The following is a 52,641-nucleotide window of genomic DNA, read 5'->3' on the forward strand; positions in this document are numbered from 1 at the left end:
AGGCCGATGAGAGTGTCAGGGTCTATCAAAACCTCAACACCCTCATCGGAGAGCTTGCCCTGGCTAAATCTGGTCAGTTATCTCCAGGAATCCCCTGCCTTTAGGCATGGGGAGGATGTCAAAAGGGTTGTATAAATTTTCTTTTAAGAAAAAGCATTTTTTTGTTTAATTATGAAGCGAAGGACCATTCCATGGATTCCATAAAAGAAGACCACTCTTATTTTCAGTCTACTGAAAAAATCTATTCTCCACTCCCATGCTCGCAGAAGGATTTAGTCGATTCCATGCAAACCTATTTTACCCTCTACAAAGAATCTGTTGCTCATCCTGAACTTTTCTGGGGGAATATAGCCAAAGAAATCGACTGGTTCGAACCATGGACTAGAGTTTTCGATGGCCAATTCCCTCATTGTCAGTGGTTTTGTGGAGGCAAACTTAACGCAGCCTATAATTGTTTAGATAGGCACTTAAGCGGAAATAGAAAAAATAAGATAGCCATACTCTGGGAAGGAGAATTTGGTGAAAGGCTTTCTTATACTTACCAAGAGTTAAGTCAAGAAGTGGCTAGATATGCCAATGTCCTCAGAAGGCATGGAGTCAACTGCTCTGATACTGTGATTATTTTCATGCCTTTAATCCCCCAAGCGATCATCACTATGCTTGCTTGTGCCCGTATTGGAGCTATTCACAGCGTCGTTTTTGCCGGATTCAGTGCGAAGTCACTCCTTGAAAGAATAGTTGATAGTGGAGCCAAGATCATTGTTAGCGCCGATGGCGGCTTTCGACGAGGCAAAATCATTCCTTTAAAAGAGCGTGTGGACGAAGCGCTTAAACACACTACACAAATTCAAAAAGTCCTTCTTTTTAAAAGGACAGGGGCCCCCATTGGATGGTGCCATGGGAGAGATTATTGGATGGAAGAAGAAGCCAGTTTGGTTGAAAATGCTTGCGAGCCGGTTTCCTTAGACAGTGAGCACCCCCTGTTCATTCTTTATACAAGTGGCACGACCGGAAAACCAAAAGGGGTTGTCCATTCCACTGGAGGCTATTTGGTCCAGACGGTTTTCAGTTCGAAGATTGTATTTGATCTACAAGAAGATGATTTATACTGGTGCACAGCCGATATTGGATGGATTACTGGCCATAGCTACGTAGTCTATGGTCTGCTAGCAAACGGAGCATCCGTTTTCATTTATGAAGGAGCTCCCGATTTTCCTTCTTACGATCGATTTTGGCAGCTAATTGAAAAATACAAAATCACTATATTCTATACCTCTCCCACTGCAATCCGATCCTTTATCAAGTGGGGGCCTCAATGGATAGAAAAACACGATCTTTCTTCCTTGAGATTATTGGGCAGTGTTGGAGAACCAATCAATCCCGATGTATTTTTATGGTTCTACAAAAATATTGGCAAAGAAAAATGTCCCATCGTAGACACATGGTGGCAAACGGAAACGGGGGCTATTTTGATATCCCCTCTGCCCAAGGTTACTCCAATGAAACCTGGTTCAGCCACTTTTCCACTTTTTGGAATAGAAGCTGAGGTCGTTGATGAAAAAGGTGAGCCCCTGCCTGCTGGAAAAAATGGGCTGTTGGTCATAAAAAAACCTTGGCCTTCGATGCTAAGAGGCATCTATCGTGATGAGGAGAGTTTCAAAAAAATTTACTTTAGTAGAATCCCAGGGGTATATTTTACAGGAGATGGAGCGTATAAGGATGAAGAAGGTTACTTCTGGATTATAGGCAGAATCGATGATGTGATCAATGTCTCGGGACATCGCATTGGATCTGCTGAATTAGAAAGCGCACTCATTAGTCATCCGGCAGTAGCTGAAGCTGCAGTCATTGGAGTCCCTGATCCAGAAAAAGGAGAGGCTCTTATAGCTTTCGTAACACTAAAAGAAGGATGGACTTCGTCATTGGATTTAGAGGATGCTTTAAAAGAACATGTTGTAAAAGAGATAGGCTCTATAGCAAAACCAAAGGAAATTCGATTCATTGATGCATTACCTAAGACTCGAAGTGGCAAAATTGTTCGAAGACTCCTTAAAGAAATCAGTCGAGAAGGACACATTTCAGGGGATATAACCACGCTAGAAGATAGCCAGTGTTTAGATAAGCTAATAAAAGGCTAAAAAATCTTCTTGATCGCCAACGAGAAATAGTCTATGGCAAGCTTGTTTTTTATTTTTCTTCCTTGTCTGCGGTCAAAAACGGCTGAGATTAGTTTTTTTTCAGAACTTTCTTTTTTGGTGTCTTGCTTGGAAAGAAGAGAGCCATAGAACATTTTATGCAACCTAAAAAAACCCAATATCCATCTAGACCCATGAAAACGATTTTGCTTTTAATTATTTCCAACATATTCATGACTTTGGCATGGTATCTGCACTTGAAATTCAGACACAAGCCTTTACCTACAGCCATTATGATGAGTTGGGGGCTAGCCTTCTTTGAATATATTTTTCAGGTACCAGCCAATAGAATTGGATCGTATTCTTTTAGCGTGACTCAACTGAAGGTGCTTCAAGAATGCATTACTCTTGCAGTCTTTACCCTACTTGCTTGGATCATTTTCAAAGAATCTCCTAGCTGGAATCTCTTGATTGCCTATCTATTAATCATCGGAGCGGTATTCTTCGCTTTTAAAGGATAAAAATAGAAAAAATACTTTGATCAACAATTTAGGATCTTCAGAAATTTGAAAAAATAGAAGGCTACCGAAAGCCTTTTTCTAAAAACCTAAAGGTATGGTCTTTTGAAGTCTATCGCCTGATAGAGTTATATCCTCTTGGCTTTGAGATAGATCGGCTTTGCGAAAAAATAGCCCATATACCACCAGATAAAATACATAAGAATAGATATAAACCCAGAAAAGAAAGCGGAGACTCCAAGCACTCCGCCAGCAAAGCTCCTCATTGTTCCAGTTTCTACCATTCTTAAATATTCAGGTGTTGAGGTTCGAATATACTGGTATTGAATAAGATCAGCCACACTTAGGAGCTGTCCATGGTATTCCACAGGAACATGGTATGGAGCAATCATGGGCCAATTCGAAGGATAGAAGAGCCATCCCCACAGCTCTCCTCCGATTAGCGCTGTCACCACAAAATTATTGGTGATCATTAGGATCCCATCTAAAACAATCGCTTGCGGCAGCAATGTCTCGGGAAAGACCAAATTGATAGGAAATTTGGCCCATGCCCAAAAATTAATAATCCGATTTAACCATTGTCCAAGCAAGAGACCAAAACATACCATAGTCGCCCCTGCAGGGAATTTCCAATGAGTCCATAAAGCTGCTTGGACGGCAGCAGGAAAACAGATAGTTGCAATTGGAACGATGACTGGCCACCACATCCTATCTTTTAAATCGATCCAAAAAGACCAGTCTCCTGCAAAAAGTTGTTGATGAATCCAAGCAGCCGCAACAGTTGCAAGAAAAATGATCAAAAGAACAGCCAAATCAAAGCGTTTCCTTACAAAATCCGCTTCGCTTTCCCTCTGAGTCAAGAGTCGCTCATTCATATTGGAGATCCCCTCTTCCATCCTTCTTAATTGCTCTTTTTCCCTTATTATTTATTCGGGAGAGCGTTCCTCTCACAAGAACAGAATAAGGGATTAATACAAGCCTCAGGATTTTCTATAACAATCGAGGCGCTAGGTGCCTCTGCCCCTAAATAAACTTGGTCGATTAAACTATAGACTCTTGGACATACTGTTACTAAAACTCCATAGAGAGACAACGCCCCCCAAGCAAAAATTGCAAAACCCCAATGGAGTGGGGCAGAAAAGACCTCTTCCATGAACCAACGCGTATGTCCAAATTCATTAAGACCAACGTTGGGGAATATCATTAAAGGAGAGGCCACTAAAATCACTAAGGGAAGTGAGGTGGCTTTTGCAAATTGAGGTAACCGAGTTAAGGCATACATCAAGAACGTTAATCCTAAGATAATATAAACGGGATAACTCTGATAAAACTCAATAATATGGCTAGGAGTGAAGCTTGTATCTCTGATAACAGTTTGATGCCAAGTCGCATCTTGCTCTGCATAATAGGCTGCAATAAAGACAGCAAAAGCATACATCAGAACAAACGATCCCCAGATCCAGTACCTTTTCAATTCCTCTGCAGGGGAAAGATTTTCAAGGTTTCTATCTCTTGTCTGCCATAGATACACAACAACAAAAAGAGCTATCAAAGCCTCTATAATGAGTTCGGCATATAAAACACTCATCCAATATTGCTGGTATTGTTGGGTTGAATAATCAAGGCCTTTCGTAAAAGCAAAGAGCCTTTGATAGACATAGTCGATTGTATTTAAAAAGAAAATCAGCCCAATACCCAATAATGGGAGTTTAAGAGAAAAAGCTGATTTTTCTGGAACTTCAATAGAAAAAATTGCATTTCTTTCTACAACACTTGGCATATAGCCTCCATCTTTGAATATAAACAGCTACTTTTTATGTTTAAAAAGAAAAAATCGCAATAAAAAAAAAACTCACTTTAAAAAAAAATTTTTCTTAAAACAGCTTAAAAACAGAGAATAACTTACCCCAGCAATTGAGCTGATCAGATTAGATCATTTCCTTCAAAAATTAAAAAAAAGTTTTATTGGACATCATGGGGAGGAAGAGGAATAGGAGGCTTTTGTTTTTCAGAAGGGACTGTCTGATTCTTTTCTTCTGAATCTATTGTATAGTTTTCTATTTGCTGATAATTTGATGGGACAACAAAAAGCTCCTCAGGCTGTGGGCCCACTTTATAATCCTTCCACTCAACCAATACATTTCCTTTTTCTGGTATTATTTGAACTGGTGCTCCAGTCTCCTTCCCAATCCAAAAGGTGGCTTTTCCCGCTTTGGATTCCATCAAGTACTTATCGCAAAGCACCCCTTGAAGCATATCGGTACCAACCGAAGTCCATTTAGCAGCAGGATCCCCTGGGGTTATATCGAAAAGGGGAGTTTCTTCTTTGACAGGATGCTCAAAATAAATTCTTTCATCTGGAAAAAGAGTATAAATCGTCTTTTTGTCTTTACGGATTATGTTGATCTGTTGCTGCACTCCGGTGGGTCCTTCAACTCTAATTTTATCTCCATCAACAAAGATCTTTTGAACAATTTCTCCTCCTCCGACTTTAATAATTTGCATAACGGAAAATTGTTTAGGTAAGCTAAAAGGCCTTTGTGCGAAGGCAACAAAAGAGCTACCGACTACAAAAGAAAAAGCCGCTAATAAAAATAAACCCACCCTTTTCATCATTTCTTTTTTATATAATAAAAGAAACACAACTTCTAGAAGATAATGAAACAACTTAAGGTTCAGCAATGTTATAATGACAAGCACAACCTTCTGGAAAAACTCTCCAACATTCCAAATGCCACTTCATTTTTTTCTTCATCCAATTAACTTCTCCAATGAGACATTGTTTCCTTTCAAAATAAAAGAAAGGAATCCATAACAACGAAATCCTTTGGACAACTCCTTCTAGCAAAGCCATTTTATTGGCCTCAGGAGAACCTAAAAGAAAAAAGGGATTACTGCTAGCTATGATCTCTTCAAAAGCTTTAAGACTGATAGGTTGTACCCGAACAAATTGATCTTCATCTAACTGAACCGGAAGATCTGTAAAGAGAGTAATGGGGCTAGCCTCCAATGGTAATAATCTATGACAAAGCAAAGAAGTAGGAAAATCAGTGCTGAGAAATTTGCCATCCAGGCTGATAGCTGCAAGCAAGGTACAAGCTGCTTTAATCCTCATCTTTTTGTCCCAAAATCGTGCCAATAGCTAGTCTGGCCCCACGAGCAAAATCAGCCGCATGCATTTTCTTCCTTCCCTCGAGTTGAACTTCTCTTAACAACAGACCGCCCACACGCCCTGCAGCGACTAAAACTCCATGCTTATCTATGCGCACAACTTCCCCTGGAGTCCCTCTAGCCCGATGAGAAATAATTACTTTGTAAATTTTTAGGATCTTTTTCTCCTCTCCTATCTTCAACGTAGTATAAGCCACAGGCCATGGATTAAAAGCCCTGACCATTGCATCAATTTCCTGTTTATCTTTTCTCCAATCGATCAGCGCTTCTTCTTTCTTTATTTTTTTTGCATAAGAAGCCAGTGCATGATCCTGAGGAATCCGCGGCGCTTTCCCAGCCTTTATAGCCTCCAGAGACTGAATAATCAATCGTGCCCCTAATTCGGCAAGACGACCATGCAAGGATTCAGCCGTGTCATTCGAACGAATTAATAGTTTTTCACTTGTTAAAATATCACCCGTATCTATCCCCTCATCCATCCAAATGACAGTTACACCCGTCTCTTTATCCATGTTCTTTATAGCGGCTTGGATTGGCGATGCCCCTCTATATTTAGGAAGAAGCGATCCATGGATGTTCAAAATCCCAATAGAAGGAATCCTAAGCACCTCCTTAGACAGTATCTGTCCATAGTCACAAACAACAATGATATCGGGTTTTAGGAACTGAATTTGCTGGATGGAACCTGCAGAATTAATATTTTCAGGTTGAAAAACCCATAAATGCAATTTCAGGGCAGCTCTTTTGATAGGTGAAGGTACAAGCTCTTTTTGTCTGCCAAAAGGTCGATCCGCCTGAGTAATAACCCCAGGAATAGTATATCTCCCATCCAGGGCTATAGCTTCAAGACTTGGAACCCCAAAATCTCCTGTACCAATAAACACTACTCTCATTCTCTAATATTATTCCATGCCATTCTTAGTTTTTCTTAAAAAGACTTCTTTTTAAATATGACCAAAGGTAGAATCAAATCTATACTTTTTAGTTCTTTTTTAACCAACACACCCTGTTGTTCCTTTAGATGAAGAAGGCATTCATTATTTATTTATCCAATGAAAAATCAAGGATCTGCTTTACCAATAGAAAATGCAATTGAAAAGGCAATAGAACTTTTGCAGAAAGGAGAAGTTGTTGCTATCCCTACTGAAACGGTCTACGGTCTGGCTGCAGATGCACTCAATTCCGAAGCTGTAGCCCGGCTGTTTGAACTTAAAAAAAGGCCTAAAATAGATCCGGTAATTGTCCACTGCTATTGTGCAAGCCATGTATTTGGCTTTGTTCGGAACCTTCCAGAACCAGCTAGATTACTCGCTACTACGTATTGGCCAGGCCCCCTCACTTTGGTCTTAGAAAAAAAAGAGTCGATTCCTGACATTGTTTCGGCAGGGCTTCCTTTTGCCGGATTTAGGGTACCCAAACATCCTCTAACCCTAAAACTGATCGAAAAACTTGGCAGACCACTGGCAGCTCCTAGTGCAAACAGATTTGGGAAAATTAGTCCTACGAGCGCACAAGCGGTCTTCGAAGAATTCAACCATCTGATTCCTTTAATTCTTGACGGAGGTCCATGTCCAGTGGGTATTGAATCGACAGTCATTTCGTTTGCTCATGACCCTCCTTTGCTGCTTCGATATGGTGCCATTCCTAGAGAGGAAATAGAAAAGAGAATAGGTCCATTGACCCTCCCTGCTCCCAAGACAGCATGGAATTTAGCACCTGGCCGATTCCCGAAACACTATGCTCCTTCGATCCCAGTGGAAATTATTTCTTCGGTCTCAGAGATTCCCTATTGGAAAAGAAAAAACGCTGGCCTGATTTTCTGGGGAACAGAGGATACGACAGGATTCAAAGTTGTCAAAAATCTTTCCAAAGAAAAATCACTAATCGAAGCAGCCGCAAATTTTTTTCAAATGCTTCGAGAATTGGACAAAAGCAGTATAGAAAAAATCTATGCTTTACTCCTGCCAGAGGAAGGTTTAGGGGAAGCCATCAATGAAAGAATCAAAAAAGCAGCTGGCTCCCCCTCGCCATAGAGAGCAGAGAACAGCTACTAAGACCTTCATTGCAGCTTGTAGTCGACTCTCATCCATATATTTGCATCTTTCTTCTCTGGCAGAATGATCAACATCAAGGCAGTGGCCAAGTCCTTGGTAGTATGGCCATGGGAACATAAAGGAATGCCACTTGGAAGCCTGAAGGATTTGGTTGTATGTTCTACAGTCTTGAGCCTATGGAGAGGAAAAGGCTCAGAGCTTGGGAGAACATTAATGCTGAAACTTTTCTCGATCCCTGGGTGGGAAGGAGAAAGTCTAAAGGAACAGTATCAAAGCAATTAAGGAAGCAAAGGTTCTTCACCTTCCTCTTTTTCAGGAACTACTCGAGCAATCGAGGTGACTTTATCCTCGCTATCCAACTGAACAAGTCGAACCCCTTGGGTATTTCTGCCTGTCTTTCGAAGATCTTTTACTTTAATTCTGATAACATTGCCTTTGAGAGTCAATAGCATCAGCTCATCTTCTTCAAAAACAGTTCGGGCCGATACCACCTTGCCTGTCTTCTCAGTGGTTTTCATTGTCTTTATTCCATAGCCTCCCCTCTTTTGTCGGCGGTATTCTTCAAAAGAAGTTCTTTTCCCTATCCCCTTTTCTCCTACAACAAGCAACGTCGCTCTCTCATCTACCACAGCAGCTCCAACCACTTCGTCCCCTTCTCGAAGATTGATTCCTATGACTCCAGCAGCATTTCTACCCATGGAACGAACAAGGGTTTCTGAAAATCTTATGCTTTGCCCCTCTTTGGTAATTAAAACAATATCCTTTTGCCCATCGGTAAACATGCAATCGATTAGTTTATCATTCTCCTCAATACTAATTGCTGTAATGCCACCCTTTCGGATATTTTGAAAATCGGTAACAGGGGTCTTTTTTACGCGTCCTTTTTTGGTACAGAAAAAAATATACTCGTTTTTGTCCCAGGAGGTCTCTCTTGAGTCTGAAACTTCGGAATTGGCAACGATTCGCAACATCGAAGCGATCTCCTCGGTGGGTTTTAACTCAAGGAAATTGACTATGTTTTTGCCCTTGCTCGCTCTTTCTTTCTCTGGAATCTCATATACTCTCTGAATATAAACCCTGCCATCGGTGGTGAAAAAGAGCAAATAATCATGAGTGGAAGCATTGATCAGGTTTTCGACAAAATCTTGTTCCTCTTCTTTGCCAACCTCCTGAGTCGCCATTCCCACTACCCCCCTCCCCCCTCTTCTTTGGGACCTATAATTATCAAGATTGGTTCTTTTAATAAAACCATTATGCGTCAGAGTGATGACAACACGCTGGTTAGCCACTAAGTCTTCGAAACTGACTTCCCCTGCCTCTTGGAGAATCTTCGTCTTTCTAGGATTGCCATACTTCTCTTTGACTTCCAGAAGCTCTTGTTTTACAATCGCCCAAATTTTCTCTTCACTTCCCAAAATCGCTTTAAACTGCTCAATTTTTTCAAGCAATTCAGCATATTCAGAGGCTACTTTCCCCCTTTCAAGCCCAGTAAGTTGATAAAGACGCAAATCTAGTATGGCTTCCACCTGTCTTAGGCTGAGGCTGTAGACTCCTTCCTCTGTTATTCTATCCTGAGCAATGGCTATGCCAAGGGTTTGAAGTAAATGGGTTGAAAATTTTAACTCTAAAAGCTTTTTCCGAGCTTCTTCTCGATTCGTTGATTCTCTTATCAATCGAATAAAATCTTCAAGCTGGCTTAAAGCAATCAAAAAGCCTTCAAGAATTTCTGCTCTCTCCAGGGCCTTGTTTAAATCAAATCGGGTTCTTCTGACTATCACATCATGTCTATGATCTAAGTAACAAAAAAGAAGTTCTTTTAAATTGAGTGATTTGGGGCGCAATCGATCAATTGCAACCATATTCACAGCAAAAGTGGTCTGTAGGGGCGTGTGTTTGTAGAGATTATTAATGACAACCTTTGGTATGGCATCCCTTTTGAGTTCTATCACTACCCGGGTATTTTCGTCGGATTCATCCCTTATATCCGCAATTTCTGGAATAATCTTTTGGTTGACAAGTTCTCCAATTTTTTCAACTAAAGCAGCCCTGTTGACATTATAAGGAATCTCGTCGATAACAATTGCCGACTTGCCTCCTCTTAACTCTTCAAAGTGCACCTCCCCTCTCACTTTCAGGCTACCTCTCCCAGTAGTAAAATAACTGACAATGCCTTCCTTACCCAAGATAACTCCACCAGTAGGAAAATCCGGGCCTTGGATGTATTGGAGAAGATCTTCAGCAGAAAGACCTGGTTGATCAATTAACGCCACCAATGCATCAATAGTCTCAGAAAGATTATGGGGAGGAATATTGGTAGCCATTCCCACAGCAATTCCCGTTGCTCCATTAACGATTAAATTAGGGAAGGCAGCCGGGAAAACCGCTGGCTCCATCTTCGTTTCATCATAATTGGGAACAAAATCAACCGTGTTCTTCTCCATATCTGCCATGAGCAAAGCTCCAGCAGGAGAAAGTCGAGCTTCAGTATACCGCATGGCTGCCGGTGGATCGCCTTCAATGGAACCAAAATTTCCTTGCCCATCGATGAGCACTTCCCGCATTGCCCATGGTTGAGCCATATGAACAAGTGTTGGATAGATAGCTTGATCCCCATGGGGATGAAAATTCCCCATCGTTTCTCCCACAATTTTTGCGCATTTTAAGTGCTTGCGATTAGGCGCTAGCCCAAGCTCGTGCATAGCAAACAGAATTCTTCTCTGGGAAGGTTTTAATCCATCTCTTACATCCGGTAAGGCTCTTGAAATAATCACCGACATCGCATAGTCTAAAAAACAACTCTTCATCTCCTCGGATACATCTACCATCCGAACAGAATCGTTGTCTCTGATTGATAGTTGCTCGTTGTTTTCAGAATTCTGCGCCATAGGCTCCACCAGTCATCTCTTAAGATGGTTATCTTTTTAAATATCTAAATTTTTTACCTGAAGTGCATTTTCTTCTATGAACCGTTTCCTTGGCTCAACATCTTCGCCCATTAAAGTGATGAATATTTTTTCAGCCTCAATAGCGTCGGCGATCTCTACCTTCAGCAATTTCCTTTTCTGAGGATCCATCGTTGTCTCATAGAGCTGCTTAGGATTCATTTCTCCAAGTCCCTTAAACCGTTTGATTTCTACTCCTTCCTTGCCATTTTCTTTTACGACATCTAAAATTTGTCCAATTGAAAAAATATCAAGAAGCTTCTCCCCTTTCTCTCCCTTCTTAACAACCATTCTATAGAGAGGATGCTCTTTGGATCTGTAGCTTTTGATTTCAAACCCAAGCTGCGTAAGCTCATCGAGGATCTTCATCATGATGGGACTTTCAAAGAGTTCTACATAGGCCGCACGACGCTTGCTATCCACTCCATGCCGCTCAGAGGCATCAACCATCGATGCCCCATTTTCTATCCCGGCCGCTTCAAAAAGCAAAAGATCCGGATTTTCTTCAGCAAAACGACCCAACTCTCTATCATCAAAGAAAAAGAAAAGTTTTTCCTGATTGTTTTCCCAAAGCCGAATAATATGCTCAGGAAGTTTGCCGCTTTGGGGATCCTTTTTAGAAAGCAATAAATCGAAGTCCACGCCATGAAGTTCAAGATATTTGCAAAATTGACTAAGTTTTTCAAGTTTCGATAACAACGATAGAAGAATCTCCCCACGAAAGACCTTTTGTTCCCCAACAATGGAAAGCTCGACATTTTTTACTCCCTGCTCAAGAAGTATTCTGTTAAGCTCCTCGTCGTTCTGGACATATTGTTCTTCCTTTTTTTTGTCGATAAGATACAGCGGAGGTTGCGCAATATAGATATGACCGTGGTTGATAAGCTCAGGCATTTGTCGGTAAAAAAAGGTTAAAAGCAAGGTGCGAATATGTGAACCATCTACATCGGCATCAGTCATCAAAATGATTTTGTGATACCTCAATCTCTCTAACAGAAAAGCCCCTTCACCATCTCCCTCGCCAATTCCCGTTCCAATCGCTGTTATAATCGTCTGGATCTCTTCATTATTCAGCACCTTATCTAAGCGGGCTTTTTCTACATTGATCAGTTTACCTCGAATAGGAAGAATAGCCTGAAACTGCCTATTCCTTCCTTGCTTTGCTGACCCACCAGCAGAATCACCTTCAACGATAAAAAGTTCTGCTTCTTGCGGATTTCTTACCGAACAGTCGGCTAGCTTACCAGGCAATCCACCACCACTTAAAGCCGTTTTACGAACTGCTTCCCTAGCCTTTTTAGCTGCTTCTCGAGCCCTAGCCGCTGTCAATGCCTTCTCAACAATTTTTCTAGCGCTTTGAGGGTTGGACTCCAGGTAATTCATCATCCCCTCATAAACCAGAGAAGCAACTATGCCTTCGACTTCTGGGGAAACAAGCTTAACTTTTGTCTGTGATTCAAAACTTGGATTGGGATGCTTTAAGGAAAGAATGCAAACTAATCCTTCTCTTACATCTTCCCCACTCAATTGAGGATCCTTCTCTTTAAAGAGATTATTGGCTCTGCCGTATTGATTAATCGATCGGGTAAGGGCTGTTTTTAGGCCCGAAAGATGGCTTCCCCCATCAGGATTAGGGATACCATTTGTATAACAAAAAATTTGTTCCGTATAGCCTTCAGTATACTGCAGCACACAGTCAAGGATCAGATCCTCTTTTTGTTTTTGAATAACAATCGGCTTAGGACAAAGCGGCTTGAGATCTTGAGCAAATTGAGAGACAAACTCAACAATTCCTTCTTTAAAAAAGAACCGAAAGGCGTTTGGTTTAGATCCATCGATTGTCCTTTCATCAAGAAGCAAAATTTCAAGTCCCGGATTAAGAAAGGCAAGCTCTCTGAGTCTTTTAGCAATAATCTCCGTTTTAAATTCAAGCGTTGTAAATATCTCAGGGTCTGGCTTGAAAGTAATCAAAGTTCCCCTTTTCTGGGTTTTGCCAACCACTTCTAATGGTCGAGAAGTTTTCCCTCTTCGAAACTCCATCCTGTAGACTTTGCCATCTCTGAAAACTTCCACTTTAAACCATTCCGACAAGGCGTTTACACATTTTGCCCCTACCCCATGCAGTCCCCCCGAATATTTATAGACGCCTTGTTTGAACTTGCCACCAGCATGAAGATTTGTTAATACCAATTCTACAGCAGGGATCTTAAACTTTGGATGCGGCTCCACAGGAATGCCTCGACCATTATCTAAAATGGAAATCGACCCATCCACATGGATGGTCACTTCAATCCGACTACAATAGCCAGCTAAATGCTCATCAATGGAATTATCAAGGACTTCAAAAACACAATGATGCAACCCTCTTTCATCGGTAGGGCCAATGTACATCCCAGGCCTTTTCCTTACAGCTTCCAAGCCCTCTAATTTTTCTATTTGGGAAGCATCGTAGCCAACTTCAACTTTCGGCAAAGTAGAAAGATCAGAAGAATCTAGCGACATAGTATTCGTTCGATTGGTTTAATGCAAAAAAAACAATGTAAACATTAAGAAAATTCAATGAAAAAAGAGATCTATAAGAAAGCTTTCTTTTTTAATATACCTAGATTTGCATTCAATTAAAGGAAAAAAATTAAACAGCATTCTTCTTATACATTTTTCTTATATATTTTCTTTTCTAAAAAAGCGATCTTAAAAAAGAGTTTATTTTTTTATACATTTTTCTCTTTATTAGGTATTGTTTTTTATATTTTAATACCAACGGAAGATTCTTTCTAAGAGCATCTCTTTTTTCCCTTTTGTTTCGATTAATTTTGAACCGCATACATTGTTAGTATGGGTACGAATAAAACAAAGAAAAAAATACTAGTGGTTGAAGACGAAGAAGATGTGTCGGATTTGATCTGTATGCATCTTAAAGCTCAGGGCTTTGAAACGGTTGTGGCAAAAGAAGGAATGGAAGCCCTACGAGTTACTAGAAAACAATTGCCAGATCTTATCGTTCTCGATCTTATGATCCCTGAATTTTCTGGGATTGATGTTTGTAAGTATTTAAAAAAAGATCCCGATACGGCAGCTATTCCGATTGTGATATTAACAGCAAAGTCTGATCCATCAGATAGAATCTTAGGCTTGGAACTGGGAGCAGATGATTACATTGCCAAGCCATTCAGCCCTAGGGAACTTATCTTAAGAATCCAGTCCGTCCTCCGTAGACGATTTGAAATCCAAAGCCCCGCTCTACAAGCCGGACATAACGATCAAATCAGACTCGATCCAATTGATAAAGTTGCTTACTATAAAAAGAGAAGAATTGAGCTGACTCCTATTGAATTCCGGCTGCTCTCTACTCTGATGGAAAAAGAAGGGGCAGTCCAAACCCGAGAAGAATTGCTTAAGGAAGTCTGGGGATACGAAAAGACTATTGATACGCGTACGATCGACACCCATATCCGAAGGCTAAGAGACAAGCTTGGGAGAGCCTCGCAATTTCTTAGGACAGTTAGAGGTATTGGATATAGATATAAAAAAACAACTTAAGGCTTTTGTGCTCTTTGCTTGTTTGATCTGTTATTAGCACTTCATTAGGATTATGCTTTGGCTTACTCTCAGTTTTGTTTTTGTTTTAACCGGAGTATTCCTTACTCTCTTTATTCTTCGACAGAACTTTTGGCTCTCTAAAATCCGTAAAATAGAAAAAATTACCCAATCTATAAGGAACAAACAGATCCCCTCTTCTTTTTTGCTTTCTGGAGATCCATCCCTCTTAGCCATATCTAGGAACCTTGAAGCTATCTCAAATGAATTTCACTCTCTTATACGCACATCCAAAGAAGAAGAAATTAATTTAAACACTATTTTAAAATCGATGACCGAAGGCATCGCTATAATTGACCGCAATCATTTCATAAAATTAGCCAATGATTCCTTCAAAACCATCTTAGGCTTAACGACCAATCCCCAAGGCAAAAAACTTCTTGAATTGATCCAATTACCCGAAGTTGAGCGGATCATTGAAAAGGCATTTGAAAGCCAAAAACCCCTATCGCAGGAAGTTCTTGGAACAGACAATAGCAGCAATTTAACTGGATATTTTGTTGTGGATGCTGTTCCTGTTGTGAATGAAAATACAGAAATTGCTAGCAACATAATGGTTCTTGTCTTCCGTGATATCACGGAAAGAAGAAAATTCGAAGAGGCAAGAAAAGAATTTGTAATCAATGTAAGCCATGAGCTGCGGACTCCATTGTCCATTTTTAAAGGATATGTCGAGACTTTAATAGAAAATCCAAAACTATCAAAAGCTGAAACAAAAAGGATCTACGAAATTCTAAAAAAACATTGTGTTAGACTTTCTGCTTTAATCGAAGATCTTTTGCTTTTGGCCAGGCTTGAATCACGCAAACTGACCATGGAACCTTCCGCTTTTATTATGAAAGAGCTCCTTGAAGAAACCCTTCAAGAGCTCCATCCTCTTTTTCAGCAAAAAGAATGTCAGGTCAATCTGGTTATTGAAAAAGACTTGCCACCCATAGAAGTTGATCCTTTTTGGTTCCAACAAGCAGTTTATAATTTGATTGATAATGCTGTCAAATTTTCCTCTCCCCCTAGAAAAGTGCTCATTGAAGCACAGAGAAAAGATCAATACTTTGTTCTTAGAATTACTGACAATGGCATTGGCATTTCTCCAAAAGATCTGCCTTTTATCTTCGATAGATTTTATCGCGGCGACAAGTCTAGGAATACAGAAGGGGGTACAGGACTAGGCCTTTCGATCACCAAGCAAATTGTTGAACTTCATGGAGGGCAAATCAGGGCAAAGAGTAACCTTGGCGAAGGAACAACAATGGAAATAGAAATTCCCATGCGTCAAGAAAAGCCATCTTCGGTTAGCTAGAAGAAAAATTCAAAGAAGCTTATGGCGGAGAAGCTACAACCCTTTCTGCTTGTTTTACTGGCAAACTTCGATAGGGCTCTAAGAGAGCCTGGATCAATCGCTGACCACTTTCAGGAACAGCAATTCTTCCAGAAAGGATTTGATAAGGTATGCAGTTGGTTTGATAATATTTCCAGTTTGTTTCGGGGTCAGCCACCAGATCAATATTTCCTATGGCAATCCCTTTCAACTTTTTCTTAGAAATTAGATAGACATAAACGGCAGCGGTCGGAGAAGTGGCTTGGTCTTCTGTTAATTCAACTAATCCTGGTTGGGCACTCTGCCCAACCCCGATATTGCATTTGGTTCCCTTGATTAGCAAATCAATTGTTTCCTGGGTATTGATAACCAACAATAGATCTGCAGATAGGAAACCTACGCTGAGTCCCAAGTCCCATCCAGATACCTTTACTGCCAATGGGCCTGACCAACGTCCCTCAGGAAGCCGAACTATAATCAATCCAACCCCTTGCCTTTCTTTCATGAATAAGCTAGCTTGGTAGAGACTGATAAACCCTATGCCTTTTGCCTGTTGAAAGATCGGTTCTGGAACATTATCCTTATATCGATTTTTCATCATTTGAATAAAAGTCACCACTTGATCAATTTTTTTTTCAAGGTTCCATGCCCAAAGCTCTTGAATGGAAAAGACTAAAAACAAAAGACTACAAAAGATCGGCCAAAGAAAGGTCTTTGTCTTTTGTCTTCCTTTCTTTAACAATATCATGAGGTTAATTGAATTAATGACGATAAGTTTCAATGCGGTTGATCCAGCCTGCAAGCCATCTTTCCTCATGACGGCTAGGGGGTGCATTTTTTACTCTTCTCTTTAGCACGTTTTCAGCAGCCTGGCAAAATGCATCGATCGGATCTCCCCCATCCATTTCTTCCAGAACTTGTAAAAGACCCCATCCTTTCCCCTTATACCTCTCGGTAGGCCAAGTTCCATCCCCTTTAAAATTCACATAATCTACCAAAGCGTATACCCCCCTTGGAGATTGAGAAAGCAAAATAAAATTCTCTTCCACTTTTCCCTTTTCGTTTGGAGGACTCAGTGCCAACATTTTGGGTAAAGCATTTTTTAGCTTCAGAATCGCAAACTGAATTTGAAGAGGAATAGTATCTAATAAAAAAAGCTTTAATTCCTCCATCTGCCTACCTCCTTCGGCAGCATAAAAAACTGTGCGCGTAGACCAAGGGCAATTGGACTGAGGAGTTAACCACCTAGGCAGCTTAGCTCCATTCTCAAGGGCAAACTCTAAGAAGCGAGGGAAACTTTCTTCAAAAGGACCTTTCTTTCCGGCTGGGTACCATATAAAATGACAAATGCCCAAAGAAGCAAAATCCTCGCCCACATTCCATGCCAGTAACCCGGAAACTTTTCCACCAGACTCATTTTCCCAGATTTTTTTTCCTATGAGCTCCGCTTGGCTTGCTGTCAAAAAAAGTTCGACTCTCTTTTTTTCTTTTCCATAAGCCAAGGCAAGGACTGGTATCCATAGCAACAGAAAGGAAAATAAAGAGAGGCGACCGATCCGCCAAGACATTCTTATCCTCCCTCTCTTTTTCAAATCTAAAATGTAGCTCCTCTTTGAACAGATAGTTGGGGAAAATTGACTTTCTAATAGAATTATCCGAAGATATAAAAAAATAAAGAACTGATTTTTGTTTCTAAGAACTGTTCTTTTCCAACCAAACCCTCATTCATGAATACTCTGAGCAAAGAAAAAAGTCCTTACCTACTCCAACATGCCCACAACCCTGTCCAATGGCAGCCATGGACCGAAGCAACTATCCAAAAAGCAAAGGAACTTAATAGGCCAATTTTTTTATCTGTTGGCTATTCAACCTGTCATTGGTGTCATGTGATGGCTAAAGAATCTTTTGAAAATCCAACAGTTGCTGAACTGCTCAATGCTTTTTTTATACCTGTAAAAGTAGATAGAGAAGAAAGGCCCGATATTGATCAGTTCTACATGGAATTTGTCCAAGCTTTTTGTGGACAAGGAGGATGGCCAATGAGTGTCTGGTTGACACCAGATTTAGAGCCATTTTTTGGCGGCACTTATTTTCCTCTAGAAAGTAAATGGGGACGACCTGGATTTATTGATCTGCTTAAAAAAATTGCTAATCTTTGGCAATTTCACAGATCAGCTCTTCAACAACAAGGTCAGGAAATACTCAATAAAATGCGAGAAAGCATCCTTTGTTCTATAGAAATTGAAAGCCAGCCAAATTTAACACAGATAGCAAGAAAAACAGTGGAACAACTTTGGGTCAATTTTGATGGAGTGTATGGTGGCTTTTCGCCTCCTCCGAAATTCCCACGTCCCAGCCTTTTCTTTTTTTTATTTAGGGCTGGTTCCTTCAAAGAACTCCCTGAACCCCTTCAAAATAAGGCTATGAGGATGGCCCTTTTTACTCTACAAAAAATGTCTTGCGGAGGCATTCATGATATCTTGGAAGGGGGATTTCACAGATATTCAGTAGATGCACAGTGGCGACTACCACATTTTGAAAAAATGCTCTATGATCAAGCACATCTAGGTTCAGCCTATCTGGAAGCTTTCCAAATAACTAGTGACTTTCTTTTCAAAGAAACGGCCACTTCTCTTTTCGAATATCTTTTTAGCCATCTCTATAATCCTGCTGGAGGGTTTTATTCAGCCGAAGACGCTGACAGCCTGACTTCTTCAGGAGAAAAAGCTGAAGGAGCTTATTATTTGTGGACTATGGAAGAACTTGAAAACATTCTCGAGGAGGTTGTAGGGAAAGAACGAAGTAAAGTATTGGCTTCATTCTTTGGAGCCACCAATCAAGGCAATCTTCCAGAAGGATTAGCAACTGAGCCATCAATGCGGTTAAAAAACATGCTCTTTTTTTCTAAACCGCTTTCAGCGTTAGCCGAAGAGCTTAAAATGCCAATAGAAGCAACTAAAGAGCTTTTTTTAAAAGCAAAAACCGCCCTAAAAGAAGCCAGGTTGAAACGACCTAAGCCTTTTTTAGACGATAAAATCATTACTGCTTGGAATGGTTATGCGATCTCTGCTCTGGCAAAGGCTTCCATGGTGTTAGCTGACAGTCGATATTTAAACGAAGCTAAAAAAACAGCGGATTTTATTCTAGAGCATCTTTGGGATGCCGATAGTAAAATCCTTTACCGTATTTATCGCAATGGCAGAGGATCTATCCCCGGCTTTGCTTCCGACTATGCTTCTCTTTCCGCTTCTCTACTCGACCTTTTCGAAGCCGATCAAGATGAAAAATGGCTACTGCAAGCAAAAATGTTTCAAGAGCTGCTCGAAGAAAAATTCGCTGATCCCTACAGACAGCAATATCTTTCGAGAGCCGTCGAAACAGTAGCATCGATTATTCAAACAAGAGAAGAATATGATGGAGCAGAACCTGCGACTCTTTCTCTATCGGCGTATGCTCTATTGAAGCTGTTCAGCATAACCGGAGAAGAAAAATGGAAAAAAAGGCTAGAAGAATTGTTTAACAGCGCATGGCCTATCTTAGAAAGATTTCCAACCGCATTACCTTATTTTCTAGGTGTGTATTTGGAATACTCCGTTCCACCCACCGAAATTATTATTGTGGGAGAAAAAGATGACTTAAAAACAAGAGCCTTCTTCAATGCCTTATCCAGTGTGCTCATTCCTAATCGGCTCTTTTTAGTTCTTGATCCTCGCCAAGGAGTACCCAGAACTTTCAAATCTATAGATTTTTATTCTAATCTTCTTTCAATTTATCCAGGATATCCTATTGCCTATATCTGTGCAAGGGGCCAGTGTAGCTTGCCACAGACCGAGCCTGAAAAAGCAATAGAGCTCCTTAAATCTCATGCCACTTTATTTTTAGAAAAGGATTATCTTCCCTCTTTTGATTGATCGGCTGCGGGCTCCTTTTTTATGACAAGGCTATTAGCTGTCTTTTAGCTCTTTTTCCCATGATTGCATTTTGCCTTAAAACCAAAACAGTTTTTAGCATGGGCGCACTTAGCAGCGCAGTTACAATTTATTTTTGAAACAGAGGATTGAGCATGGGAGTCTATTAAAAAACCGCCAACAAATAAAAAAAAGGACAGCCATAAAGAAACAATAGTTCGTCTTTTCATAATGTTTTATTATACCAATATATACCAATATCCTCCTCTGAAATAAACGATGAGAATCTGGATTATGTTGTTTATTAAAAGGGGAAGCAGTGAAGCAGTGGATCAACAGAAGCTCCTGCACAAGGCAATGTGTATTGGATTAAACCTATAGGGGCTATTTTTGAATCCACCTACTCACTACTAGTTGATTGTACAGAATTGGAGAGTTTTAAAAGTTTTTTAAGCAACAGCGATCAATGCCATTAGCTATTCTGATTTCCTTTAATCTTTAGGGCCAGAAATTGTATTGAATGGCACCCCATCCTTCAAAATCCTGGTACCAGCCAGAGTGAGAAACTAATGTATGAAATCCGGCCTGCGGAGAACCTTGAAATGTAAAATCCATTGGAGCAATGAACCTAGTGGTATAGGCAATAATCAAATCCCAATGAGGGAAAAGTCTTAAAGCCAATCCTCCAATCAATTTGGAGGTAAAAGCTAGAGCAAATGAGCTTTGTCCAGGAACAAGAAGTTCCTCTGCATGTGGTCCAAAAATACTTTCATCGATAAGCCAATTAAATGCCACCCCAAGAGTTATTCCTATAAATGGAACAAATCGAGTGGCATTAGCAAAATTGACGACGCCAGCAATTTCTGGAATAAAAGACTGATTGGTACCATTGGCATACGATGGAGTCGCTGAAAAGGAATTATAAGAGAATCCCGAAGAACTTACCTGTCCATAGTTTAAGACAAAGGCTAGAGCTGGAATTGCTTTCCACCTTTTATCAGAAAAAAGACCGATAGCAGCTTCTTTAAAATCGTATCCTAAATATAGCCCCCCAAAATATCCTGCATGGGGCTGAGTATATCCCTCTGTATGTCCAATTCTACCTGTTGGAAAGTAAGCCGAAGCAGAGGTTCTAGATACTGATGGCCAAAAGCCTCCTGAAAAAAAACCTACAAATAAATCTTTTCCCCAGGTTTTTGTAGCCTTTCCTTGAATAGTTTGCTCTCTATCCACAAGAATTTCCTCTATATCTTTCATGTCAACTTGAGCATGGACCCACCAGCTAAACCACAAAAAGTAAAAAGTAAATAGGAATCCTATTTTATTTAGCATATACTCCAACGAAAACTGAGCCATTTTTCCTCCACATAAATCCACCGGTTGAATGGAAAGAAAAGCGACATTTTCTTATTTCTAGTTAAATGGTAATATAAAAAAGTAAAAGCATTATTCTTCAAACTTATTCTTTATAATTTTAACACCCTATTCCCCGAAGGAGATGAGCCACTAGAGCTCATAGATCCAGCCGTATGATCTTTTTAGGAAGAATCCCCTACCGTTTCAAAATGTCCCTTAAGTCTTTTAAGAGCAACATGACAACGTCGACCCCTGTCCAAGAACTATATTACCTTAAGGGATTCCTCTGATACTGAACCTCCCCATGGCTAAAGCCAGGGGGTTCTGGGGATGAGACACGCTGAATACTTGCACCCCTCCCGCTTGCATGAGAAGCCAAGCACTGCGACGTGCCCGTTCTCATCGTCGGCTTGCGTTCCCCTTCGGCAGACGGCCCGATCTGACGCCCCGGAGGCCGTGGGAGGTGGCAACGGCCGGCTCCGCTTGCAGGTTGATCGAAGCTCGACGGCCGCCCGCCGCAGGAGCGGTTCCGCACCCGGCCACAGGCCATCTTGGCCTGGCGTGCATCGAGCCTGTCTTCGGAGACGAAGCGAGCAAGGAAGGCGTAAAAGAGCTCCCTTTGGAGGGGCAGCAGCCGGAAGTCGCAGCGGTGGACCCGCACAGACAGCAGCTTCTTTTCGATGCGCCCGCAGAGGCATGCCTGCGAGAGCATGGTAGGACGCGTCGGGAATTCGTAGAGTCTGCCGCCAGCCCTCTCAGCCTTGCGGCAAACGATGCGGACGAACATCCTCCTCACCTTGACCTTCATGCTCCCTCCGAAATTCTTCTGGAAACTTTGATATGAGATCTTCTCGGTCTTGATGATATTCCAGGTTGTAAGAATCTGATTCGCCAACTCACCGTGGCTTCTCTTGCGCTCGGCTACAAGGCGTCGCTTAGTTTCTTTAAGCCGTTCCTCGAAGAAGCCGATACCGCAAGGAGCCGATCCACCTCTGAGTGGCTTTCTTCACTGTCCGGTCCTCATGGAAATTGCTCGGGTTTGTTGTCCGGCGCAAACGGCCAAGCGCTCTCTGGACGGGCCTAAGCTTGCGACAGGGCTGCTCGACCCTCGGGCAAAACTTCTCCAGGCAAGCTGCGGTCTCCCCGACGATCGCGACTGTAGAAGGGCCGATATCGAGGCAGGCTGTCTCCTCGCCGCGCCTTCTGCCTCATTGTGATCTTCCAATCCTCAGACTTTGTGCATTACCAGCGTCGATGCGGCAATAAAAAAAACAAGCCAGGATTTCCTTCCTGGCTTGTTTTTAGAATCTACTAACTTAATATTCCATATCCCCCATTCCACCGCCGGCAGATGGGACGGCTGGTTTCTTTTCCTTTTCAGGAATTTCAGTAACCATCGCCTCCGTAGTAAGCAGTAAGCCAGCAATAGAAGCGGCATTTTCAAGAGCTGTTCTGGTAACTTTAGTCGGATCAACGATACCAGCTTCAAACATGTCTACAAATTTATGTGTAGACACATCAAAGCCTTCGTTCCCTTTTCTAGCTTTCACTTCGTTAACAATAACGCTCCCTTCTAATCCGGCGTTATAAGCTAGGGTTCTCAGAGGATATTCTAGGGCCTTATACACGATATCAGCGCCAATTTTTTCATCCCCTTTCAAAGAAAGCTCCTCGATCGCTTTCTGGCATCTCAACAAAGCAACTCCACCACCCGGGACAATGCCTTCTTCTACTGCAGCCCTTGTTGCATGGAGAGCATCTTCTACTCTAGCTTTCTTTTCTTTGAGTTCCGTTTCCGTTGCAGCTCCAACCTGGATCACCGCAACACCCCCAGCTAGCTTGGCAAGTCTTTCTTGGAGCTTTTCTCGATCATAATCCGAAGTGGTTTCTTCTATCTGCCTCTTGATCTGATTGATTCTCCCCTGAATTTCACTTCTGCTTCCAGCACCTTCGATAATCGTGGTATTTTCCTTTTCCACGACGATTCTTTTAGCCCTCCCAAGATCTTCGAGCTGTACGTTTTCAAGCTTTATGCCCAGATCTTCTGTGAGGCAGCGTCCACCTGTCAATATAGCAATATCCTCGAGCATTGCTTTTCTTCTGTCTCCGAATCCGGGAGCTTTGACAGCACAAACCTGCAAAGTTCCTCTTAGCTTATTGACAACAAGAGTAGCTAAAGCCTCACCTTCCACATCTTCGGCAATAATCAACAGTGGTTTACCGGCCTTGGCTATTTTTTCTAGCAATGGCAATAGATCCTTGAGGCTGGAAATCTTTTTCTCATGAATCAGAATATAGGCATTTTCTAAAACCGCTTCTAACTCTTCAGCGTTTGTGACAAAATATGGAGAAATATATCCCCTGTCGAATTGCATGCCTTCAACAACTTCCAGAGTTGTTTCAATGTGTTTGGCTTCTTCGACAGTTACTGTTCCATCTTTTCCTACTTTATCTAAGGCATCAGAAATGATTTCCCCTATAGAAGTATCCCAATTTGCAGAAACCGTAGCCACCTGCTTGATCTCTTCTTTTCCTTTGACAATATGAGATATTGCTTTTAGTTGCTTGACTACAGCCTGGACAGCCTTGTCAATTCCCCGCTTAAGATCCATTGGATTAGCCCCTGCTGTAACATTTTTCAACCCTTCCTTGTATATCGATTCAGCAAGAACGGTGGCTGTTGTTGTTCCATCCCCTGCGACATCGCTTGTTTTTGAAGCTACTTCCTTTACTAATTGAGCTCCCATGTTTTCCCATGGATCCTCCAATTCAATCTCTTTGGCAACAGTTACACCGTCTTTTGTGATAGTAGGGGAACCGAATTTCTTATCAAGTATAACGTTGCGTCCTGCTGGGCCCAACGTGCATTTAACCGCCTTACTTAACTTTTCGACACCACGTAAAAGGGAATGCCTAGCAGATTCATCAAAAATCAATTGTTTGGCAGCCATTGGTTACCTCCTTTTAATAGTTTATCGTTTATTTATTCTTCAATGATGGCCAAAACATCGTCTTCGCGAAGAATCTGAAAGGATTCTCCATCGATTTTTACTTCAGTTCCACCATATTTGCTAATGAGAACCTTATCTCCTTTTTTTAGCTCTATAGGAATCCTTTTCCCGTTTTCATCCAACTTTCCAGGACCAACAGCAATAACCGTTGCTTCCTGGGGTTTTTCTTTGGCTGTATCCGGGATAATGATTCCTCCTTTTCTTACTTCCTTTTCTTCGTTGAGCTTGACCAATACCCGCTCACCTAAAGGGCGAATTTTCGGTTCAACCATCTTTACCTCCTTTTTTCAAGTTTGTACCAAAACCTTCCGCGCTAGGAGCCTTGAGGCTTATCCTTGTCAACTTTTTCAAACTCCGCATCGATTACATCGGATTTTTCACCACCTGATCTTGGTGGCGGAGAAGAACTCGAAGAAGACTTGGATGAAGCCGCTCTATACATTTCTATTGAAATGGCTTGGACTTTTTCGTTGAGCTCCTCCATAGCTTTCTTGATAGCATCCGTATCATCTCCCTTAATGACTTCTCTAACCTTCTCAATGCATTTCTCAATCTCCAGCTTCTTAGCTGAATCGACTTTGTCTCCGTATTCTCTCAAGAGCTTTTCGGCTTGATAAGCAGCATTATCCGCATTGTTCTTAGCTTCAGCTCTCTCCTTATTCTTCAGATCCTGTTCTCGATACGCTTCGGCCTCCTTTGTCATCCTTTCTATTTCTTCCTTAGAAAGTCCGCTGGAGCCTGTAATTGTTATTTTTTGCTCTCTACCTGTTCCTAAATCTTTAGCAGAAACATGAAGAATTCCATTGGCATCTATATCAAAGGTTACCTCAATCTGCGGCACCCCTCGAGGAGCTGGAGGAATACCGTCCAAATGGAAAACTCCCAACAGCTTGTTGTCTCTAGCCATGGGCCTTTCTCCCTGAAGCACTCTTATTTCTACACTTGGCTGGTTGTCTGAAAAAGTGCTGAATATTTGAGATTTGCGAGTAGGAATGGTCGTATTCCTAGGAATCATAGGAGTCGCAATGCCTCCAGCTGTTTCAATAGAAAGAGTCAAGGGAGTAACATCTAACAGCAGCACATCTTTCACTTGCCCCTTTAGCACTGCTCCTTGTATTGCTGCCCCAACAGCCACTACCTCATCAGGATTCACTCCCTTATGAGGTTCTCTGCCTATAAGCCGTCTAGCTGTTTCAATGATTTTCGGCATTCTGGTCATCCCCCCCACTAGCACAAGCTCATCAATGTCGGCAGCCGTTAATTTTGCATCCTTCAAACAGTTGAGAACAGGCTGAACCGTTCTTTCAGCAAGATGTTCGGTCAGTTGCTCTAGCTTGGCTCTCGTTAATTTCTTCTGAATATGCTTGGGGCCTGTTTGATCAGCTGTTATAAAGGGCAAATTGATCTCATATTCAAGGGCGGAGGATAAGGCTATTTTGGCTTTTTCAGCCTCTTCTTTGATCCTTTGGACTGCGTCAGGTTGACCATGCAAATCGATCCCTGTTTCTTTTTTGAAATCTTGAATAATCCATTCCATTATGGCTGCATCCCAATCGTCTCCTCCAAGATGCGTATCCCCATTGGTTGCCTTAACTTCGAAAACCCCCTCCCCAATCTCCAAAATAGAAATATCAAATGTTCCTCCACCTAAATCGTAAACGGCGATCCGCTCGTCCTTCTTTTTATCTAGTCCATAGGCAAGAGAAGCTGCCGTCGGCTCATTGATGATTCTCAATACTTCGAATCCAGCAATTTCACCGGCAGCCTTGGTGGCTTGACGCTGGCTATCGTTGAAGTAAGCAGGAACTGTGATAACCGCTTGGGTAATTTTTTCTCCAAGTTTGGATTCTGCATCCGCTTTCAGTTTCATCAATATGAAAGCAGATATTTCCTGAGGCGTATAGATCCTTCGTTCTCCTCCTACCTCTACTTCTACAGCACAATCACCATTCTTGCCTTCTATCACCTTATAAGGAACCCTTTTTATTTCTTCTTGAACTTCGCTAAACTTTCTTCCAATAAACCGCTTTATGGAATAAATAGTATTTTTAGAATTGGTAATCGCCTGTCGCTTGGCCGCCTGACCTACCAATCTTTCTCCACTTTTTGTAAACGCCACCACAGATGGGGTTGTCCTCGCCCCTTCGGAATTCTCCAAAACCACTGGTTGGCCGCCCTCCACTATCGCCATACAGGAATTCGTCGTACCTAAATCGATGCCTAATACGTGTGCCATACTTTTTATAGAGCATAAAATATGCCATAAAAAAATAATTTTTAAATCTTATTCGAATGCAAAGAGATATTTAAATAGCGGTTTTTTATATCTTTTGTTAGGAGAGCATAATTGTGTCATTTTGTCCCACTAGAGTGGTCAAATGGATCCACTCGATTTTTTCAGTGTTTCAACTAATCTAGAAGGAAGCCCATAAAAAGAGCCATTGCTGAAAAACACGACAACATCTCCTGGGACCAATACTTTTTGAAGCCTTTCCAGGATATCTTCCGGTGAAGAACAGAAATACGAGGGGATGCCTTTGCGATTGATATCCTGAACAATTTTTTCTGGATTCAGTCTTTCGGTAGGAGGAATCCCTTCTTTGTTCGCTACTTCACTAACGATTACTCCATCAGCAAAAGACAGAGAATGGGGCAGCTCTTTTTGAAAAACAGCTCTTCGAGTTGTATTGCTCCGAGGTTCAAATACTGACCAAATCCTTTTTCCAGGATAACGTTGCCGGATAGCTTGGATTGTTTTATAAATGGCCGTTGGATGATGACCAAAATCATCCAAGATTTTGATGCCACAAACCTCCCCCAATATTTCAAGCCGGCGTTTGACTCCAAGAAAACCCCTCAATGCTTTGGCTATCACTTCTGGTCTTATACCATAAAGGGTGGCTGCTGCAATAGCCATCGCTGCATTCCTAACGTTATATTCCCCAGGCATTGGTAAAAAAAATGATTCCCCAAGCATCTTGAAGTTACTACCTGCCTCTTCGTATGCAATTTCACTGATCTGAAAGTCTGCCTTTTTCCCCAATCCAACGGTATAGACCGGCGCCAAGGAGCCTTTGGCTACTTCCGCAATGGTTGGATCCTCCTCTGGAATGATTAAATGGCCTGTTTTTGGAATTAGATGAACAAGTCTTTTAAAGGAAAGCAAAATATCTTCTAGGCTCGAAAAAATGTCTGCATGATCATATTCAATATTATTTATAATAACTGTTTGAGGAAGGTAATGGAGAAATTTACTCCTTTTATCAAAATAGGCTGTATCATATTCATCTCCCTCCAAAATCCAATAGTCACTTTGGGTATATCTGCATCCGGAAGCAAAATTTTTAGGAAGCCCCCCAATAAAAAAGGAGGGATTAAGGCAAGCAGATTCAAATAGCCATACTAGTAGGGAAGTGGTAGTGGTTTTCCCATGGGTCCCAGTGACAATGATATTCTGTTTGCCGTGAAGAAAGAAAAATCTCAATATTTCAGGCAAGGACACAAAAAGATATTTTTTTTCTAAAACCGCTTCCAGCTCTGGATTACCTCTTTTGATCGCATTTCCAACTACAACTAGGGTTCTATCCACTTCCTTTGGAAGATTTTCTGCTTTGTATCCTTCCGCTACCACTATTCCTTTCTGGCTCAAAAAAGTCGATAGGGGTGGATAAACATTTTCATCTGATCCTCCTACGACATAACCCATATCTTTGAGCATCGAAGCCACAGCTCCCATAGCCGTCCCACATATTCCCAAAAAATGGAACCGAAGCTCTTTAGCAAAAAAGGGGGTTATTGCCGCCATGAAGGCCAATTCCTACATTAAATGAGAAAAAAAGCAAGACTATTCAGTAAAATAGGAATTTAACTTCGTATTAATAAAATTTTCGATTTCCTGGATCCGGAAAGTGGGCCAGAGAAAAAGTTTTTCCCAATGGCTGACGATTTTATCGATTCCAGAACTTAGAAGATAAAATTTCCAACGTAATGAATGAACAATAAAAGGATCAAAACTACAAAAACCAATGAATTTTTGGGAACCAATGTCAGTAGCCCGGTTCAGCTGTTTGCAGACAAATACCACCTCAATTTTCAAATTCCTAAACAAATAAAACCGATACTTTGCTAACCGTGGATGTACTGGATGAATCAAATCGATATTAGAAGGCAATCCTTCTAAGGGATGGATACTCCATATCCTTATACGATCAAGTTTTTTAGATAACTGTTCATATCTTTTTTTATGACTAGCAAAGTTTTTTGTTCCATCTAAAAGAAGCGTTAGTTCTCCCCCCTCCTCCCCATTTTCCAAGGCCAGATCTTCAATGGTATAACCAATTGCTTTCTGGACATAGCCATTAAAGAAATGAAGGTGATCAGTATTTGGAATCTCTACGAGCTCTTTAGGCAAGATACCATTGGTTGGACAATATCTTAATTTAACAGAGTAAGTCGGTAAACAGCTTCGCTTGAGATTCTCATGGAACTTTTTTTGAAACAGCAAATTGATATCCTTTAGTAGATCTTTTTCACCCGTGTCATGAACTGTTTTTTCTTCCATGATATTGACATTAACTAATCTCAATATCGCAAAGTGGCAACTCCCTTTTTTTATTTCTTAGAACAAAAAAAAAACTTTTCATTAACTCCAAAGACTCTTCAGATCTAATTCCAGAAGTAATTTCCAATTTTTTTCCCCCATTGAAAAAAAATGTGCGAGGTCGAAAAATTCCTTTTTTAGGGTCTTCAATACCAAATACTACTCTTGCAATGCGACTCAATAGGATAGCACCATAACACATTAAGCAAGGCTCTTTGGTGACATAAATAGTCGTTGCTGTTAGCCTCCAATCTCCAAGAAGAAGCTGCGCATTACGGATGGCTTCAATTTCGGCATGAGCTGTTACATCACAACCTTCCTCCACCCGATTTCGTCCCATTCCCAGGATCTTTTGCTCCCGCACAATTACTGCCCCAATTGGAACTTCTCCCTTTTCGAAAGCTTCTAGAGCTTTCTCTAAGGCTTTTCCCATGAAATAATTATCAACTTGTAGCTGGTCAGTTTTCATGGCTATATGCTATAGTTGATATATTCTTTTTAGAATAAGAATACCATGTGTTGGTTCCTGCGCACAAACTACAGGACTTAGCCGCCTCTAGATCCTTTCTATTGGTTCTTTCTGCTAGAAGTAGAGAACTATTCCCTTTACGAGCAAATCGGGAGTCTCCACCCTATTAATTAATATTTTTTTTCTCAGTAATAACAACGATATTTGTCCCCGTTTTCGATTCTTTGCTAGCAGCTCAAACCCTCTACAAAACCTAGAACATAAGGACAGCTATGCCTAGACTCTCTCCTTCTCTGCCCAAAAAGCATGGAGCATGCTGCTCATTAACTCAAAGATTGACGCAGAAGGTTTAACTATTAAAATTAAAAAAAGAAAATTACTCTTCTTTTGTTCATAAAAGTTTATTGCTTCTAATAGATCAGCAAATGAAGAGAACCAAAGCAGCGATCCTTTTGAACCTATTAATTGAATTGTCTAGGCATGAGTGAGAAAATCATTTATGAAAAATTAGTCCAAGGAGAGCCTGGATGGTGTTCTTTAAGGGATCGGAGTCTTTGGAAGGTTTATGGCAAAGACAGGACAAAATATTTAAATGGACAAATCCCAGCTGATCTTTCTTCTCTACCTGTAGGACAATCTGTACACACGGCAGCACTTAACAGAAAAGGAAGGATCGATTGCGAACTTTGGATAGCCAATCAGGAGGAGGCATTTTATATCGATGCGCCAAAAGAGAACGAAGAGAGTACGGAGAAGCGATTAACAAGTTTTCTAGTCGCAGAGAAAGTTTCGATCGAACAGCTAAATGACTCCTATAGACTCTATCATTATTTTGGGCTAGAGTCTCCAAAAGGCTTCGAATTGTGTTTTTTTAACAAAAGATTTGGTATTCCTGGATGGGACATATGGTCGAAAACTGTAATTGAAAATTTCAGTTGTATGGAAGTACCTCCCAGGATATTGGAAAGTTTCCGACTCGAAGCGATGATTCCTAGATGGGGCTCTGAGCTAACAGCTAATATTATAGCTTTGGAAGCTTTTCTTAACAAAGAAGCAATAAGCTTTACAAAAGGTTGTTATGTTGGTCAGGAAATTATTTCTAGAATCCATCATTTGGGACAAGTAAACCAGCTTTTAACTCTTTTCATTTGCCTTGATGACAGTATTCCCCAATGCGAGCAGTTATCCGACAAAAATCAACCCGTTGGTCGGCTAACTTCCAGTTGTTATTCCTTTGGCTATGAAAAACCAATTGCTTTGGGATTCCTAAGAAAAGAATATAGAAAAGAAGGAAATGTATTGCGTAGTTCTAATGATTATTGTTTAAAGATCCTAAAAGCCCCACCCCCCATTGGATAGATGCTTGTTTTTCTTAAAAAGCTTCTTCAACTTTCTTTAGCTCATCTTAACAGAAAGCAACGCCTTGCTCCTCAGAAAGAAAGAACACTTTTCCTTCCATTGCTTCTTCTGCAAAAAGTATTTCTGGAAAGGCATATAGTGCCTGATCCTTATCCAAGAGCACCATAGCCTATGTCAATCCCTAACAAAAAAAAATAGAGCAGAGAGAGTGTGAATCAAAAAACTAAAATGGGAAATATTTTTACTTTTGATTTTTAATTTTTTCGTCTTTCTCAGATTTTTCCAATGCCTCAGGCTCGATAGTAGATTCTTCTATTCTATATTTGCTTTTACCAATTTTTATAAGTCCAGGCGTTTTCTTTCCGGTTGTATAAAACCAACTGTAAAGATTATTTATCTTTACTCCAAGCTTTTCAGAAAGCTCTTTTACAGTCATTCCCTCGTTCCCAGCTTTTCTTAAAGCCTCCAGTATCGAGTTTTTAAGATGTCCTGGAATACTCCCTTTTTCTGGCCCCCTTTTTTTTACTGATACTCGTGTTTTCTCGATTCTTTTCTTGGGAACTTTGATCCCTACTTTCCAAAGAGTTTGTATCTTGCGCTCAATTTCAGAAACCTTTTCCTGAAGTTCTTCTTTTTCCTGTACGAGCTTGGCTAGTTCTTTTACTTCAGCACTCGTAAGTTGTTTGAGTTTCATATAGTTGTTATTTTATTTTAAAATTCTTTATTTAATTAAGTATAACAACATTATTTTATGATGTTTCTCATTTTTATCAAATACTTTTATATAAAAACCTTAGGATGATTTTTTCCACGAAAAAATTCTGGCTTTAAAAGAAGCTTTTTCTGCTTCTATCTTATTCCCTAACCTCATATAAGCCAAGGAAAGGCTCGTCCAAACCATAGAATCCTCCGGCCGTAGTTCAAGAGCCTTTTTATTAGCTTCGATCGATTTTTCGTATTCCCCTAATTTATAATAGGCCATTGCCAAGGCTTGCCATCCTTCAAAATAGGTGGGATCAGTCTCTACACTTTTTGTATAATAAAATTTAGCCTTTTCTAAGTCTCCCACAGCGAGAGCTTCATTACCAAGTTCGTAAAATTCTATTTTCGATTCCATAAGTTATAGGTATAAACTGTTAGTCACCAGCTCTATTTTGTTTGACAACTTGAAGAAGAGTCTCAATAAGCCCATCAATACTATGTTCTTTTGATTCGACATACACTTCTTGTTGAAAATCTTTTAAGGCCTTTGTTGTGAGAGGTCCTATGCTAACAACTTTAGGTATTAGAGAGGTATCATGGCATTGGAGGTTCAGTTGATGCCAATATCTAACTGAACTGGCGCTAGCAAATAGAATCCAATGGGCTCCAATATGTTTAAATCTCTCTCTGTGCCCACGGACATCTTCGGTTTCGGGTTCAATAGCATATAAAGACCATTGATCGACACTTGCTCCCTGTGTTTTTAACGCATTGGCTAGGCTATCATCGGCTAAAGAGCTTCGCGGCAGTAAAAACCGTACCCCCTCGATACGCCTTTGATAAAAACATTCCCCTAAGCTGATGGAAGTAAATTTTTCTGGGATCACATCCACATGAAGATGGAAAGAGGCGATGGCTCGAGCGGTTGACTTTCCAATTGCTCCCAGTTTTACTTTTCCGAGCTGTCGGATATCATTAGTAAACTGAAGGAATTGATCAAAAAATATGTCTACTGCTGTTGGACTCGTAAAAAGAAGCCAATCATAAAAGGCATCAATATTTTCTAATATTTGTTTCTGCTTAGCATCCAATGGCTGAGGGATAATTCTAATTGTCGGAATTTCCAAGACTTCAGCTCCAAGTTCAATTAAGCGCTTTGCTAGTCTTGAGCAAGCTTCTTTGGTTCTTGTCACCACCACTCTTTGTCCGTAAAGAGGCTTATTTTCAAACCACTGCAATTCTTTTCTAAGCCGAACCACCTCTCCAATGACAATGATAGCAGGCGGAGTAAATATTGAATGTGTTCCAGACAATATGTCCCCTAGGGTAGATTCTACCACTTTTTGATAAGGAAAAGTTCCCCAGGATATAATAGCCAGCGGCGTCTTAGGATCCATTCCTGACTCTATAAGACTCCTTACGATTGCACCGATTCGCTCCACTCCCATTAATATGACCTTCGTTCCCTTTAATTTGGCGACCGTCTCCCATCCTATAGCCGAAGATTTCTTTGCGGGATCTTCATGTCCCGTGATAATGGTTAGCACCGAAGCATAATTCCTATGGGTTAAAGGGATTCCAGCATATGCAGGAACAGCTAAAGCGGAACTTACCCCTGGAACTATTTCAAAAGGAATTCCAGCTTGCTTTAAAGCCTCCGCTTCTTCTCCTCCCCGGCCGAACAAAAGAGGATCTCCCCCTTTTAATCGGACTACATTCTTTCCTTCAGCCGCTTTAGAGATAAGCAACTGTTCTATTTCCCGTTGTGAATAAGCCGCTTTGCCGGCAATTTTCCCTACATAAACTTTTCTACAATGGTTGGAAGCCCAATCTAAAATTTCTGGATTACAGAGATAGTCATAGAATATAAAATCGGCTTTCTCTATGAGCTCTTTGGCCTTGAGCGTTAAAAGCAATGGGTCTCCAGGGCCGGCGCCAACAAGAAAAACCGTTCCAATCTTTTGATCCTTCATTTGTTGCTTTTCCTCAATCCAAATTACAGTTTTCTTAACAAATGGGCTAACTCTTGCCCTAACTTTTTAGCTTCTTGAATTTGGCCAACAACTTTCCCCTCTTTTGGTCGCAGACTGCCTTGAGGCCACCATATCCCATAGAGGACTAACTTAGATCTTTCTACCTTCGCCATGGCCCCCACAGCCGTTCTGCATCCCCCTCCAAGTTCATAAAGAAAGGATCTTTCAGCACACACTTCACAAGCCGAAGGAAAATCATTGAGGAATTGGACAAGATCCTGCGTCCTTTTATCTCCCTGTCGTGTTTCCAAAGCTAAGGCTCCCTGACCTGGAGCAGGCAGCATCCAATCCAGTCCGAGGTAGGTGCAAAAAAAAGAAGATAAATCTATCCCAAGCCTTTTTATTCCTGCCATCGCCAAAATGGTTCCCATCCATTCTTTATTTTCCCTAAGCTTTTTTAACCGTGTTTCAACATTGCCTCGAATGGGAACCACTCGTAGATCTGGTCTCTTTCTTAACAGTTGATTAGCCCTCCTGGGACTTCCTACTGCCACAATGGCCCCAGGCTCAAGGCACTCAGGATGCGGATAATGAAGGCTTACCCAGCAATCTCTTGGATCTTCCCTTGGGGGTATGGCCGCAATCTCTAATCCTTGAGGCATCTCCACAGGCATATCTTTGAGGCTATGAACAGCCAGATCAATTTCAGCTTCGAGTAATTTTTTTTCTATTTCCTTTGTAAAAATTCCTCTTTGCTGGATTGCTTCTAAATGCTCATAGTCAGACAACTGATCGCCTGTCGTCTTTATTATTTTTGTCTTTATCTCTAGATCCGGATACTCCTGCTTCAGACGGTCAATAATACTCTGAGTTTGAATTAAAGCTAGCGGGCTACCCCGTGTTCCAATAACAAGTAAGTTCACGCGATCCTAAAATTTCTAATAAAACCTGATTCTGTAGCATTTAATGAACCTATCATCCATTGATAATATCTTTCGATATGCGGCGCTATAAGAGTTTTGCATTTATCTACCTCAGCCAGGCGATCTTTTAGATTCTGGTCGGCAATCGACTGCAAATCATCAATGTTATAACAATAGACTCCATCTAAATCTTGAACTGCCGGGTCAATATCCCTAGGAACGGCAAGATCTATGAGGAAAAGTGGCCTGCCCCCACGCATCCCCATAAGGGGGGCCAGTTTCTCTCTAGTGATTACATAATGGGGAGCGGCCGTAGAGCTAATAAGTATATCCACTTTGGATATTCGATTTGGAAACTCAGACCAAGGAATGGCTTCGGCTTTTATCTCTTGGCTTATAGAGAGGGCCTTTTCAAAAGTGCGATTGGCTACTAAAATAATATTACCCCCTTTTTTTTGAAGAGCTTTGGCAGTAGTTTCACTAACGACTCCGGCACCAACAATCATGATAGAACAACCAGAGAGCCTCCCAAAGAGTTTTTCAGCTAAATCAACAGCCACAGCACTCACCGAAATACTCCCTCGTGTGATCCAAGTCGCAGATCGTACTGCTTTAGCTGCGGCAAAGCCAGACTGGAATAGCTTGTTTAAATACTTACCAGCCATACCCTGCTTTTTTGCAATTAGATAAGCTTCCTTTAGTTGGCCTAAAATTTCGGTCTCCCCCACAACCATGGATTTTAAACCACTGGCAAGTTCAAAAAGATGTTCAATGCAATTTTTGCCCTTGTAAAAATGAGAATATAATTCAAAGGGTAATTGCTTTTTATGGTATATTTTCAGAAATTCACTCCAACTTGTTGAAGCCTGATCAGGATCTTTACTGACCGCAAAAAATTCCACACGATTGCAGGTAGAAAGTAACACCGCTTCTTCTAGTTGCATCATTTCTTTCATCATGGAGAGCGCCTGAGGATATTCCTCGCTGCGGAATGCTACCTGTTCACGTAATTCAATGGAGGAAGTATCAAAAGAAAGCCCGCCCCCGAAGAGAATTTTCATGGTATTTAAAATCTATGAAATTGACTAAAATAATTTATTCCCCAAAATGTTAAAAAAATAAATAAAAAGCCGCCAATCGATAGGATAGAGAGTCGCTTCATCCCTGGATGAAAAAGAAAAGAGCAGAAAACCAGATAAAGATAAAATAACCAGATTCCAATCGACCAGCTAATTTTTACCCAATCCCAAGAACTTTTCGGAGATATCAAAATGCCTCCTATAAGACCAGCTGTCAGCAAAACAAGCCCCATCAATAAAATTCTTTTTTGAATATAAAAAAGATCCCCTATAGGCGGGAACCAAAAAAATAAGGAGGAAAGTTTATGGGTTTTGAGTTCTTTATCTTCCATCAGATAAATGACTGCGGCAAGGGCTGCGATTCCAAAAATCGCATAAGCTAATATCGAAAAAGCCGCGTGCACTTCAAGCATCCATCCTAATTTAGGTATCAGCTTGGGGGTATCGGGTCGACCACCCAAGCCAATCAGATTGATCAAGAAAGCAGTCGGAGCTGTAAAAAAACCTAGAATGGAGATTCTATAAGTAGAGCCGATGATAAAATAAATAAGCAGTAAAGCCCAAGAAAGAAATGCAAGAGTTTCCAGAAAATTGGTAATAGGACAATGATTGATAGAAATGCCTCTCAAATATAAAAAAAGGGTTTCTAAAAAGAAAGCGATAAAAAGAAGAATAAAACTTAACTTATCTCCTCCCGTCCGCTTTTTAGCTCCTAATATAAAAAAACCATAAAGAGAAACACAAAACTCAAGAACAGTAGCAAGAATCAACCAGATTCTTTCCTGGCTAATATTCATGACGATTCACCGATCCGTTTTTTCGAGATAGGTTCTACCATTCTTTCTTTCCGCAAAAGGTCTTAACCCAGATACTTTTTTACCAGTTCTTGAAGCTTCTTACCATCCGCTCTACCCCCAGCTCTAGATATCACCGTTTTCATAACCAGGCCCATCTCTTTTCTATCTTTAGCCTGCGTTTCTTCAATGACTTTCTTGACGAGGGCTTCCATTTCTTCTTCGGACATCGCTTCAGGCAAAAACTCTTTTAAAATAGCTACTTCCAACTTTTCTTTTTCCACTAGTTCAGGTCTGTTGGCTTTTGTGTATTCAAGAATTGACTCTTCCCTCTTTTTTATCTCCTTAGAGATGACTCCAATGATTTCTTGATCCGTCAGTTCTTTTTGGGACTTTTGGATAGCGGCATAATTAATCGCCGACTTTAGTAGCCTTAAGGTGGAGATTTTCTCCAATTCCTTTTTCTTCATCGCTTCTTTTAGTTGCTGATCAATTTGTAATTGCAATGCCATACTCTTCCCTCACTTTTCTTTTAGGTTGCATTTTTTCTGTTACTTGCCGATAATTTGTATCAATCCATTTCTATTGTTTTATTTTATTCTCATCTTTCATGAGAACAATTTATAAATTTCTTTTTCTAGAACTTTTTAAAAATTCTCTTATAACTACCACCATTTTGACCTTTTTTCTGGTTATTGCCAATGCTTTCCGAGATTTATCAGATCTTCTTGTAAATAACGAAGTGCCTTTGTGGATTTCCCTGAAACTCCTTTTATCACTGATTCCCTTTGTCCTGACATTTACTTTACCATGGGGACTGCTCATTGCCGTCATTCTGCTATTTGGAAAAATGTCTCAAGACAGAGAACTGGTTGCTTTAAAAAGTGCTGGGATTAGCATTGGCGCGATCATGGCTCCCATTATTTGGTTTGCGCTCCTTTATAGCATTTTTAGCTTTGCCATCAACGCCTATATTGGGCCTAAAAGCAGGCATGCCTTTAAAGAAATCTTCTCTGATGTCATGCTTCACAACCCACTATCTTTTTTCAAAAGCAGCAAAACAATAGACCAGTTTGATGGTTTTCGTTTATATGCTAATAACCGCATAGGAGCTAGACTTCAAGATGTCTACATATGGGAAACGGATGCTGAGCTTCGCCCCTTACGCTCTATTCGAGCCTCAGAGGCTGATATCGAACCCGATCTAGCTCACCAAAGAATTCTTCTAACTCTCTGGAATGCACGACAAGAAGAAAGGAACATTGCAGACCCTCAAAATGTAAAATTGGTCATGCCTGGTTCGCGAGCCACCCAACTGCCTTACGAAATATCACTTGCCACCCTATTCGACCGGTTAGCAGTCAGAAAAAGCATCGGTCTTTCCACTCTGGATGAGATAGGTCGACAAATTGTAGCCGCTGATTTATTCGGTTTTACTTCTAATCCAACCCCTGTATTGACCGAATTTCAGAAAAGATTGGCTTTTTCTCTTTCTTGTTTTACCTTTGTTTTGGTAGGCGCCCCACTAGCTATTCAAGTCCAAAGAAAAGAAACTTCCATTGGGGTAGCTTTAAGTTTATTCATCGTACTTTCTTACTATGTCATCGTTCTTCTTGCTGATGCTTTAAAAGCAAAAACAAATTTTTTCCCAGAGCTTATTATTTGGCTACCCAATATCATTTTTCAAACCCTAGGATTCTGGTTGATATGGAGAGTCAATCGGAAGTGATTATTTTTTGCCTCCCTTTTCCTAGGAAATCTAAGGGAGTTCGCCAGGAGGCATTGTTGGGCCAGGGAACCCAGGGAGAGCTGGCGGAGAAGGGGCGCTCGGCTCGGGAGCTTCATCAGGAGCTTTTGGCTCATTTTCTTGGAGCGGAGGCAACCAAAATAAAAACATATTCATAGTATTTTTATAAAGCTTTATATAGGATAAAAGGCTTTTCAATCAATTTCTAATTTTTCTTCAATTTTGGTTAAATTTTCTACTCCTTCTTTCTTAATGACAACCATATCCTCCAATCTCACTCCTCCGATTTCTGGATAATATAACCCTGGTTCGACCGTGATCACCTGGTTGGTTTTAAAAACCGCTTTTCTAAACCTGGGTGGTTCATGGATTTCAAGCCCTACACCATGGCCTAACCCATGAAAAAAACCAACCCATCGACCATTTCGGATTTCTGTTGGGTAGCCTTTTTTAGCAAACCTCTGTCGGATTTCCTTTTCGATTTTTTTGCCATTGACCCCTTCCCGTAATACACTTAAAACCCACTGTTTAGCTTCCTGAACCGTTAAGTAAAGATCACGAAGGGCTTGGGAAGGAGTGCCTTTGACCACCGTTCGACTCAGATCGCCAAAATAACCTGAAGTTTTATCTCTTGGAAAAATATCAATGACAATCGACTGATGAGGCATGAGTTTTCCTTTTCCAATTTCATGAGGATCGCAAGCTTCCTTTCCACAGGCCACAATAGTGTTGCTGGCCAAAGCTCCCTCTCTCATCATTGCAATTTCTATTTCGTCTCTCAGTGTCTTAGAGTCTAAAACTTTCTTTCGCCACTGAAGCGATTCATCCTTGCTAATTTCACTTTCCCTAAGGATTTCAATAGCTTTTTTCATCCCCTTCTCTGCAACACGCAGAATACTGACAATCGCTTCTATTTCTTGTTGGGTCTTCACGGAACGTTCGGGAAAAAATTCGCCTTGTTTAGGGATAACTTTTATCCCCTTTTTTCTAAGCGCTTCCGCTAACCCTAGAGGGAAGTTAGAAGGAACGGTGAGCTGCCGAAGCCGAAGTTTTCGACAAATTTCTTGGATTAGAAGGGAAGGAGAGAGTTTTTCTTCCTTAACACCGCTAGCTTCTTCATAGGAAAGCACAACATCGGCCTTAGCCTCTCGTTTTGCTCGATCAATCTCAAGCTTACTAAAAAAAGCATAGCTTTTTGTCTCTGTTTCAATCCAAAGAAAAGGATCAGGAACACGGATCTGGGTGGCATAAAGCATATTCGGATCGTTTTCGCTAGCAGCATACATCATTCTAGCCATAGAAAACTCCTATCCGCTTTCAAGATCTCGAGGAAGACTTCATTTTGGGATTTGCCCCAACTGGCCGCATGCTGTAATCTTCCCATCCGCCTCCCAATGCTCTAATCAAAGCCACTGTTGCAATAAATCTTTCCCCTAGGATTTGGAGATTAAGCAGTTGGGCATTTAGCCATACCTGTTCGGTCGTATCCACTTCAATATAATTCACTAATCCCTCTTTAAATCGAACCAAGGACACGTCAAACTGATCTTTGGCAAAAGCGACTGTTCGCTGTTGTGCCTCTTGCTGCGCTTCAAGAATCTTCAAAGCGGCAAGAGCATTTTCGACATCCTGAAAGGCTACAAGTACCCCCTGTCTGTAATTGGCGACAGCCGCTTGATATGCCGCTTTGGCTTGTTGGAGGCCAGCCACCAATTGACCTCCTTCAAAAATAGGAAGACTGACAAAGGGGCCGAGAGTCCAAAACCTGCTTGAGCCATTAAAAAGCATTTCTACAGTAGAACTCAGTAACCCTACCGAAGCTAAAAGATTTACAGAAGGAAAGAAAGCACCTAGAGCCACACCAATGTCGGCGTTAGCCGCAGCCATTTGTCTTTCGGCTTGAGCGACATCAGGTCTTCTCTGTAAAAGATCCGAAGGAAGATAGTCGGGCAGTACGGGTGGAGATCCAGAAATTGGATTGGATGCAATCTTTACAGAAGAAGCAGGTTTACCCAAAAGCACTGCAATGGCGTTTTCAATTTGGGCTCTGGTGTTTTCCAATCCAATATATTGAGACTGGAGGTTAGCCAAATCGGTTTTAGCCCTTGCCAGATCAAGCTCATTGGCTAGCCCTCCATCATATCGGCTCTGCACCAAATAAAGATTATCCCTAAACACGTCTATCATATAGCGGTAAACAGCCAATTGAGCATCTATATAACGAATGGAAAAATAGTCAGTGGCAAGTTCTGCATGCAATGTAAGAAGCAGAGATTCATATGCGGCTTGCGTGGCTTGAGCAGAGGCTTTAGCTGCTTCCAGTTCGCGCCGATACCTTCCCCAGATATCAGCCTCGTAGGATGCAGCAAGAGGCAAAGCCCATTCGTTCCAATAAATAGGTAATCCAGTCTGAAATTGAACAAATTGTCCTGTCGGACCAGTAGAACTAAGAACAGGTGCAACCACAGGATGCTGTAGAAAGAAAAAGGGTTGGTTTTGAGAAAATCGTAAGCGCGAATAAAAAGGATAAAAGCCAATGTGAGGGAAAAAATTGGAAAGTGACTGAGTTACAAGAGATCTTGCCTCCACCACTTGTGCATAAATACCCTTGAGCTGTTGGTTGCCAACCAACAGCTGCGCTTCCAGTTGATCCAAAAGAGGGTCTTTGAAAATCTTCCACCACTCCCCTTTAGCAATCGCATCTTGTGGAAGGGCTTTTTTCCAACGGATCCCTTCGAACCTTTTACCAGAAGCAGTCTGTTGCTCTATTATCGAGACATTGTCCTGGCCTGTCGAAGGTTTTTCAGCATTAGGGCTGTTCCCCCACTTAAAAGCCAAAGGTGTTTCCACTGCTGGTCTATGGTAGTCTGGACCAACCGCACAGTTAGAAAGAGCTAGAGCTAGGGGGAGAACTAATAGCCTTCTAAGAAAGGGTTCTTCCCAACAGTTCTTTGGAAAAGAAGCTTCTTTCATTATATGCTTTTAGTGGGTTAATAGGAGGAATGAAAGTTTTAAGTTTATTTTCTTTTTTGATTCCTTTCCATTCTTGAGGCCTTTTATCATTTGAAAGGACTTCGTTTGGAAAGCAAGTAAAAAGCGCAAGAAAAATAGTACATAACGAATGATATGAATGAGACCGAATCAATAAGGTTGCGAAAAATCCGTACTCATAATTTAAAAGCCATCGATCTGGATATCCCGCATAAAGCTCTGACTGTCATTACTGGTCTTAGTGGCTCAGGCAAATCTTCGCTGGCATTTGATACCCTATTTGCCGAAGGCCAGAGCCGTTACATCGAAACCTTTCCTCCATACATAAGACAATTTCTTTTAAGAGCCGAAAAACCAAAAGCTGAAGCCATTGAAGGAATTTTACCTGCTATCGCTATTGAACAAGACAATACGAGTGCCAATACCAGAAGTACGGTCTCAACCATGACCGGCATTGCTGATTACTTAAAGCTTTTTTACACCAGGCTTGCCTATCCTCTCTGTCCTCAATGCCATCAAAAAATAAGAAAATCCTCCCCTAAGACCCTTACAGAGTTTCTTTATAGCGCCTATCCCCAAAAAGATTTTCTTATCTGTTTTCCTGTGCACTTTTCAGCACACACTCCTTTCAAAGAAGCCTGCCTGATGCTTCTATCCCAGGGATATTCAAAAATTTGGTTTGAGAACAAAATAATCCGGATCGATGAAGAAATTCTAGAGAGAACAGACTTCGGTTGCCAAGAACTTTTGGTGGTTCATAGCCTCCAACGAACCGAGCCGCATAAGAAAACAGAGCTGTTAGAAATCTTCGATGAGAGTTTTAAGTCTGGAAAGGGTCGATTAATGATCCTCCTCCTTCCTGAGAAGGAAAGTCTTGTTTTTAGCGATAAGCTGCTCTGTCCTATTGATAATATAGAATTTGAGGAACCTTTTCCTGCTCTCTTTTCCTTCAACAATCCTAAAGGGGCTTGTCCTACTTGTCACGGTTTCGGCAGGATCATCACAATCGACTATGATAAAGTAATACCAGATAAAACCCTATCCATTGCACAGGGTGCTATTCGACCGTTTCAATCCCCAAATTTTGCCCATTGGCAGGCTTTTTTAGAGAGAATGCTTAAAAAAAGAAAAATTTCTCTTTCCAAAAAAATATCGGCCTACTCAGCTGCCGAATGGGACTATCTTATCAATGGAGAGGCTTCCAAGGAGTCCGCTGAAATTCTAGTGGAAGAAGATTGCTGGTGTGGTATAAAAGGGTTTTTTTCTATTCTTGAGAAAAAAACCTATCAGACTCATATTCGGATTTTTCTTTCTCACTATCGTCTCTATTCCCAATGTCCAGAATGCAATGGAAGCCGTTTTAATAAAAAGACTCTCTGCTACAAAATTGATTCTGGCAAAACAGCACTTTCCATTGGAGAGTTTCTCCAGCTGCCCATAAACGAACTGATCCATACTGTTGAGGGGGTGGAGATTCCAGCCTTTGATCAAGCAACCATGAGGATTAAAGAAGAAATCCTCAGTCGGCTTTGCTATCTACATGACATTGGACTGGGCTATCTTACTTTGGATAGGGCGAGTCGAACACTTTCTGGAGGAGAAACACGACGAGCCAATTTGACCATCTGTTTAGGCAACAAACTCACCAATACTCTCTTTGTTCTTGATGAACCAACTATAGGGCTGCATCCCAAAGATTGTTCAAGGCTTATCCAACTGATTCAAAAGCTTAGAAATCAAGGCAACACCGTTGTGGTGGTGGAACATGAAGAGACGGTTATTAAGCATGCCGATTATATTGTAGAACTTGGGCCAGGTAGTGGAGCTGAAGGAGGCCAAGTCATCTATGCCGGAGACCTGAAAGGACTCTGCTCATGCTCTTCTTCCTTAACTGGAGCCTATCTCAGTGGGAAAAAAACAATCCCTATTCCCCAAAAAAGGAGGAAGCCCCAATCTGGTTTTTTAGAAATTCGCAGAGCTACTATCCATAATTTGCAAGAGCTAGATGTGGATATTCCCCTAGGCTTATTTGTCACCATCACAGGGGTTAGTGGCTGTGGTAAAAGCAGTCTTGTTCAAGAGATAATTTCTTACAGCCTCCACAAAATACAAGAGATAAATCCTCCTCCAGGACCATTCCTCACAGACAGAGCCCTAATCAAAGGTTGGGAAAATATAGAAGAAGTTATTGAAATAGATCAATCACCTATTTTCAAAACTCCAAGATCAAATATAGCTCTTTATTTAGGCATCTGGCCTTATGTCAAACAACTTTTTGCTTCAACTGAAGCTGCTCAAATTCAGGGTCTAGAAGAAAGCCATTTTTCGATCAATTCAGGCGAGGGACGCTGTCCAAGATGTCTTGGGCTTGGCTACGAAAAAATAGAGATGCAATTTCTTTCTGACGTTTTTATCCCTTGTTCTGTCTGTAAAGGCAAAAGATTTCAACCCTATATCCTTGCCATTCAGTACCATGGGAAATCCCTCGATCAAATCTTGAGAATGACAGCAAAAGAAGCTTTAATGTTTTTTAATCCGCAGGCTGCCGATAGTTCTCGACAAGCTAACCTTCATAAAAAAATCAGTTCTTTGCTTACTCTTTTAGAAGAAGTCGGGCTTGATTACCTGCAACTTGGTCATCCACTCAATCAGCTTTCTGGAGGAGAATCTCAAAGACTAAAGATTCTAGGAATCCTTTCCGAAAGATTGTTCAACAAGAAAACAAGAAGCCACACAAAGCAGAGACTTATTATTCTAGATGAACCAACAACAGGACTACATATTGATGATGTCAAACGCCTGATCAGCCTTTTACAAAAACTTGTTGATGCAGCGAATACGTTGATTGTTGTTGAACATAACTTGGACCTTATTCTCTCAAGCGACTGGGTGATTGACCTTGGACCTTTAGGAGGAAAGCTGGGAGGGAAAATTATTGCCCAAGGCCCTCCTGAAACTATTGCTGCAGCAAAAGAAAGTTTTACAGGGATCTTTTTGAAAGAAAAGCTTAGGGCAAGCCATTCTTTTCTTCCCACAGCCTCTTCCTTTTTTCCATCAAAATGCCAATCTCTTTTCATTCGCGGAGCCCGTCATCACAATCTAAAGTCCATTTCTCTCGAAATCGAATTAGCCAAAACAACTGTTTTTACCGGAATTAGCGGATCGGGGAAATCGACCTTGGCCTTTGACGTTCTTTTTGCTGAGAGCAGGAGAAGATTTCTAGATTCTCTTTCAGGGTATGCCAGACAATTTATCCAATCTCTTGAAAAACCACAGGTTGACGATATAGAATGTCTGCCTCCATCCATAGCAATTGAACAGAGATCCAACAGACCAGGATCTAAGAGTACCGTTGGTACCCTTTCTGAAATCTATCCCTACCTTAGATTACTTTTTGCCAAAACAGGCATTCCCTTTGATCCTGAAACAAAAGAAGAAGCCATACGGCAAACTCAGGAAGATATATTAGAAGCAATTCGTTTCAGACTCTCCTCTAAAGAAGAATACCGAATTTTAGCTCCTCTGATTAGAGAAAGAAAAGGTATTTATGTTGCGCTTGGGAAATGGGCTCAAAAAAAGGGCTATGCAGGCTTTCGCATAGATGGTCAGTGGTATGATTGCCAGCAATTTCCCAGCCTTTCCCGATTTAAGAATCATACCATTGATCTTTGGATCGGAAATGTCAACGAAACTACTTCATTTGAAGAGTTAAAGAAAAATGTTGCCTTGGCTTTGAGTTTAGGAAAAGAAACGCTCATTTTATGTGATGCGAAAAATCAGAAAGACTATCTTTTTAGTACTAAATTTCACTGCCCTCAAAGTGGGAAAAGCTTCGATGAGCTTGATCCAAGACTATTTTCGTTTCATTCTCCCTTAGGATGGTGTCCAACCTGTCTGGGAAAGGGAACAGTCGGAGAGGAAGAGGACCAGGCAGAGCAACAGCCGATGCTTTGTCCTGACTGTCAAGGGAAAAGACTCAACGCTCTGGCTAGATCAGTGTTTCTTCCCTGGCTATTACAAAATACAAAACCGACCATTGACTTCCTCTGCTCGCTTCCTATAGGGGAGCTAGTTAACTATATGCGCTCTATCGAGTCATCTGTAAAACAAAAAGAGATTGTAGAAAAAATCGTTCCAGAAATTATTAAACGACTCGAATTTATTTGTAACATAGGGCTTTACTATTTAAGTCTGGAGCGATCCTCTCAGTCCTTATCGGCAGGAGAACTGCAGAGAATTTATTTATGTTCCCAACTCGGTTCTAATCTCAAAGGCATCCTTTATATCCTCGATGAACCAACCATCGGACTTCATCCAACCGAGAACCAAAAACTACTCAATAGTCTGGAAGCGCTGAAAACTAAAGGAATACCCTTGTCATCGTCGAACATGATACAGAGACAATGAAAAGAGCGGACAAAATCGTAGATCTAGGTCCTGGAGCTGGATCAGAGGGAGGACAAGTTGTCTTTCAAGGAAATTACCAGGCTCTCCTTCATTCTCAAAACTCTTTGACATCCCAGTACCTCACCAAACCAATGAAGCATCCTTGGATGGGAAGAAAACGAAGAAGCTGCAAGAAGAACACAGCTTGGCTTAAGATTGAAGGGATCTCTTCGAATAATCTTCATGATTTAACAGTGGAAATCCCCCTAGGTCGGCTCGTTGTCATTTGTGGCGTTAGTGGTTCAGGCAAAAGCACATTGCTTAGAGATGGCATTTTTATGGCTGTGAAAGAAGCTATTGGTAAATCACATAGGAGCTCTATAAAAGGCTGCTGGAAGCGTCTGAGTGGAGCCGAAGCCATCAGTTCGGTTTGTTTTGTTGATCAGATGCCCATAGGCAAGAACTCTAGATCAACCCCCATAACCTATTTAGGTTTGTTTGATAGCATTAGGGATCTTTTTTCACAAACCCCACTGGCCCGACAGCGCGGATATACTAAAAGCCGGTTTAGCTATAACTCTAAAGAAGGCCGATGTCCTGATTGTTTAGGCAATGGGACAATTCAGATCAGCATGCCTCTGCTTCCTCTTTTTTACCTTCCTTGCGAGTCTTGTGAAGGCAAAAGGTATAATCCGCAAACCCTTGAAATTTTGTATAAGGGAAAATCAATAGCTGAAGTTCTCCATATGACCGTTGCCGAAGCTTGCCATTTTTTTTCTTCTATCGAAAAACTAAGAAAACCCTTTTCGATCCTCTGTGAAATAGGTCTTTCGTATTTATGTCTTGGTCAGCCTACTCCCACTCTTTCTGGAGGAGAGGCTCAAAGGATTAAACTAGCCAAGGAGCTCATCGCCATGGAGCAAAAGCGCATTCAAAAAATGTTTGAATGGGGCGCCCAGAAAGAACCCAAAATTTTATATCTTTTGGAAGAACCGACTATTGGGCTTCATTTAGCCGATATTGAAAAATTTCTGCATTTATGCCAGAGCTTAGTGGAATATGGACACACGGTTGTGATCATTGAACATCATCCTGATGTTATCGCCGAAGCCGATTATGTCATCGAACTTGGTCCAGGAGCAGGGGAAGAGGGGGGTAAAATCATAGGAACAGGAACGCCTGAAGCCTTAGCGGAAATCCGGCATAGCCCTACAGCTCCTTTTCTCAAAGAAATAGTGGACTACTCCAACCAGCCGTTAAAAAGTGTGAAAAACCAAAAAGAAAATTCCTAAAAAATCGATTTTTAAGCTAAAACATAAGCATGACAACTACTCAATATCTCGCTCGACAACTTCTGGCCCACAAGGTCCTCCATGTATTTGGAGTGCCTGGAGACTATTCGCTAAAAATTCTTGATACATTTATCAAAGAAGGCCTACAGATCATTAATACTTGTGATGAACAAGGAGCTGGTTTTGCTGCGGACGCTTATGCTAGACTCAATGGGCTAAGTGCTGTTTGCATCACTTACTGTGTAGGAGGGCTCAAAGTCACCAATCCAATAGCAGAAGCATATGCGGAAAAATCGCCAGTGCTTGTCATCAGCGGAGCACCAGGCATAAGTGAAAGGAAAAAAGATCCCCTCCTCCATCATAAGGTAAAAGATTTCAACACCCAGTTGAAGGTTTTTGAAGCTTTGACTGTGTTTGCAGCCATTTTAGAAAATCCTCGGGACATTGGTGAGCAGATCCTAAAAGCCATTTGGTTGGCACTTCAATACAAAAGACCCGCCTACTTAGAAATTCCTAGAGATATGGCAAGCGCTGAAATAGCTATTCCAGACGAAATCTCTTTATCGGGAGATTTTCATTCCGATCCAAAGGCTTTGGAGGAAGCTCTAACGGAAGCAAAGCAAATGATAGAAACGGCCACCCAGCCGCTCATTCTGGCAGATGTTGAAATTCAGAGATTTGGCCTACAAAAGGAGCTTGAGCAGCTAACCGAGACAACCGGTATTCCCGTAAGCGCCACTCTGTTGGGCAAATCGGTTATAGCTGAAACCCATCCTCATTATATCGGCGTTTATGAAGGAGCAACAGGAAGCGAAGAGGTATGCGTCTTTTTTGAAAAAAGCGACTGTCTGATCCTCCTGGGAGTGTTCATGACCGACATTACCTTAGGCTCAACACGATCGGTGTTAGATATGGGCAAATGTATCTATGCGACAAGCGAAAAGCTAATGATCCGTCACCATACCTTTGAAGATGTTCGCTTTGAAGACTTCGTCCGGGGCCTTTTGTCTTTAAACATTCGAAAAACACTCCCTCAGAATCTCCCCCATCCTTCCATCCGTTCCATCGATCAGATCGATGAAAATCAAAGAGTATCAGTCAACTCTTTTTTTACAATCGTCAACGCCTTTTTATCTTCTCAAACTGTTGTCATTGCTGATGTTGGCGAGTCGCTTTTTGGTTCCATAGATCTGGTTATCCATGAAAGCACTGAATTCATCAGTCCCGCCTACTATGCTTCTGTTGGATTTTCTATTCCTGCTGCTATAGGAGCAGCATTAGCAAAGCCTCATCTGATTCCTTTTGTGATCTGTGGGGATGGTGCTTTTCAAATGACAGGCATTGAGCTTTCAACTACCTGCCGATATAAGCTCCATCCCATTATCCTGTTGTTGAACAATAGTGGATATTCTACTGAACGGATTTTTCTAGATGGACCGTTCAACGACTTAATGAATTGGAATTATAGCAAAATTACTGAGTTGTTGGGCTGTGGAAGATCTTGCGTGGTAAAAACAAATAGAGAGCTGAAAGAGGCTATTGAAAGAGCCATTGTAAACAGAGATTCCTTCTGGCTTATAGAAGTGGTTATCGATGCCGCTGATCGCTCTATGGCTTTACGAAGAATGGCGCAGCGCATTATGCCCTAAGCAAGAAAAGGTTGGCTGAAATTTCGGCTTTTTTGAAGCATATTTCTATCTAGGATGAAGATATTGATTGTGGAAGATGATCAAAAAGTCCGTAAGCATGTCAAAGGAGCCTTGCAAGCTGAAGGGTATAGTGTTGAGGAATGTGAAGATGGGGAAGAGGCCCAATGGCTTTTAGAAAATTACTCTTATGATTTAGCAATCCTTGATTTGATGTTGCCGGAAAAGGATGGCATTGGCATTGTGAAGCAGATTCGTCGAAAAGGGATCTCTCTTCCCATTCTTTTTTTATCTGGCAGAGCTGAAGTTAGCGACCGCGTCCATGGTTTGGATGCGGGAGCAGATGATTATTTAACCAAACCTTTTTCAACGCTAGAACTGCTTGCCAGGGTTCGGGCTCTTTTGCGCAGACGTTCTCCTATTACTCCTTCGGTACTCAAATTCGAAGATCTGGAGATGGATCTTACCCGTAGAACGGTTTCTCGTGCAGGCCAGAGCATCGAACTGACTAATAGAGAGTTTGAGCTCTTACGGCTTTTACTCGAATCAGCTCCAAACCCTGTTAATAAAGCCGTCATCACCGAAAAAATTTGGGATAGATGTTTTGATTCAGAAACTGCTTTAGTAAATGTCCATATCAATCATTTAAGACAAAAAATTCATTTGCCAGGCTTGCCTCCCCTGCTCCATACGATTAGAGGAGTTGGTTTTATTTTAAAACATCCAACCGATAAATGAAATGTTAAGACGCTGGCATCTTTTTACTGTTGTTTTTTCTTTCATTTTTCTTTTCTTATCCGCTATTTTCCATTGGATCGCTGCCGCAAAAGAAGCCAGGTTCCTTCAATCCAAAGAACATCGAAGAGAATTAGTCCGCTGGGAAGCCTCATATGCTTTAGCAATGGTTGTCAGTTTTGGGGTTGCAGGCTATGCTCTTGCAAAATTGTTGAGTAAACCAATTGAACAGCTGCGTTCTGATCTCGAGCTTATTGACCCCCATAACCCATGGCAAAGAATTAAAGCCGATCGTTATCCCGAAGAATTTTTACCTCTTGTCAATGAAATCAACAAGCTGCTTTCTAAAATACAAAAGGTTGTTGAAGAGTCTGGAAAAGAAGCTGCTGAACTAGTTCATGAGCTGCGGGTACCGCTGACACTTGCAAAAATCCGATTAGAAAAATCATTGGAAAAAATGGATCCTGAAATTGCTGAAGCGATTGAGTCTGAATTGGAGCGGTTGCAACAGCATATGGAAAGAGCCATCCTTTTAACTAAAGCAGAAAAAGGGAATCTGACCATCCATTGGGAAAAAATGGAACTTGAGAAAACTACAGAAATCATTATCGAAGGCTTTAGACTTCTTTGTGAAAACGAAGGCCGTCACATATATGTGGAAAAAGAAGCCGGAATCTCCATTGAAGCCGATCCATCCTATCTCAAACAGATTCTTTATAACTTAATGGCCAATGCTATGAAGCATGGCTTTGGAGACATTACTATACGAATGAAAAAAATAGGGGTGAACAGCGCCCAACTCTATGTTTTCAACAGAATCAAGCCAACAAAGACAAGGCCTGGCAATTTAGGACTTGGGAAAAGAATTATTCAAGCACTCGTATCAGTTCATGGTAACATGACGATCCGCTACAAACAGCTAAATTCTCTATATTGTGCCAAGCTTTCCATTTATCCGAGAATAACCAAAACCTAATCTATCTGTTGGCAACTATTTTCAACCCTACCAAGTCCATAGTTCATACCGGCAGAAGGGCTAGAAATAGCAGTACCATACCAATGCCATGGCCCCAAACAAACCCAGCTACCCTTTATTCCCGTTGCTAATCTCTTTAGGCTAGTCTAATATTTTTTTGCTCCCTATCCTATAACTTTAAGAAAAATTAAACTACGATTTTCGCTAAATTAAACTTCTAGAGATTAATTTGTTCTTACAGAAATTCTTCCTAAGGTCGAAGGAAAGAAAAAGAAATTAATAGGAGAAAGGGGGTGTCAAATGATAAAAGTACTATGGAAAAATCAGAGCAAAACATACTTTACTGCAGAGCCTTCTGTAGCACACGAGGAGCATGGCTTGTTTTCAGATGCGATTGAAAAATGTCAAAATTTTACCAATAAAATTCAGATAGATTCTGAAGTTTGGGGATGGATACTTTCGGTCAGTTTCCACGCCATCCTACTTTTTGGGCTTGGATTATCTCTTAGTCCTAAATCAAATTCGAATCCACCTGCGCTGCCCCCATCCATGATAGAACTTGTCCCTTCGCCAGAACCACAACAACTTCAACCAAAAACCGAATCCCCAAAGCAACCCATCATTCATCCTGATGACATGGTAAAGGCAGTTGTCCAAAAACCAAAGGCTCAGCCATTAAAAAAACCAGCACCCAGACCTCCACAGCCTGTTTCTCAGCGTGTCACTGCTATGGCCATGCCGGATTATCTCAAAAATCCTCCGCCTATTTATCCTGAAGAAGCCCGGAAAAAAGGAGAACAAGGAATGGTTTATATTTGGGTGAAGATATCTCCTGCAGGTACCGTTTCCTCTCTGAGCATCTATAGGAGTTCAGGATTCCATGATCTTGACTCCGCAGCTATGGATGCTGTCAAAAGATGGAGATTTCATCCGGCAATGTCTGGGAATGTCCCTGTGGAATCTCAGGCAGTTGTCCCTGTCCAGTTCCGCTTGACTAAGTAACCGGTGTTCTGCCAGTTCACGAGTAGGAGGATGGGAATTTTAGTTCAGTAGATTGTTTTTCATAAAAAAAAGCTTTCAAGAGAATAACGAAGCGCAGGCAGCGGATAAAAAAGGTTATTCTTGAAATTTATCTGTCATCTCAATGAAATGCCTTAGGCAATTTTACTTCGATCCATGTTATGGTTTATCTAAAAGAAATAAACCCTTTTGCCCTTAGTGTTTTTTTGTTTGTCACATTCTTTTTTTCGCTCAATCTTTTTTCTCAACCTGCAAAAGAATTACCACTTCCTAACACTCAAGGAGAACCCTCTGCTGAAGAATCCCAACTTCCTTCGACTGGTCAGCCTTCTACAGAGCAACTTCCCCCACAAGAATCCACCGAGCCTTCTCCCGAAAATCAACCCCCTACAGAAGGAGCTCACCCAGAGGAGACTTCTCCTACTTCCCCCCCTGAAACAGCTCCAACTGTTCCGCCTTCTGGGCCAGAGGCAAAGCTTCCACCTAATCTACCAATCCTTTTGCCAATAAGCGTCACAGCGCAAGAAGAATTACCCGAAGAAGAAAATGTTGTTTCTACTAATGAGGAAACAGGTGTTCTTGGACCTGCCATGAAAATCATCGAAACACCAAGAACGGTGCAAGTGGTTACAAGGCAAGAAATGAATACCATTAATGCACAGTCAGTAAATGATCTAGCCGCTTTTACTCCTGGAGTTAACCCTACTCAAATGACCGGTAGCCCTGTGGCTGAACCTGTCATCCGAGGATTACCCGCCACAACATACAGAAATGGCATGCTTGTTGGTTTTAGCCAATCTGCACAATGGGGGCCGCTTATGAACATGAATGCGTACGATAATTTAGATGTCGTTACAGGACCAGTCAGCATCGTGTATGGTCCTCAGGAGCTTGCGGGAGGATTTGCCAATGAGGTGACCAAACAACCCTATTTCGACAAATTCAGAGGCAACGCCAGTTACACCGTTGGCATGTATTCAACCAATATGTGGAATATCGATCTAGGAGGTCCTGTGATAAAGGATAAGCTTGCTTATCGGTTCGATTATTTCGGTCAAGATGGCTATGCCCCTTACAATTACTATGATGGAGCTTATCTTCAAAGACAGTGTTTCTATCTGAATATTGGAGCCAAACCTTACGAAAATTTATCCATTGATTTTAATACCGAACTGGACCTAAATCATTTAAATACTGTTGCTGGCCTGGATAGACCCACCCAATCCTTGATCGATAATGATCTCTATCAAACTGGAACGTGGGCTGGTTGGTATGGACCTCCTGGGGTCTTCCATCCTGGTCCTGGTACTGCTCCTCCTGGGGCTGGCTATGCGGTAGATTGGGGACCTTTAGTTCCGATAAGCAGAAGGACAAATCTATTTGCCAACCCAGAAAATACAACAAATCAAACCTATTATGTAGCTCAAGCGATTGAAAATCTCAAGATTAACGACAATCTTTCTGTTGTAAATAACTCCCTTTTCGAATATTTCAGCACGCTGATCGATCAAGCCATTCCATCAACATTTTGGGCGGTACTTCCCTCTGGTTATGATTTTGATGATAGACTGGAACTAAGAGCCCAGTTTGATACACTTCCTGGAAATAAAGAAACGGATAGCTTAAAAGAAACAGCAGAAGAATCTACTAAAGCCCATTCGCTTCTTTTGCATCATATGATAGACGCAGGCATTGAGTTTAGATATTTTTCAGACACCGAATACTCTGGTGTATGGCATTCACCTATTAATATCTGGAATTTGACTCAACCGCTGACATACAGTGATTTCAGCCCCATTGTTTCTTTTGCAGCAGCTACTAGTCCTCTTTTCCAAAACCCCTATCTTACCGACATTCCAATTCCTGGATATCCAGGAATGTACTATAATGTTTTTAACTATTTCTCCACAGCTGATACCTTTTCTACCCTTTCCCCGTT

At 41.3% G+C, this 52,641-nt stretch carries 41 protein-coding genes; 16 read left to right on the forward strand and 25 right to left on the reverse strand.

The features are described 5' to 3' along the window. Nucleotides 1–191 precede the first annotated feature (191 nt). Complete coding sequence (acs, locus tag A7Q09_RS05885; RefSeq protein ID WP_134390356.1) at nt 192–2,138, forward strand: acetate--CoA ligase; 1,947 nt, start codon at nt 192–194, stop codon at nt 2,136–2,138. 191 nt (nt 2,139–2,329) lie between these two features. Next, complete coding sequence (locus A7Q09_RS05890) at nt 2,330–2,656, forward strand: DMT family protein (protein ID WP_134390392.1); 327 nt, start codon at nt 2,330–2,332, stop codon at nt 2,654–2,656. Nucleotides 2,657–2,781: 125 nt separating this feature from the next. On the opposite strand, the gene amoA is transcribed toward A7Q09_RS05890, so the two are convergent. The 5 genes from amoA to fmt all read right to left on the reverse strand — a co-directional run bounded on the left by amoA (nt 2,782) and on the right by fmt (nt 6,717). Further along, complete coding sequence (amoA, locus tag A7Q09_RS05895) at nt 2,782–3,528, reverse strand: bacterial ammonia monooxygenase, subunit AmoA (protein WP_134390357.1); 747 nt, start codon at nt 3,526–3,528, stop codon at nt 2,782–2,784. A 47-nt stretch (nt 3,529–3,575) separates the two neighbouring features. After that, nucleotides 3,576–4,433, reverse strand: a complete 858-nt coding sequence (locus A7Q09_RS05900; RefSeq protein ID WP_134390358.1) for a methane monooxygenase/ammonia monooxygenase subunit C — start codon at nt 4,431–4,433, stop codon at nt 3,576–3,578. 182 nt (nt 4,434–4,615) lie between these two features. Further along, nucleotides 4,616–5,269, reverse strand: coding sequence for a DUF4412 domain-containing protein (locus A7Q09_RS05905; RefSeq protein ID WP_244228570.1), 654 nt, complete (start codon nt 5,267–5,269; stop codon nt 4,616–4,618). 52 nt (nt 5,270–5,321) lie between these two features. Next, nucleotides 5,322–5,768, reverse strand: a complete 447-nt coding sequence (locus A7Q09_RS05910) for a hypothetical protein (RefSeq protein ID WP_134390360.1) — start codon at nt 5,766–5,768, stop codon at nt 5,322–5,324. Beyond that, nucleotides 5,758–6,717, reverse strand: coding sequence for a methionyl-tRNA formyltransferase (gene fmt / locus A7Q09_RS05915; RefSeq protein ID WP_134390361.1), 960 nt, complete (start codon nt 6,715–6,717; stop codon nt 5,758–5,760). The genes A7Q09_RS05910 and fmt overlap by 11 nt, the downstream gene beginning before the upstream one ends. Nucleotides 6,718–6,876: 159 nt before the next feature. Here fmt and A7Q09_RS05920 point away from each other — a divergent pair, with 159 nt between their 5' ends. Next, a complete protein-coding gene (locus tag A7Q09_RS05920) occupies nt 6,877–7,857 on the forward strand; it encodes an L-threonylcarbamoyladenylate synthase (RefSeq protein WP_134390362.1) in 981 nt (326 codons plus the stop codon). 84 nt (nt 7,858–7,941) lie between these two features. Beyond that, the gene (locus A7Q09_RS05925; protein WP_134390363.1) at nt 7,942–8,160 is read left to right on the forward strand and encodes a hypothetical protein; all 219 of its coding nucleotides are present in this window, start codon (nt 7,942–7,944) and stop codon (nt 8,158–8,160) included. On the opposite strand, the gene gyrA is transcribed toward A7Q09_RS05925, so the two are convergent. Then, entirely contained in the window at nt 8,157–10,763 is a 2,607-nt protein-coding gene (gene gyrA / locus A7Q09_RS05930; RefSeq protein ID WP_134390364.1) for a DNA gyrase subunit A, read from the reverse strand. The genes A7Q09_RS05925 and gyrA overlap by 4 nt on opposite strands. A gap of 36 nt (nt 10,764–10,799) precedes the next feature. Next, nucleotides 10,800–13,322, reverse strand: coding sequence for a DNA topoisomerase (ATP-hydrolyzing) subunit B (gyrB, locus tag A7Q09_RS05935; RefSeq protein WP_134390365.1), 2,523 nt, complete (start codon nt 13,320–13,322; stop codon nt 10,800–10,802). A gap of 333 nt (nt 13,323–13,655) precedes the next feature. Here gyrB and A7Q09_RS05940 point away from each other — a divergent pair, with 333 nt between their 5' ends. Together A7Q09_RS05940 and A7Q09_RS05945 are read left to right on the forward strand one after the other, a co-directional pair. Further along, complete coding sequence (locus tag A7Q09_RS05940; RefSeq protein WP_134390366.1) at nt 13,656–14,360, forward strand: response regulator; 705 nt, start codon at nt 13,656–13,658, stop codon at nt 14,358–14,360. Nucleotides 14,361–14,412: 52 nt separating this feature from the next. Next, the gene (locus tag A7Q09_RS05945; protein WP_134390367.1) at nt 14,413–15,717 is read left to right on the forward strand and encodes a cell wall metabolism sensor histidine kinase WalK; all 1,305 of its coding nucleotides are present in this window, start codon (nt 14,413–14,415) and stop codon (nt 15,715–15,717) included. Between the two features lie 19 nt (nt 15,718–15,736). Here A7Q09_RS05945 and A7Q09_RS05950 read toward each other — a convergent pair whose 3' ends face one another. Further along, complete coding sequence (locus A7Q09_RS05950) at nt 15,737–16,570, reverse strand: lipid-binding SYLF domain-containing protein (RefSeq protein ID WP_244228571.1); 834 nt, start codon at nt 16,568–16,570, stop codon at nt 15,737–15,739. Further along, nucleotides 16,497–17,303, reverse strand: a complete 807-nt coding sequence (locus tag A7Q09_RS05955) for a hypothetical protein (protein WP_134390369.1) — start codon at nt 17,301–17,303, stop codon at nt 16,497–16,499. The genes A7Q09_RS05950 and A7Q09_RS05955 overlap by 74 nt, the downstream gene beginning before the upstream one ends. Before the next feature lie 159 nt (nt 17,304–17,462). On the opposite strand from A7Q09_RS05955, the gene A7Q09_RS05960 reads away from it, so the two are divergent. After that, nucleotides 17,463–19,646, forward strand: a complete 2,184-nt coding sequence (locus tag A7Q09_RS05960; RefSeq protein WP_134390370.1) for a thioredoxin domain-containing protein — start codon at nt 17,463–17,465, stop codon at nt 19,644–19,646. A 495-nt stretch (nt 19,647–20,141) separates the two neighbouring features. On the opposite strand, the gene A7Q09_RS05965 is transcribed toward A7Q09_RS05960, so the two are convergent. From A7Q09_RS05965 to A7Q09_RS05995, 7 genes are all read right to left on the reverse strand, one after another. Continuing rightward, the gene (locus A7Q09_RS05965) at nt 20,142–20,999 is read right to left on the reverse strand and encodes a hypothetical protein (protein WP_134390371.1); all 858 of its coding nucleotides are present in this window, start codon (nt 20,997–20,999) and stop codon (nt 20,142–20,144) included. A 1,316-nt stretch (nt 21,000–22,315) separates the two neighbouring features. Continuing rightward, nucleotides 22,316–23,950 (reverse strand): chaperonin GroEL, encoded by a 1,635-nt coding sequence (gene groL / locus A7Q09_RS05970; RefSeq protein ID WP_134390372.1) that lies wholly within the window; start codon nt 23,948–23,950, stop codon nt 22,316–22,318. 32 nt (nt 23,951–23,982) lie between these two features. Then, nucleotides 23,983–24,282 (reverse strand): co-chaperone GroES, encoded by a 300-nt coding sequence (gene groES, locus A7Q09_RS05975; protein WP_009061560.1) that lies wholly within the window; start codon nt 24,280–24,282, stop codon nt 23,983–23,985. Between the two features lie 41 nt (nt 24,283–24,323). Next, nucleotides 24,324–26,246: a molecular chaperone DnaK gene (gene dnaK, locus A7Q09_RS05980; RefSeq protein ID WP_134390373.1), complete on the reverse strand. Its 1,923-nt coding sequence runs from the start codon at nt 26,244–26,246 to the stop codon at nt 24,324–24,326. Nucleotides 26,247–26,384: 138 nt separating this feature from the next. Then, entirely contained in the window at nt 26,385–27,815 is a 1,431-nt protein-coding gene (mpl, locus tag A7Q09_RS05985; RefSeq protein ID WP_134390374.1) for a UDP-N-acetylmuramate:L-alanyl-gamma-D-glutamyl-meso-diaminopimelate ligase, read from the reverse strand. A gap of 39 nt (nt 27,816–27,854) precedes the next feature. Continuing rightward, on the reverse strand, nt 27,855–28,571 hold the full coding sequence (locus tag A7Q09_RS05990) for a hypothetical protein (RefSeq protein WP_134390375.1): 717 nt from the start codon (nt 28,569–28,571) through the stop codon (nt 27,855–27,857). Between the two features lie 10 nt (nt 28,572–28,581). Next, nucleotides 28,582–29,079 carry a nucleoside deaminase gene (locus tag A7Q09_RS05995; RefSeq protein ID WP_134390376.1) on the reverse strand — a complete coding sequence of 166 codons (498 nt, stop codon included), beginning with the start codon at nt 29,077–29,079 and terminating at the stop codon, nt 28,582–28,584. Between the two features lie 480 nt (nt 29,080–29,559). On the opposite strand from A7Q09_RS05995, the gene A7Q09_RS06000 reads away from it, so the two are divergent. Continuing rightward, entirely contained in the window at nt 29,560–30,438 is an 879-nt protein-coding gene (locus A7Q09_RS06000; RefSeq protein WP_134390377.1) for a folate-binding protein YgfZ, read from the forward strand. Nucleotides 30,439–30,679: 241 nt separating this feature from the next. Here the strand turns inward: A7Q09_RS06000 and A7Q09_RS06005 are convergent, their stop codons facing one another. The 7 genes from A7Q09_RS06005 to A7Q09_RS06035 form a co-directional block, all read right to left on the reverse strand. After that, on the reverse strand, nt 30,680–31,132 hold the full coding sequence (locus A7Q09_RS06005; RefSeq protein ID WP_134390378.1) for a helix-turn-helix transcriptional regulator: 453 nt from the start codon (nt 31,130–31,132) through the stop codon (nt 30,680–30,682). A gap of 99 nt (nt 31,133–31,231) precedes the next feature. After that, complete coding sequence (locus A7Q09_RS06010) at nt 31,232–31,555, reverse strand: tetratricopeptide repeat protein (RefSeq protein WP_134390379.1); 324 nt, start codon at nt 31,553–31,555, stop codon at nt 31,232–31,234. 19 nt (nt 31,556–31,574) lie between these two features. Next, on the reverse strand, nt 31,575–33,113 hold the full coding sequence (cobA, locus tag A7Q09_RS06015) for a uroporphyrinogen-III C-methyltransferase (RefSeq protein WP_134390380.1): 1,539 nt from the start codon (nt 33,111–33,113) through the stop codon (nt 31,575–31,577). Between the two features lie 23 nt (nt 33,114–33,136). Then, entirely contained in the window at nt 33,137–34,036 is a 900-nt protein-coding gene (gene hemC, locus A7Q09_RS06020; protein WP_134390381.1) for a hydroxymethylbilane synthase, read from the reverse strand. After that, nucleotides 34,033–35,097, reverse strand: coding sequence for a glutamyl-tRNA reductase (gene hemA, locus A7Q09_RS06025; protein WP_134390382.1), 1,065 nt, complete (start codon nt 35,095–35,097; stop codon nt 34,033–34,035). Before hemA ends, hemC begins: the two co-directional genes overlap by 4 nt. A 5-nt stretch (nt 35,098–35,102) precedes the next feature. Continuing rightward, nucleotides 35,103–35,912 (reverse strand): inner membrane protein YpjD, encoded by an 810-nt coding sequence (locus tag A7Q09_RS06030; RefSeq protein ID WP_134390383.1) that lies wholly within the window; start codon nt 35,910–35,912, stop codon nt 35,103–35,105. A 62-nt stretch (nt 35,913–35,974) separates the two neighbouring features. Beyond that, complete coding sequence (locus A7Q09_RS06035; protein ID WP_134390384.1) at nt 35,975–36,421, reverse strand: GatB/YqeY domain-containing protein; 447 nt, start codon at nt 36,419–36,421, stop codon at nt 35,975–35,977. A 98-nt stretch (nt 36,422–36,519) separates the two neighbouring features. Here A7Q09_RS06035 and A7Q09_RS06040 point away from each other — a divergent pair, with 98 nt between their 5' ends. Then, complete coding sequence (locus A7Q09_RS06040) at nt 36,520–37,638, forward strand: LptF/LptG family permease (RefSeq protein ID WP_134390385.1); 1,119 nt, start codon at nt 36,520–36,522, stop codon at nt 37,636–37,638. Nucleotides 37,639–37,850: 212 nt separating this feature from the next. Here the strand turns inward: A7Q09_RS06040 and A7Q09_RS06045 are convergent, their stop codons facing one another. Both A7Q09_RS06045 and A7Q09_RS06050 read right to left on the reverse strand, forming a co-directional pair. Then, nucleotides 37,851–38,954: a Xaa-Pro peptidase family protein gene (locus tag A7Q09_RS06045; protein ID WP_134390386.1), complete on the reverse strand. Its 1,104-nt coding sequence runs from the start codon at nt 38,952–38,954 to the stop codon at nt 37,851–37,853. 19 nt (nt 38,955–38,973) lie between these two features. Further along, a complete protein-coding gene (locus A7Q09_RS06050; protein ID WP_134390387.1) occupies nt 38,974–40,629 on the reverse strand; it encodes an efflux transporter outer membrane subunit in 1,656 nt (551 codons plus the stop codon). A gap of 153 nt (nt 40,630–40,782) precedes the next feature. Between A7Q09_RS06050 and uvrA the strand changes: the two genes are divergently transcribed. From uvrA to A7Q09_RS06080, 7 genes are all read left to right on the forward strand, one after another. Beyond that, on the forward strand, nt 40,783–45,054 hold the full coding sequence (gene uvrA / locus A7Q09_RS06055; RefSeq protein WP_244228572.1) for an excinuclease ABC subunit UvrA: 4,272 nt from the start codon (nt 40,783–40,785) through the stop codon (nt 45,052–45,054). After that, nucleotides 45,051–46,325, forward strand: coding sequence for a hypothetical protein (locus tag A7Q09_RS10975; protein WP_244228573.1), 1,275 nt, complete (start codon nt 45,051–45,053; stop codon nt 46,323–46,325). Before uvrA ends, A7Q09_RS10975 begins: the two co-directional genes overlap by 4 nt. Before the next feature lie 29 nt (nt 46,326–46,354). Beyond that, nucleotides 46,355–47,974, forward strand: a complete 1,620-nt coding sequence (locus A7Q09_RS06060; protein ID WP_134390388.1) for an alpha-keto acid decarboxylase family protein — start codon at nt 46,355–46,357, stop codon at nt 47,972–47,974. Between the two features lie 54 nt (nt 47,975–48,028). Next, nucleotides 48,029–48,709, forward strand: a complete 681-nt coding sequence (locus A7Q09_RS06065; RefSeq protein ID WP_134390389.1) for a response regulator transcription factor — start codon at nt 48,029–48,031, stop codon at nt 48,707–48,709. A gap of 1 nt (nt 48,710) precedes the next feature. Further along, complete coding sequence (locus A7Q09_RS06070; protein WP_134390390.1) at nt 48,711–49,682, forward strand: HAMP domain-containing sensor histidine kinase; 972 nt, start codon at nt 48,711–48,713, stop codon at nt 49,680–49,682. Between the two features lie 300 nt (nt 49,683–49,982). Beyond that, nucleotides 49,983–50,684 (forward strand): energy transducer TonB, encoded by a 702-nt coding sequence (locus A7Q09_RS06075; protein ID WP_134390391.1) that lies wholly within the window; start codon nt 49,983–49,985, stop codon nt 50,682–50,684. Between the two features lie 179 nt (nt 50,685–50,863). Then, nucleotides 50,864–52,641, forward strand: a 1,778-nt coding sequence (locus A7Q09_RS06080) for a TonB-dependent receptor plug domain-containing protein (protein ID WP_166791936.1), incomplete at its 3' end; no start/stop codon positions are given.

Origin of the sequence: Methylacidiphilum sp. Yel (genome assembly GCF_004421185.1) — a bacterium.
Lineage (GTDB): Bacteria > Verrucomicrobiota > Verrucomicrobiia > Methylacidiphilales > Methylacidiphilaceae > Methylacidiphilum.

Coding starts and splice junctions, on each gene's coding strand:
- A7Q09_RS05955 (WP_134390369.1), bottom strand. CDS start 17,303: ATGTCTTGGCGGATCGGTCGCCTCTCTTTATTTTCCTTTCTGTTGCTA.
- A7Q09_RS06000 (WP_134390377.1), top strand. CDS start 29,560: ATGAGTGAGAAAATCATTTATGAAAAATTAGTCCAAGGAGAGCCTGGA.
- A7Q09_RS06065 (WP_134390389.1), top strand. CDS start 48,029: ATGAAGATATTGATTGTGGAAGATGATCAAAAAGTCCGTAAGCATGTC.
- A7Q09_RS06070 (WP_134390390.1), top strand. CDS start 48,711: ATGTTAAGACGCTGGCATCTTTTTACTGTTGTTTTTTCTTTCATTTTT.
- fmt (WP_134390361.1), bottom strand. CDS start 6,717: ATGAGAGTAGTGTTTATTGGTACAGGAGATTTTGGGGTTCCAAGTCTT.
- A7Q09_RS06060 (WP_134390388.1), top strand. CDS start 46,355: ATGACAACTACTCAATATCTCGCTCGACAACTTCTGGCCCACAAGGTC.
- A7Q09_RS05990 (WP_134390375.1), bottom strand. CDS start 28,571: ATGGAAGAAAAAACAGTTCATGACACGGGTGAAAAAGATCTACTAAAG.
- A7Q09_RS06030 (WP_134390383.1), bottom strand. CDS start 35,912: ATGAATATTAGCCAGGAAAGAATCTGGTTGATTCTTGCTACTGTTCTT.
- A7Q09_RS05910 (WP_134390360.1), bottom strand. CDS start 5,768: ATGAGGATTAAAGCAGCTTGTACCTTGCTTGCAGCTATCAGCCTGGAT.
- A7Q09_RS06005 (WP_134390378.1), bottom strand. CDS start 31,132: ATGAAACTCAAACAACTTACGAGTGCTGAAGTAAAAGAACTAGCCAAG.
- A7Q09_RS06045 (WP_134390386.1), bottom strand. CDS start 38,954: ATGGCTAGAATGATGTATGCTGCTAGCGAAAACGATCCGAATATGCTT.
- A7Q09_RS05900 (WP_134390358.1), bottom strand. CDS start 4,433: ATGCCAAGTGTTGTAGAAAGAAATGCAATTTTTTCTATTGAAGTTCCA.
- amoA (WP_134390357.1), bottom strand. CDS start 3,528: ATGAATGAGCGACTCTTGACTCAGAGGGAAAGCGAAGCGGATTTTGTA.
- hemA (WP_134390382.1), bottom strand. CDS start 35,097: ATGAAAATTCTCTTCGGGGGCGGGCTTTCTTTTGATACTTCCTCCATT.
- mpl (WP_134390374.1), bottom strand. CDS start 27,815: ATGGCGGCAATAACCCCCTTTTTTGCTAAAGAGCTTCGGTTCCATTTT.
- A7Q09_RS05940 (WP_134390366.1), top strand. CDS start 13,656: ATGGGTACGAATAAAACAAAGAAAAAAATACTAGTGGTTGAAGACGAA.
- A7Q09_RS10975 (WP_244228573.1), top strand. CDS start 45,051: ATGAAAAGAGCGGACAAAATCGTAGATCTAGGTCCTGGAGCTGGATCA.
- A7Q09_RS05905 (WP_244228570.1), bottom strand. CDS start 5,269: ATGATGAAAAGGGTGGGTTTATTTTTATTAGCGGCTTTTTCTTTTGTA.
- A7Q09_RS05925 (WP_134390363.1), top strand. CDS start 7,942: ATGATCAACATCAAGGCAGTGGCCAAGTCCTTGGTAGTATGGCCATGG.
- A7Q09_RS05965 (WP_134390371.1), bottom strand. CDS start 20,999: ATGGCTCAGTTTTCGTTGGAGTATATGCTAAATAAAATAGGATTCCTA.
- A7Q09_RS05960 (WP_134390370.1), top strand. CDS start 17,463: ATGAATACTCTGAGCAAAGAAAAAAGTCCTTACCTACTCCAACATGCC.
- groL (WP_134390372.1), bottom strand. CDS start 23,950: ATGGCTGCCAAACAATTGATTTTTGATGAATCTGCTAGGCATTCCCTT.
- gyrB (WP_134390365.1), bottom strand. CDS start 13,322: ATGTCGCTAGATTCTTCTGATCTTTCTACTTTGCCGAAAGTTGAAGTT.
- A7Q09_RS06010 (WP_134390379.1), bottom strand. CDS start 31,555: ATGGAATCGAAAATAGAATTTTACGAACTTGGTAATGAAGCTCTCGCT.
- A7Q09_RS05890 (WP_134390392.1), top strand. CDS start 2,330: ATGAAAACGATTTTGCTTTTAATTATTTCCAACATATTCATGACTTTG.
- A7Q09_RS05950 (WP_244228571.1), bottom strand. CDS start 16,570: ATGCACCCCCTAGCCGTCATGAGGAAAGATGGCTTGCAGGCTGGATCA.
- gyrA (WP_134390364.1), bottom strand. CDS start 10,763: ATGGCGCAGAATTCTGAAAACAACGAGCAACTATCAATCAGAGACAAC.
- acs (WP_134390356.1), top strand. CDS start 192: ATGGATTCCATAAAAGAAGACCACTCTTATTTTCAGTCTACTGAAAAA.
- dnaK (WP_134390373.1), bottom strand. CDS start 26,246: ATGGCACACGTATTAGGCATCGATTTAGGTACGACGAATTCCTGTATG.
- A7Q09_RS05920 (WP_134390362.1), top strand. CDS start 6,877: ATGAAAAATCAAGGATCTGCTTTACCAATAGAAAATGCAATTGAAAAG.
- groES (WP_009061560.1), bottom strand. CDS start 24,282: ATGGTTGAACCGAAAATTCGCCCTTTAGGTGAGCGGGTATTGGTCAAG.
- A7Q09_RS06035 (WP_134390384.1), bottom strand. CDS start 36,421: ATGGCATTGCAATTACAAATTGATCAGCAACTAAAAGAAGCGATGAAG.
- A7Q09_RS05945 (WP_134390367.1), top strand. CDS start 14,413: ATGCTTTGGCTTACTCTCAGTTTTGTTTTTGTTTTAACCGGAGTATTC.
- A7Q09_RS05995 (WP_134390376.1), bottom strand. CDS start 29,079: ATGAAAACTGACCAGCTACAAGTTGATAATTATTTCATGGGAAAAGCC.
- A7Q09_RS06050 (WP_134390387.1), bottom strand. CDS start 40,629: ATGAAAGAAGCTTCTTTTCCAAAGAACTGTTGGGAAGAACCCTTTCTT.
- A7Q09_RS06040 (WP_134390385.1), top strand. CDS start 36,520: ATGAGAACAATTTATAAATTTCTTTTTCTAGAACTTTTTAAAAATTCT.
- A7Q09_RS06075 (WP_134390391.1), top strand. CDS start 49,983: ATGATAAAAGTACTATGGAAAAATCAGAGCAAAACATACTTTACTGCA.
- cobA (WP_134390380.1), bottom strand. CDS start 33,113: ATGAAGGATCAAAAGATTGGAACGGTTTTTCTTGTTGGCGCCGGCCCT.
- uvrA (WP_244228572.1), top strand. CDS start 40,783: ATGAATGAGACCGAATCAATAAGGTTGCGAAAAATCCGTACTCATAAT.